We start from the raw sequence: 57,671 nt of genomic DNA on the forward strand, positions 1-57,671 counted from the left end.
GGTTGTAGGAAACCGTCTTGGTGATATCGGTCATGCTATTCAGTCTTATACAGAGGCTGAAGGGTTTTCAGTTGTTCGAGATTTTATTGGGCATGGCATTGGACCAACGATGCATGAAGAACCACAGGTGCTTCATTATGGCCTTCCAAATAAGGGACTTCGATTAAAAGAAGGCATGGTTTTCACAATTGAACCAATGGTTAACGTAGGAAAATGGCAATCAAAAATGGACAAAAACGGCTGGACTGCTCGTACAATTGATGGTAGTCTCTCAGCACAGTATGAGCATACACTAGCAGTTACACAGGATGGACCAATTATATTAACTGATCAGGATGCTTAAGTAGTCTATAAAAGAAAAAGTCACTAGTAGTAGTGACTTTTTTAATGCATTTTTTTAGTTCTAACAAGTTTCACAAACAACTCTTTTACTCCTCATTCTTCTAAATATTGTAGGTTTTGAATGTGCTTTTTTAACCTTATTCGTAAAATTTATCTCACTCTGACGAAGTTCTCTCTCGGTATCTAAAATCATTTTTGCGATGGTATAGTTTAGCAAAGGGCTCACTCTCCTTTAGATTTAACACTGTGCCTTCTTCTTTTGGCTACATGTTCATTCTAAAGGTAGTTGCGTTTTATTACATCGGATAGGAGTTTGATTTGAAATCATAGTTGTGATGTACACCACCTACGACTAAAGGAGGAGGGATAAGATTGTTGGGAAAATAGTGTCAGCTACAAAATGAAAGTAAAGAGGGAAAAAGGCTACGATTAAGTTTCCAATCATACAGTATTTGCAATAGAACTTTCTTGTAGTTCCAGGCTCCTCTGCAATGGAAGCGAAAAGAGCACCTACAAGACAAGAAAATACAAATAATCCATACCCAAATAACATTCCAAGTCTTTCATTAAAAAGAATAAAGCTTGCCGCTGATCCATTAAAAAGGAGAAGAGAAAAAGAAAAAAATAATAATAGCTTTGAAATAATAGACATTATATACACCTCGAAATATGTATATGAGACTGACTATTTTGTAATGACAATGATTTCCCTTCCTCATAAATATTTATTTGCATTAAATAAGTTGATTAGTAGCCTTTAAATATGATTAAATAAAATAAACTAGGTAGTCGTTTTTTAAGAAAGGAGTTTTTGATATGCCACCGATTGTTTCAGAGGAGTACAAAGAAAAGAAGAAGAAAGAGATTTTAAAGAGTGCAATGAAAGCATTTGGAGAAAAGGGATATCAGGTTGCAACAATTGATGATATTGTTGCCTATTCAGGTATGAGCAAGGGGGCAATTTACAACTACTTTGAAAGTAAAGAGGATATATATGTGCAGCTTATGAATGCACAGACGGAAAGGGATTTAAGTAGGTTTAAACAAGAAACAGATGCATTGTCTACGTCTACGGAGAAACTTCGTTACTTTTTTACGACTTTCTCAGGCGTTAACCTAAACGAACAGAAACAACGCTCAATTCAAGTTCAAATTGAATTTTTTCTAAACTCTGGACGAGATAAGCAATTGAAAAAATTGATGATTGACCGTTTTAAGAATCTTTATCAAAAGTTATTAAAGGATATTATTGATGAAGGAAAGAGAACAGGAGAATTTGGTTCTGATGTTGAGTCTGAGATCATTGCTGCATTGTTCTGGGGAATCTTAGACGGAGTTAGTCTTCATTACTCGGTTATTGGAGACCAGGACCTTTATCGAAATACTATAAAAAAAGCAGAGGAAATTGTTCTCCAGCATGTTCAAAGATAGAGAAGGAGTTCTTTCCTTCTAACATAATTTAAACCGACTAGTCGATTTAAAAGGAGTGTGAATAATGAGTTCAATTAGGAAACTAACTATAGAGGAATTGGATCATTTTATTCGAATTGATACAAACGCGTATCCAGGTGTTGTCACTCATTCGCCTGAGGTTCAGATGAAACTTAAGCAACAAATTCAAAATACACAGCTGCATGATCCTCAAGCCGATTATTACGGCCTTTTTCGCAATGAAAAAGTAGTAGGAGGAATGAGAATTCACCATTTCACCATGAACTTCTGTTCTCAGTTAATAGAGGTTGGCGGAGTGGGTTCAATTGCAGTCGATCTCCTTCACAAAAAAGAAGGGGTAGCAAAGGAATTAATTCAGTATTTTATTTCATACTTTCGCGAACGCAGGGTTCCAATCGTCATGTTGTATCCTTTTCGGCTGGACTTTTACAAAAGAATGGGATTTGGTTACGGAACAAAGATGAATCAATTTAAAATAAACCCTGCAAGTTTTCTAAAGAATCTTGGAAATAAGGAAGTACAATATTTGACTGAAGAGGATAAGAAAGATGTGCTGGATTGCTATAATCGATATGCAGAAATCCAGCATGGAATGTGCTTGAGAACTGATTCTGAGGCCGATACGTTATTCAAAAATCCTAATGTACTTTATGTTGGTTTAAAAAAAGATAACAAGATTGAAGGTTATCTCTCATTTTCGTTTAAGAAAAAAAGTGATACTAACTTTTTATTGAATGATTTAATTGTGAAGGAATTCATCTATGAAACTAGTGAGGCTAAACAACAACTTGTTGGATTTCTTCATAACCAATTTGACCAAATCAATAGAGTAATAGTTAACACTCAAGATGAATTTTTCCATTACTCCATTACAGACCCTACGAATGGATCAAACCATCTTATTCCAAGTTGTTATCATGAAACACATACAACTGGACTCGGCATCATGTATCGGATAATTGATGTAGCAGGTTTATTTGAAACACTTAATAACCATAATTTCAATGATATTTCATATTCAGTAAAGATAACTGTTGAGGATTCATTTGTTCCAGAGAACTCGGGGAGTGTAGTAGTAGATTTTGAACAAGGTTATGCACAAATAGTTGAGGACTCGGTACCTAATGCAGAAATAAAACTGGACGTTTCAGATTTCTCATCACTTGTGATGGGAGCAGTTAATGCGAAGGCTTTGTATCAGCAAGGTTTATTAACTATTACAAAACCGGAAGATATCGGGATTATTAATCGATTGTTCTTAACAGATGACAAACCGATTTGTATGACTGCGTTTTAGAGGCTTGAATAAATGCGATACACGTAAGATGTAAAAATGAGCAAGGGTGTATCGCAAGAGCGTGATGCGATATACGCATGTCAGGAATACGAGTAACTGCGAAAATATGTAGATACCATAAGATAACATTGCAATAAAATACCAAAAACAAAGGAGAACTTAAAATGATCACGATTAAACGTTTATCAGATTGTACTCTTGAAGATGCTGTGTATGCTTGGAATAGGGGATTTGAAGGATACTATTTTACTATGAATACAACTGTAGATCTTTTTACGAGAAGGTTGATTTTAGAGGGGCTCTCTCCAACGTTATCAGTTATTGCTTATGACGGGACTACTCCAGTTGGGATAATCCTTAATGGAGTCAGACTCATTAACGGAAAAAAGGTTTCTTGGAATGGCGGAACAGGTGTGGCGCCAGAATATCGTGGAAAAGGTGTAGGCAAGCAACTTATGGAGGCAATTCTAGCAATCTATGAGGAAGAAGGTGTCGATGTAGCTACCCTTGAAGCGATTAGTGAAAACAAGAAGGCAATTACGTTGTATGAAAAAGTTGGTTATAAAGTAATTGATGACCTTGTCCATTTACAACATAATGGAAGCTTAGCTAACGGGGCATTTTCCACTGAAGATGTGGGATACACCTATGTGAAGGGTTTACCTATCGATGCATCAAAACTCAGCTTTTATAAGGCAATGGTACCTTGGCAAACACAATGGAATAATGCTCGTGATGGAGAGTCACTGCTTACCCTCGATGAGAAAGGCAATGTAATTGGATACGCCATTTTTAAAAGGCATTTTAATGAGGAAGGACAATTACAAGCAATTATTCTATATCAATGCGAAGCAGCACCATCGATAGAGGATAAAGAAGGAGTAGTCAGAGGTTTACTACAAAGAGTCTATGGATCTTCAGAACTTGAACTACTTAGGTCTGCCGGAAATATTTCTACCTCAAATAAAATTTTATGTGAATTATTAAAAAATGAAGGCTTTAGTGTGAAAGCAGAGCAAGTCTTTATGATAAAATAAATTATTAGAATATTTCCACCTTTATAGCAGGGTGGATTTATTTTTGCAAAATGCAACTCATTGTAAGGGGGGAGGTTCTTTTGAGGAAGATCATCCTGCGAGACGTCACGATGAATAATCTTTTTGATGTGATTCAATTAAAGACCGAGAACAAAACTGAGTTTGTGTTGTTTGAAAAATGGGTGGCTTCAAATGTTTTTTCATTGGCTCAAGCAAAGGTCCAGCCAGATTGGGTTACAAAGGCGATATACGATGGTATCCAACTCATTGGTTTTACAATGTATGGTCTAGAAACAGAACATAATCGCTATGAATTATGTAGAATCATGATTGATCATAAATACCAAGGTAAAGGATATGGAACAGCTGCTGTTAAAGAAGTTATCGATGAGATGGTACGAACATTACCTTATTGTACCGAGATTTATTTATCTGTTATACCGGAAAACAAGGCAGCAATCCACGTATATACGGAAGCTGGATTTAAAAAGACTGGAGAAATTATTAAAGGCTTTGTTGATGAGGATGTATACTGCTATAAGGTGTAGTTGTGTGTCTAAGGTGGAAGGAGTAGAAGTGTGAAAGCAATCGCAATTGGTATTTTATCGTCCGTGTTTTTTGCTGTTACTTTTATTTTAAATCGTTCAATGGAACTATCAGGTGGAAGCTGGTTATGGAGTTCCTCGTTGCGATATTTCTTTATGCTCCCGTTTTTATTAGGTATCGTGCTTATACGAGGGAACATGAAGGGGCTGTTAAACGAACTCCGTTTACATCCAATAAAGTGGATGTTTTGGAGTACAGTAGGGTTCGGGTTGTTCTATGCACCTTTAACTTTTGCCGCAGCATCAGGACCCGGTTGGTTAGTTGCAGGAACTTGGCAATTTGTAATTATTGCTGGACTTCTGGTTGTACCTGTATTTTATAAAACTGTTCAAACAGAAAAAGGAGAGCAGCGGGTACGTGAGAAAATACCGTTTAAGGGACTTATTTTTTCTTGTTTTATTTTTATCGGTATTATTTTGATTCAGCTACAAGAAGCAAGCGAAGGGTTCAGCGCAGAAATGTTATTGTTAGGTGTGCTCCCAGTTGTAGTTGCTGCGTTTGCCTATCCATTAGGTAATCGTAAAATGATGGAGCATTGTAAAAATGAGTTCGATACCTTTCAACGGGTCCTAGGAATGACGATTGCTTCAACACCATTCTGGTTAGTCATTGCTGGAACAGGAGCAGCTACAGTTGGTTTACCGAGCATGGATCAAGTTATACAATCTTTCATTGTTGGCATTTCATCGGGTGTGATTGCAACTGTACTCTTCTTCTTTGCGACTGAGCTTGTAAAACATGATCAAAGTAAATTGGCGGCTGTAGAAGCTACTCAAGCTACACAAATTTTATTTGTCATGTTAGGTGAAATTGTTCTGTTGAATGAATCAATACCAAGCGTTTATTCATTTATCGGTCTGCTAATGATCATCGTTGGAATGGTACTTCACAGTTTATTTTCAAATAGGAAAATGCCCCTTAAGCCAAGCAAATTACAAGGTAAAGTGGGGATTTAATGGTGTCTCAAGTGAGGCATCTTTTTTAATGAAGTCAAAAACACTCCCCATTACTGAGGAGTGCCAGAGAATTATTTAATGACTATCTTATCGTTTTCCATCGTTACAACAAGAGTCGTTTTGTTTTCATCTTCTAGTAGAACATCGGTAATTTGGTCCTCTAGTTGCTCTTGAATAACACGACGAAGTGGACGTGCTCCAAAGGCAGGATGGTAACCAAGTTCAGCTAATTTTTGTTTCGCTGCTTCTTCTACTGTAATTGTAATATTTTGTTCTTGAAGTGTTGCTTCAAGTTCTTTAAGCATTAAATCAACGATTTGCAGCAGATGCTCTTTTTCAAGCTGCTTGAATTCAATAATGCTGTCAAATCGGTTTAAGAATTCTGGTTTAAAGAAAGAACCAAGTGAGTCTAAAATAGAGGACTCTTTATATGCATCTGTCTCAGCTTTTTCAAAACCTACAGTAATCTTCTTATGACCGACACCAGCGTTACTAGTCATAATAATGACAGTTTCTTTAAAGCTGACAGTTCTGCCTTGGCTATCTGTTAGTCGGCCATCTTCTAAGATTTGAAGGAACATGTGTTGAACATCTGGATGTGCTTTTTCAATTTCATCTAACAGGATAATGCTATATGGGTTTCTACGTACCTTTTCTGTTAATTGTCCAGCTTCTTCATGACCTACATATCCTGGAGGTGAACCAATAATTTTTGAAACAGAATGTTTCTCCATGTATTCACTCATATCAAGACGAATCATAGCATCTTTAGAGCCAAATAATTCTTCAGCGAGTGTTTTTGTAAGCTCAGTTTTACCCACACCTGTTGGTCCTACGAATAGGAAAGTACCAATTGGTCTTGTTTTTGCTTTTAAGCCTGCACGGCTACGTCGAACCGCTTTAGCTACCTTCGAAACTGCTTCTTCTTGACCAATAACCTTTTTCGCTAAGTTTTCCGCAAGATATTTCAATTTTTCTTGTTCATTTTCTTGAAGCTTACCTACAGGAATACCTGTTTTCTTTTCAATAATTTGTTGGATATTTTTAACATCTACAACATGTTCTTCATTTCTTTCAGGAGTATTTAGCTGCTTCTCAAGAAGAATTTCTTGGTGACGTAGCTTAGCAGCAAGTTCATAGTCTTCCTCTGAAGCTGCCTTTTCCTTTTCTGCAGCAATCTTTGCAAGTTGTTCTTCAAGGTCTTTTGAGTTTGTACCACCAGAAAGAAGGTTCATTTTTGAGCCTGCTTCATCTAATAGGTCAATTGCTTTGTCTGGTAAAAAGCGATCTTGGATGTAACGATGTGATAGAGTTACGCACGCTTTAATCGCCTCATCTGAGTATTTGACGTTATGGAAGTCTTCGTATTTCGTTTTTATACCTTCTAGTATTTGAATCGCTTCTTCAATAGTTGGCTCATCTACAGTTACTGGCTGGAAGCGTCGTTCAAGAGCTGCGTCTTTTTCGATTTGTCGATATTCTTTAAGTGTTGTTGCACCGACAACCTGAAGTTCGCCACGTGCTAGTGCAGGTTTTAAGATGTTACCAGCGTCCATTGAGCCTTCAGCAGACCCTGCACCAACAAGTAGATGAATTTCATCGATGAAAAGAATAATATTTTTGCGTTTTTGTAGTTCAGCAATTAATTGCTTCATTCTTTCTTCAAATTGACCACGAATACCTGTGTTTGCAACAAGTGAAGCTACATCCAGTAAATAAACTTGTTTATTCAAAAGCTTACCTGGTGCTTTGCCTTCTGAAATTTGTAAAGCTAAACCTTCAGCGATAGCGGTTTTACCAACACCTGGTTCTCCAATTAGGACTGGGTTATTTTTATTACGGCGATTTAGAATTTCAATAACACGTTGAATTTCCTCATCTCGTCCGATAACAGGGTCAATTAAACCTGCTTTGGCCATTTGTGTTAGGTTGCGGCCAAAATGGTCAAGAAGACCACCGCCGTTACCACCGTGTTTTGGCTGTGCTTGTTGATTCATATTCATTTGTTGTCCAGAAAAACCTTTTAGCATGTCATCAAATGAAAAATTAGGAAAACCATTCATTCCTGAAGGTATTTTCATGTTGTTTTTCTCCTTTGCATAACATTCGTGGCAAAGCTGAATTTGTCTTTTCTCATGATTAAATTGAATGTGTAATTGTACTGTTGCTTCGTTTTGGTTACATGCTTGACAAATCATAAACAAAATACCTCCTAATTATTAAATATTTTGATTTGACTATATTTGACCAATAGAATATATAAAAACCGTGTTACCACGGATTATAAGTTAAAAGTAGCAGGTCAGGATGCGTTTGACTATCTTTGACCTTTGACTTCATTATACTTTGACCTTTTTTGACTTTCAAGAGAAAAGCACTAGAAATTTTTTCCGTCCTAATAGCTCGTCTTATTTGTCTTCCTTACACATATATATCAAGTAAATGGACGAATAATGAGGTGGCTAGTGTGCGTGGGAATTGGGGAGCAGCGTTTCAAATAGGTGCTGTTTATGTTGGCACGATTGTAGGAGCAGGCTTTGCAACAGGAAGAGAAATTGTAGAATTTTTTACTCAGTACGGGATCTATGGTTTAGCAGGAATTGGAATAAGCGGCTTTTTATTTATTTGGTTAGGGACAAGGATTATGTTGATCGCAAATAGAATTCAGGCTGATTCTTATAAGGAGTTTAATGAATATTTATTTGGGAAAAAAGCGGCCATAATCGTGAATATACTTATGCTTTTAGTACTAGTCGGTGTATCTTCGGTAATGCTATCGGGAGCAGGGGCAGTATTTCACGAGCAGCTCGGATTGTCTTATCAACTCGGTATTTTTCTTACAATTATTCTTTCTATTTTTGTATTGCTATTTGGTATAAAGGGTTTATTCGGGGTCAACATGTTTGTTGTGCCAATCATGATATTCTTTAGTGTTGTATTAGCTATTGAGGTAATTGTGACAGAACCAGTGAGTATTTTACAAACAGTTGAAACAGAGCATACAAGCTATCGATGGATTATCTCTCCTTTTTTATATGCAGCTTTCAATTTAACGATGGCGATGCCGGTGCTAGTCCCACTGGCAAAGGAAATGAAGGACGAGAAAACGTTGAGATGGGGAGGACTAATAGGTGGGGGCTCTCTTTGCTTAATTCTCCTAACAAGTCATATTTCACTGTCTGCATTACCAGATGTAAAATTATATGAAATACCAATGGCGGAGGTTATGAAGCATTTCATGTTTACGTTCTATTGGTTGTACATTCTTGTCATTTACGGAGAAATTTTCACTTCTGTAATAGGAAATATCTTTGGTTTGGAAAGACAAGTAAGGAAAATGATAAAGGTTCCTTCATTGATGATTGTAGGGGGTATCCTGGCAGTATCCTATGTAATCAGTCAGTTAGGTTATGGATCTCTTATCTCATTTTTGTATCCTTTGTTTGGTTATGTAAGTCTTATTGTATTAGTCCTGTTATCTAGGCCAATTAAGCATTTACCGAAAAGGTAATTAAGTAAAAAAATCAAAAATATTTTTAAATAACCCTCTTATTAAAAAATAGAGGATCCTAAATGGGAAAAAAAGTATTTCAGGAATATGGTAAAAAAATCAACAAGGAAATCAGAAATGGAATAACGCCCATCTTTCTGTTTCCTTTTTTTTTGTTTTATTCGCTTTTTCACCCTTCCTTCTAAAAAATAGGAAATAATACAAGTAGGAATAGATTAAAAACAAGATGCGACAAAATAACAATACCTATATTTTGCTTCCACAAATACAGAGCACCCCAAACAATTCCACCCATAAAAGTGGCAAGTAAAAACAATGGACTACCAGTGTAAATATTTGCTGAAGTATATAAAAGGGCAGAGACGATAATTAGCCAATTTTTATTATGAAGGACGTGTGAGAGCTTCTTTTGAATAAAGCCTCTCCAAAAAAGCTCTTCACCTGGAATAATAATGAGGAACAATAGGATAAAATTCCAAGATGTAACAGGCTTTATTTTACTGTAGAGTTTGACAACCTCTGTCAGTTGATCTGGAAATATATAACCCGAGATTATTTTTCCTATGAAGAACAAAGCATACATAAACAGACCAGAAAATATACCGAGTAGAATAGTTAGAGCGCTACTCTTTTTCCAATCATATGTTCCCAAAATTGTTGCAGCTATAGTTAATACGAGAAATGAAAGTGGGAAAACTGTCCAAAAAGGGAAATTAGATTGAAAGCTGATTGCTAGTAAAACATGGGCAATAATAAGTAGTAGATAAAAGGACTTTTGCAAAAGGACCCCTCATTTCAAAGATGTATCGATGTCATTTTACCATGTCAGTGTTTTTTTTAGAATAAATTATCGGTTCCGACTAAAGCTATAGATGATATTTCGAAAGAAGGAGAGTTCAATATGTCACAATCAAAACGACAAGAAGAACGTCAATGGACAGTACGCAAGCAATCCCAGAATCCTCATGGGAAAGTCAAATCATTTGATGAGCTAGCTGATGAAGCAGGTAAAAATAAGAAAGAATAAGAGGGGGTAAGTAGTATGGCAAAGCGCGATAGTCACAAAAACCAACAGAAGAAAATGAAAAAAGCTTCAGACGCCATAGGTACTGATAAGGATTTCGGAAATGACCTCGCTGAAACAAAGCATAATGAGTTAAGAGGAAAATAGGTATATGCTGTGCACACTCTTCTTTTGTAGGGTGTGCTTTTTTGATGGGTTGGAAGAGAGATACGAGTGGTGCTGGAGCCGAAAAAGGAATGAGCACCCCCCGAAAGTGAAAGATGCGTGTGGTGCTTGAGCCGAAAAGAGGAGGAGCGCCCCCCGAAAGCGGAAGATGCGTGTGGCACTGAAGACCAAATAAAAGGAACACCACCCAATATAGCCAGATAATGTGTAATCTAAAGTATTATTTAAAATTACCAAATCATTTTAGTTGTGATACTTCGGAAACCAAAATATAATTAACAAATAGTGTAAGTTTTAATGGGAATGAGGGAGTAACTATCATGGGGAATACAGATATAAAGGAATATAAAGTTGGGGTCATTTATACAGCAGTAGCGTATATTGTGTGGGGCGTCTTGCCATTATATTGGAAGTTGTTAGATCATATCTCACCACTCGAGATCCTTGCGCACCGTATTGTCTGGTCGCTAGTGTTTGTGCTTGGAATAATCCTAGTTTCAAATAAAGGTCGACAACTAACAAGCAATCTTAAAATGATCTTTAGTAATAAATTAAAATTAATTGGGGTAGTGGCATCTTCTTTATTAATTAGTATAAACTGGGCTACATATATTTGGGCGGTAAATTCTGATCATATTATTGAAGCTAGCTTAGGATATTATATAAACCCTTTAGTTAGCGTATTATTGGGAATCATTGTGCTAAAGGAACGACTCCATTTCTGGCAAGGAATTTCCTTTGGATTAGCAGCAGTTGGTGTTCTAATCTTAACATTCCAATACGGGAGTTTTCCGTGGGTTGCAATAACCCTTGCTATAAGCTTTGGATTCTATGGATTAACAAAGAAACTAGCAAAACTGGATTCATTGATTGGCCTAGCAATGGAAACGATGGTAGTTGCACCAATTGCTTTAATTTATTTGACTTGGTTATACCGTGGTGGGGTGGATTCTTTTTCAATAGCTCCTATTGATATCAAGTTATTGATGATGGGAGCAGGCATTGCAACAGCTTTACCACTATTATGGTTTGCTGCTGGTGCAAATCGAATTCCACTTTCAATGGTTGGAATACTTCAATATATTGCACCAACTATTAGTCTATTACTTGGGGTGTTTTTATTCCATGAACACTTTACAAAGACTCACTTGCTAACTTTCATATTCATATGGACTGCACTTCTAATTTACTCACTTTCAAGAACCAAATTGCTAACATCGATTCAACCGAAATTGCAAAAGAATAAGTCATTAGGTGCATAAAAAGTGCAAGGTTCCTGGAGTTAGCCGCCAAAAACTATTAACCTTTTTTCATGGAAAAGGGCTACCAATTCTGGTAGCCCATTTAAAATTTACTTATGATTCAATAATACGGTAATTTTTATGATTAACAACTGTTCGTCTTTCTAAGTCTAGGTCTCTATAATTATCCATATATGTTAGGTCGACGATTACAGAGTTTTCGTTTACTTTTTCTACAATACCTTTGAGACCTTCTTTGAATTCAATGATATCTCCAATAGCAGCGATTTTCATTAACTCACCCTTTCTCAACATTCAATGAATCTTAGAAATTGAGATTCTTGAATTATTTTTCCAAAAATACAATTAATTTATATTTTGCCTTACTTTTATGGTAACGTAAAGAATTTTTGTGCAATTATCGTCAAAAAATGTAAAAAGTGTGACAATACCAACAGATTTACTTATCGTATTTTACTATATAAATAGAAGGAGAGAAGAAAAGTGAAGGACGTAGGACTTGTTTTAGAGGGCGGAGGTATGCGCGGTGTGTACACAGCAGGCGTTCTCGATTATTTTATGGAACAAAACATTTACCTGCCTTACGTAATTGGCGTGTCTGCGGGTGCATGTATGGCTGCATCTTACTTATCCCGGCAAAAGGGAAGAAATCGGACTGTCAACATAGAGTATGTTAATGATCCAAAGTATTTATCTTTCCGTAACCTTATTAAACATAAACAACTATTTGGGATGGATTATATTTTCGATGAAATACCAAATAAACTTGTACCGTATGATTACAATTCTTTTACTAATTCAAAAGAAGAGTTCGTTATTGGAACAACGGACTGTGAAACTGGACAACCTCTTTACTTTAATAAAGAGGAATACGGAAATGATATATTGACAGTCATTAGAGCATCAAGTTCATTGCCTTTTGTCGCACCGATTATTGATTATAAAGGAAAAAAACTTTTAGACGGTGGTATTTCAGATCCGATACCAGTTGTAAAAGCTCAAAAAGATGGTTTTGAAAAGAATATTGTGATTCTAACTAGAAACCGCGGTTACAACAAAAAGAAATCTAGTATGACATGGATGGTAAGGAGAACTTATAAGGATTATCCAGAATTAGCAAATGTGATGGAAAGAAGGTACCAAGTCTATAATGATACGATTGCCTATCTTGAGGATCAGGAAAAAGCAGGTAAGGTTTTTGTAATTAGTCCATCCGAACCTTTGGAAGTTGGTAGAGTGGAAAGAAATCCAGTGAAGCTGTCTAAACTTTATGAACTTGGATATAACGATACATCCATGATGTTTGAACGTTTCCAAGATTGGTTGAAGGCATAGTAAAAGGAAGGAGGACTATTTGTTCTCCTTCCTTTATTTACTGTATACAATAAGTCTCCCATACTCCCCTTGTTAACTTTATCTACCTGGTGTTCCAGGGCCATATCCCATACCCGGACCAAAACCAGGGCTCTGAGGGCCAAAACCACCAGTCATACCCGGACCAACGCCAGAACCCTGAGGGCCAAAACCACCAGTCATACCCGGACCAACGCCAGGACCCTGAGGGCTAAAACCACCAGTCATACCCGGACCAACGCCAGGACCTTGAGGGCCAAAACCGCCCGCCATACCCGGACCGAATCCAGGACCCTGAGGGCCAAAACCGCCCGTCATACCCGGAGCGAACCCAGGACCCTGAGGGCCAAAACCGCCCGTCATACCCGGACCGAATCCAGGACCCTGAGGGCCAAAACCACCAGTCATACCCGGACCAAAACCAGGACCCTGAGGGCCAAAACCGCCCGCCATACCTGGACCGAATCCAGGACCCTGAGGGCCAAAACCACCGGTCATACCAGGACCATATTGAGATCCACTCACCCCATGACCTCCGCATCCACAGCCACAATCATGATCCATCACTGGTTGTTGATAGCTCGGATAGCCACTCATCGAAAATTGTTCTGGTGATGTAGTTTGGGGATATCCCATTTGTGGACTAGTAGTTCCTGGAATCATCATTTCATTCATATCTCCCATGCTATTGCCGACACCACCCATCATAGGTTGGCCGCCGTACATATATGGATTCATTGGTTGGTTTTTCATAAAATCGTCCTCTCTCAGTGTAGTTTGGTTTGTTCAAATGAAGGATAAAAATGTAAATTATCCGCGACAAAATTCATACGCCGTTAACTATATTTTTCGCTTACTTACTAATAGCTATTTGAACTATCTCGGATAGTAATAAATGCCTAATAGACATATCCACCATATCATATGCCTCCTTTAACAAGAGGTGTAAAGTCCCTTGATAAATGGGTATTAGCCTTGTTAATCATATTAATAACTACTATAATTTTAAGAGGGGTGTATAGCATGAATGAACAATTTGTAAACGAGATATTAAATAAGCTCCGAGATGGAGAATTGAATGAATATCTAGTAAAAAATGACCAATTCCTTGAATTTAGAAGTGTTCTGGTAAAAAGGGAAGACTTTAAACACTTCCAGGGGACAGCTTTACATGGTGGAGACGTAAAATATCGATACCAATCTGTTTCTAGAAGCTAATTTCTTTACCGTGTTACAAGAGTTGACAAATAAAGTTAATTTCTAGTAAAATTATCTTGAATTCAAGATATTAGAAAATAAAGGATGGTTGACATGGAAACAAAAGAAACAATGGAAGTCTCTAATCTTTCATTAAAGTTGTTTGTGGTTCTATCGCGAGCATACCGATCAGTTAACGAACGGGTAGAGGAAGATGTAAAAGGCTACGGTCTGAATTTAACAGAATTTGCTGTATTGGAACTTCTTTACCATAAGGGAGAAACTCCAATACAACATATTGGGAAAAAGGTACTTTTATCAAGTGGAAGTATTACCTATGTGGTTGATAAATTAGAGAAAAAGAATTTTCTAGTGAGGAAGCCTTGTCCAAAAGATAGACGTGTAACATGGGCTTCGATAACAGAAGAAGGTACTAAATTTATGGACGAGATTTTTCCAAAGCACCAGCAAGCAATTGAATCAATTGTTGGCGGTCTTACAGATAAAGAAAAAGAAGAAATGATGGTACTCCTTAAAAAGCTGGGTTATCATGCAGAAAAAATATAGCATCAACAGTTACCCAAGAGTCTATTTTATCAAAATATCTTGAATTCAGTCTTTTTACGGCATATTACTTGACCTCCCTTTACACAAAATAATATACTTTCTACACAATAAGGGGAAAGACAACAAAGAGATAGCGAAAGGGAGAAAGAAATGATATCAGAAAAGGTGAAAAGCCTACTTTTAAATAAAATGAAATTAAGTAAAAAACCTGGACAACCTGATTTATGTGTTGTGGGCCCTGTTCAACTACCAGTTCAATTAGACAATCAAGTCGTTACATTTAACTGGTATACATGGCTTCGTTTAGATGAAAAGAAGAGCGAAGAAGAAGTGTTGGAATCACTTACTGGGGCATCTTTAGCATCTCTTCAACAGTCATCAGTTCTTGTATATGGAGACTTTGAAGAAAGTGATCAGGCTGTAATACGTATGCACAGTATATGTCATACGGGTGATATTTTCGGGAGCAAGCGTTGTGACTGTGGGTATCAGCTTCGTGAATCAATGAGAAAAATTGTTGCTAATGGAAGTGGTGCTCTCTTTTATCTAGCAGACCATGAAGGAAGAGGAATAGGTCTATTTTCAAAATCGCTTGCTTACATTCTTCAACAAGAAGGCTTTGATACTGTTGAAGCAAATCATGCATTAGGTTTTGAAGACGATACTCGTTCTTATCAGGATGCCATTCGAGTATTATCTGAATTGAGAGCTAAACCAGTTACATTAATTACCAACAACCCTAAGAAGCTAGCAGCTCTACAAGAAAGTGGTCTATTAGCTGATAACCATATTCCACTATGGGGAGATATATCTGACTATAATAAAAACTATCTTGCAACAAAGGTAGAAAAATCAGGACATATCCCTCTTAAAGAAAAACTAGCAAGTCATTCATAATTGTTCATGGAAAGGTAAGCACTTCTTAAAGAAAGGCTTACCTTTTTTAGTACCCATGACAAAATGTCTCATATTAACAGTATAACAAAAGTAGTATTCTGTTCAGTTATGTAAAAATTATAGACTGAAAAGAGGAAAAATACATATTCATGTACTATTTATATACAATAGACAAAATTGGCAGGCTAACTTAAATACTAATTGTAGAGGAGGAACACACATGGAATCTTATAAAGAGCTTGTACAAAAACAAAGAGCATTTTTTGCATCGGGAAAAACGAAAGATCTAGCTTTTCGAATCAGTACTTTACAAAAGATTAGATCTCTAATCAAGACGCATGAAAAAGAAATCATGAAAACACTTAATGAGGATTTAAATAAGTCTGAATTTGAATCATATACAACTGAAGTGGGTTTTGTATTAGAAGAGCTCAGCTTTACGTTGAAGAACATATCAAAGTGGGTAAAACCTCGGAGAGTAAAAACAACATTAGTAGGATTTGGCTCGAAAAATTACATATATCCTGAACCTTACGGTGTTGCTTTAATTATTGCGCCATGGAATTATCCATTTCAATTAGCCTTTGCACCGTTAATTGGGGCTGTTGCAGCGGGAAACTGTGCCATTATTAAGCCATCGGAGTTAACCCCGAAAACATCTGCACTCGTTGGTTCACTTATTAACGAGAACTTTCCTGAGGAATACATTGCGGTAGTAGAAGGTGGAGTGGAGACTAGCACAGCTCTTCTTCAAGAGAAAACCGATTATATATTTTTCACAGGTAGTGTACCGGTTGGAAGAATTATCATGCAAGCAGCCGCTAAAAACTTGACCCCTGTAACTCTTGAACTAGGTGGAAAAAGTCCCTGCATCGTTCATAAAGATGCAAATTTAAAATATGCAGCAAAACGAATTGCATGGGGAAAATATACAAATGCCGGACAAACCTGTATTGCGCCAGATTATCTCTATGTTCATAAGGAAGTAAAAGAAGAGTTTTTAACTTTACTAAAGGAAGCAATTGACGAAATTTACGGTGACTCTTTATATGATGACAGCAATTTAACGAAAATTGTAAGCGACAGACATTTTAACCGCCTATTTACTTTTTTAGATAATGGTACGGTATATCATGGTGGTGGAGTTGATTCAGATAAACGGTTAATTGAACCAACAGTGCTTGTTGATGTCACATGGAATGACCCGGTTATGGAAGACGAAATTTTTGGTCCAATTTTACCCGTGTTAGAGTATGAGGATATTCTGCAAACAATCGGTGAAATAACTGACCGTCCAAAGCCGCTTGCACTTTATATTTTTTCGGAGAGTGAGAGAGTACAAAACAAAGTTCTTGAGTCCGTTTCGTTCGGTGGTGGCTGTGTAAATGACACAGTTTATCATTTCAGCGCACCTCACTTACCATTTGGTGGTGTTGGAGATAGCGGAATTGGTGCATACCACGGGAAAGGAAGCTTTGATGTGTTTACACACGAAAAAAGCGTACTCAAACAAACGACGAGATTTGACCTGCCACTGCGATATCCACATACAAAAAATGCGTTAAAGATGATACGAATGATTATGAAATAGCTTGTGAACCCGGAAAATTTCCGGGTTTTTATATTGATTTTTATAGACCCTTACATGCTTTAGACACATTTATTACACCGTCGATACCTTTGTAAAAAAGCCTCCTAATTCTTCCACCTTATCCTTAAATTAGGCTGAAAATATACTGAGGATATTTTTACCATATAAGTTTTCAGACAAATGCTCCCAACTACTCTCATAAACTACCACTTTTTGGGTGGTGTTTTGAAATATTACAGATGGTAGTCTGCTAGTAGTGACCAACTAATCAACCTACTAGGAGGAAAACAAACATGAAAAAACTAACAAAGTTAGTACTAGCTACAACACTATCATTATCACTATTTGGATTTAGCACGAATGCAGATGCTGCTTCTTCAACACACACTGTTAAAAGTGGTGATACGTTCTGGAATATTGGTAAACAATATGGTGTTTCAGTACTTGACTTAAAGAAAGTAAATAATAAAACAACTGATATGATTTATCCAGGTCAACAACTTGTAATTCCTGAAGGTATTACCGCAGCTGATAAAGACTTACTAGCTAGACTTGTTAATGCTGAAGCTATAGGTGAACCATATGCAGGTAAAGTTGCAGTTGCTACAGTTGTTTTAAATCGTGTTGATTCAGCTTCATTCCCAAATACAATTAAAGGTGTAATTTATGAACGACCTGCTGGAGGAAATTATGCATTCACTCCAGTACAAAACGGTGAAATCAATAAAGCAGCAGATGCTGAGTCAATTCGTGCAGTAGAAGAAGCGTTAGCATTTCGTGGTCAAGGAAATGGTTCTTTATTCTTCTTCAATCCAGCAAAATCAAACAATGCTTTTATGATGTCTAGAGAAGTTACTGTTGTAATTGGTAACCACCGCTTTGCAAAATAAATAACAATATGAAAACACTCAATTCGACTCATGTTGAATGGGTGTTTTTTTTATTTTTGATTCATATAGTAAGTAGTATGGATGACCAGAAGCATTTAAAAGGAGTGTATAATATTGCCAGAGAAGGTCCTTTTATTTTGTGATCCCGGAATTGATGATTCCATTGCTATAATGTATGCATTATTAAACCCTAAAATTGAAGTGGTGGGAATTGTTCCGGGATATGGAAATGTGGAGCAAGAGCAGGCAACTCAAAATGTAGCGTATTTGTTGTCACTGGCAGGAAAAAAAGATGTTCCAATTATCTCTGGAGCTAAAGGGCCATTGTCTGGAGAGGTAACTACGTATTATCCAGAGATCCATGGCGAAGAAGGTTTAGGTCCAATTCAACCTCCGAAAACTCTTGTGACTGAAGAGTTACTGAATTTTGATGAGATTTTCAATATTATTGAACGCTTTGAAAATGAACTATATATCGTCGACGTCGGTAGATCAACCTCGTTAGCAATCGCCTATAACTTGGGTGGGGACATTATGAATAAAGTAAAGGCTACCTATATTATGGGCGGAGCGTTCTTGGTTCCAGGAAATGTAACTTCGGAAGCAGAGGCAAATTTTTATGGTGACCCAATTGCATCTAATCTAGTAGTTGAGTATTCACAAAACCTTTCGATTTTCCCACTGAATATTACGAATAAAGCAATATTAACTTCACAAATGGTAGATTACATTGTTCAGAATGGAACGACGAACCCATTCCGAGAACTAATAAGACCGATTTTCGACTACTATTACGAAGCCTATAAAAAGAATGTTCCAGGAATTGAAGGAACGCCGTTGCATGATGTTGTTGCTTTAAGTGCTATTGTTAATCCTACGATTGTCCAATATACAAAACGAAGAGTAAAAGTAGAAGTGTTTGGAAACTCAAAAGGAAGAAGTATTGCGGACTTCCGCCCAAAACCGGAAAAGGAACCTCCAGAAACTCTTGACCGTATTGCTCTGCGTTTTAACTATGAAGAATTTATTCAAGAGTTTATTTCTGTAATGGCTACTGGAGATGTACAACAATAAAGGATTTGTAGGCCAAACATAGTAGGCCTTTCGAGATACGAAATAGGTTTTAAGCTAATTTACTGTCCAAATAGTAAAATGGTAGTGAAATAATAGTTTAAATTTTCCGAAAATATACCCAAGCTTTCTTACACACTTGTAGCATATAATGTGAGTAAGGAAGCTTCTGTTTGTTGCCTAGAGTCCGTAGTACAATTTTAGACTTTAGGGGGTGATGACATGTTGCTAAATCTTGTGATTGCAGTTTGTATTGGTGGTTGTATGGGGTTGTTAGGACATGCTAAGAAACTCGGTAAGATCGAGAAACCACGAATCACAAAGCGTTTTATTCACCTTGGCTTTATTGAAGAGGTAATTATTGGAACAATTGCAGCAGTACTCATCGTTGTATCCAGCGAAACAGAGTCAATTTCTAGAGTGGTCTTTCTATCTATTTTAGCGGGTTTCGGAGGAGAACAGATCTTGCAAAGGGTCGAGTTAGTAAGACAAACCAGTAATCGGGAAAGAAATCAGGAACAGGAGAGTAGTAAGACAAATGGTGATTTGTAAATTTTTAAGTAAAAGCAGAGGTTTCAAATGGTACCATAAAAAGAATAGTTATTTATTATGAAAGCTCTTAAAACAGTAAACCTGTATTAAGAGCTTATTTTTGTATAGAAAAATCCCATGTATACTACCTTTCAATATAAGGAAGTAGAGATGTTTCTAGTAAAATGGTATAATCAGTAGCAGTGAAATGAAATGGAGGATTTAAATTAGATGATTACAGTTACAAATGTTGGTTTGCGATATGGTGATCGTAAGCTTTTTGAAGATGTTAATATAAAGTTTACACCCGGTAATTGCTACGGGTTAATCGGTGCAAATGGTGCAGGTAAATCTACCTTCTTGAAAATTCTTTCTGGAGAAATAGAGCCTCAAACTGGTGATGTTCATATGACTCCAGGTGAGCGTCTTGCTGTTTTAAAACAGAACCACTTCGAGTATGAAGAACATGAAGTTTTAAAAACAGTAATCATGGGACATGCCCGTTTATTTGAAGTAATGCAAGAAAAAGATGCAATCTATATGAAGGCTGACTTTACTGATGAAGACGGCATGAGAGCTGCTGAGCTTGAAGGTGAATTTGCTGAATTAAACGGTTGGGAAGCTGAATCTGAAGCAGCAATCCTTTTAAAAGGATTAGGTATTTCAGAAGAGCTTCATGCTAAGAAAATGGCTGATTTAACAGGTGGAGAAAAAGTAAAGGTTTTACTTGCTCAAGCTTTATTTGGTAAGCCGGATGTTCTTTTACTGGATGAGCCTACCAACCACTTAGACATTAAAGCGATTCAATGGTTAGAGGAATTTTTAATTAACTTTGAAAACACAGTAATAGTTGTATCCCATGACCGTCATTTCCTAAACAAAGTATGTACCCATATGGCTGACTTGGATTTTGGAAAAATCCAAATTTATGTTGGAAACTACGACTTTTGGTACGAGTCTAGCCAATTAGCGTTACGTATGACACAGGATGCAAACAAGAAAAAAGAAGAGAAGATTAAAGAACTTCAAAACTTTATTGCGCGTTTTAGTGCAAATGCATCTAAATCAAAACAAGCAACATCACGAAAAAAATTATTAGATAAAATATCGCTGGATGACATTAGACCATCTTCACGTCGTTACCCATTTGTTGGATTCACACCAGAACGTGAAATTGGAAATGACCTACTTCGAGTAGAAGGATTAACGAAGACAATTGATGGCGTGAAGGTACTTGATAATGTGAGCTTTATTGTCAATAAAGGCGATAAAATTGCATTAGTGGGTAAAAGTGAAATCGCAATTACTACACTTTTCAAAATCCTTATGGGTGAAATGGAAGCAGACAGTGGTACCTTTAAGTGGGGAGTGACCACATCTCAAGCTTATTTCCCGAAGGATAACTCGAAATATTTCGATGGAAACGAGCCTACATTAGTGGATTGGTTACGCCAGTTTTCACCTAATGATCAAAGTGAAAGCTTCCTTCGTGGGTTCTTAGGTAGAATGCTATTCTCGGGTGAAGAAGTATTGAAAAAGCCTAGTGTTCTTTCAGGAGGAGAAAAGGTACGTTGTATGCTATCTAAAATGATGCTAAGTGGTGCAAACGTATTATTATTAGATGATCCAACGAACCATTTAGATCTTGAATCAATTACTGCGCTTAACAACGGTTTAATTGCCTTCAAGGGTTCTATGCTGTTCACATCTCACGACCATCAGTTTGTACAAACAATTGCAAACCGCATCATCGAAATTACGCCAAATGGTCTGGTAGATAAGCAAATGACTTATGATGAATATCTTGAGAATACAGAGATTCAAAAACAAGTTGAATCAATGTATGCATAATAATTGAAGCTTGAATTTTATATGAAAATAAAGAACCGTCTCCTTGTTGGGAGACGGTTTTAAATTGCCTCTGAAACATTTGAATCTGACGTGTCTGAATCATAATTATTTGATGTGCTTATCCCATTATTAGTAGTAATGTAAATACCAGTATTAAACGAGCCTGAACCAGTATAGGTTTTACCTGTTGAGGTTGGGGATGCATTAAATGAATTTCCAGTTATAATAATTCCCTCATTACTATTAATTTCAATTGGTCCTAAAAATATTGAAGGCAAAGTGTGCACCTACTTCCAGCTTTTAGTACTACCATATGTAAAAGGGACAAAAGTGAAAGGTACAAACTCCTAAAAAAGTCAAAATAAAAAGCCTAGAAATGCTAGGCTTAGGATGGTAGTTTATTTTCCAAGTAAAGCAAGGATTCCTTTAAAAATAATAACAAAGGAAAATACAATAATTGTCACGACTCCAACTAATAAAAAGACGGTATGCAGGCTTGTTAAGAAAGTATCATATGCCGTAACTTTTATTAGGGCAAACCCTGCTAAAATACAGGCTAAAAATAAGAATATAAATTTATCCAATTATATTCCCTCCTTTACTACCACTATATGTACAACATGAAGTATAGTGAGGAAAATCTGGATATTTTCATTATTTTATTCTTGTAACAGAATATATTTCAACTTTTTGAATACAATGGTTGTGTTGGTGTGTTTTTAGGGAGTAAAGTCTTGAAAAAACGTAAGGTGGTTCATAATGGCATTAGTAAAAAATTGCGTGATTGTATTGGTGTTTATGATTTTAATGGTCAGTATGATTTTCTTGGGAGTAAAAACAATTGAGGCAAAAGGAACAGAAGCTTCAGCAATAACAGTACAAGTAGAAAATAAGGACTCATACGTCAAATAGAGAAGTAAAGTCGGTAATTTCTTTATAGAAGAGGTTATCGGCTTTTTTTATATAATCAAAAGCAGTAACTTCAGCTGTTTTTAATCAACCTGTGTTTTTTAACTAATAAAAGGAGACCCTCTTAAGAGGATCCCCAATTTAAATGTTATTGCTGTGTTCCATTGCCTAGTTGTTGTTCCGCCATACGAATCAGTCGCTTTGTCATTTCGCCACCGACGGAACCATTTGCGCGTGCGGTCGTATCTGCACCAAGCTGAACACCAAACTCATTGGCGATTTCTTGTTTCATTTGATCAAGAGCATTTTCAGCACCTGGAACCAATAGTTTGTTTCTTGCCATGATACATCACTCCCGACGTATATTTGAGCAATCAAAATGATTACTCATCTTTAACATTCCATAATTAATTAATTTCATTCCGTTAGATCGAAGGGAAATGATGTCAAAGGTTGTTTAATCTACTCTGGTTTCTTCAATTTTTTCCATCTCAGACTTCATCCATTTGGGATCAAGTTTCTCGCCAATAAAAACTAATGTTGCAGGGTAATTCATTAGTTCTTTCATATAAATCGGGGTACCATAAGAATACTGAAACATGTATGTTTGATTGGAATGAATAAAACGTAAATAACCTTTAATTCGATAGATGCTATCTGGCATTTGCCTTAGCCATTCCTCAAATATATCAATATCTATACGCTTGGTAAAAGTATGTACATAAGTTTTAAGTTTTAAATCTAATTCCACGTGAGTTCGCTCATGTGGTTTTCGTTCAATTGATTTAGTTGTCCTTAGGTAATCAACAGTAACACTAGCATAGGTAGTTAACAAACATTTGGCATCACTATTCAGATTTTGAATTTCAAAAAGAATTTGTGCTTGTTCAGCTTCTGACACCTGATCGACTTTATTTAGTAACAATACATCTGCGTGATTAACTTGTTCTTGTAGTAACATTTGTAATTGTGGACTTAACGTCTTTCTTTCCTTCCAACGGTTAACATCAATTGTCGTTACGATTGATTGAACGATAAGTTTTTCGGCAAAAAGCGGTGACATACATGCATCTAACACCTCGATAGGATGTGCTACGCCGGTTGTTTCAATGTAGATTGCATCAAGTTCATAATCCTGAAGCAAACTTTGAAGTTGAACTTCAAATTGGCCTTGAATGGTACAGCATACACAACCATTTAATAGTTCTTTTAAGGGTGTGTTTTCTGAAACTGCATTTGAATCAATAGAAACTTGTCCTAGTTCATTCATGATGACTGCGATTTTACGTTTTTTTTCTTTTTCTTGAGTTAACATGTTTTGTAACAGGGTAGTTTTGCCACTACCTAAAAATCCAGATAATATAAAAATTTCTACCTTTTTCATGGAAAACTCCTAAATTCTAGTATTTTTCTACAGCAATTATCGTTTATAATAGAAGTATAATACATATCATTATAACTGATTTTCCCTAATAGGAAAGAGGGATAACTATGAAGCAACTCTCCGCAGTAGATAATGCATTTACTAAGCTTAAAATAAAAACGTATAAAGTGATGCTTCCTATTTTGATATTGGCAACCTCTGTTGCAATTATTCTTGAGGATATGACTAATACAGATACGAATATTAACCAACATATATTGCCGATATTGTTAGTCTGGTTAATTACGTTGTTCCTTTTACTGTTAAAAATGAATCCTAATAAATTTAGGTTTTTTGAATACATAACACTGGTGCTACTGAGCGGAATATTCTTATTAAAGTTTTGGTCAACCGTGCATCAGTTTGGTAATGATGGTTATTACACATTTGGTGAGTTTTTTGATTGGATACCACTGTTCTTTATATTTATTTATTTTACATTCAACGGAAGAAAGGCCTTGTCAATCTCGCTGCTATTTTTAGGTACAACCTTTTTACTAGCATGTTTTGATTTGTTTTTTAATGATTTTGATCGGTTAGTATTTAGTCCTATAATTCAATTCCACCTTTCAAATATCGTTTATGTTATTGCCCTTTACTTTCTCCAAAAACTTAAAGTTGTGTTCCTTGAAGCTGATGCCCATGAGAAAGCAGCTAATACTGATTTCCTAACAAACCTTCCCAACAGGAGATACATGCATGAACTTCTTCAACATGAATTAAGAAATAAAAATGAATTATCAGTTATCTTGTTTGATATTGATAATTTTAAAAAGATAAATGATCAATACGGTCATGATATAGGAGATTTAGTATTAGTGAATTTCTCAACTCTCATTAGAGATCACCTAAAGGATGAAGGAGTCCTAGGTAGATGGGGAGGAGAAGAATTTGTTATTGTAGCAAGAAATAAAAATCTTCATGAAGGTGCTCTACTTGCTGAAGAAATACGAGCTTTGTTAGAGAATTACACTTTCGACACAGTCGTTACGGTGACGTCGAGCTTCGGTGTTACGGAAAGAAGACCCGGTGATGTCATACATTCGATTTTAGACAGAGCTGATAAGGCTTTGTATGAAGCAAAAGATAGTGGTAAGAACAAAGTCTTAATAAGGTAATAGTATTGACACTAATTTTTATTGTACATATACTAGAAGTACAAATTCGAAGGGAATGGTAAAGGGGCAATGATTAACTAATCTTATTTTCTACCCGATTTTTCAATAAGAAAAAACGTGTAACTAGAGAATAGGATTAGTGCGCCCTTTTATATGTCTACGATCTTTTTTGATTACGGAGCAGATAGGTAACAATTGATCTGATTCGCTAACAAGAATACGTATGTCTTTTTTTACTCGCGCAAACCTCTCTAGGAAACACACTAGGGAGGTTTTTTCATTGGATTATTATTCTCATCGTATATGACCATTAATTTATTACTTGGTGTATGGAAGGTGATAGTATGACAACGATAATGAAAATAAGAGGCGTACAAAAGAGTTTTGGTGACAGAGTAATTTTACAAAATATTGATTTGGATATTAGGAAAAGAGACCGAATTGGGATTGTAGGTTCTAATGGAGCGGGGAAAACAACACTTGCAAATATTCTCTCTGGCGTCTTGTCTGTTGATTCCGGGAGTATTGAAATGAATAATGTAAACACACGTATTGGATATTTGGTTCAATCTACTGATTCATATTTTTATAGCCAAGACGAGACCTATGATTCAAATTTACTAGAGAAAACGAGTAATCTTGGTTTGAAAAAGGTCCAGGAATGGGATAATTCAAAGGTTTATCACTTAAGTGGAGGAGAGAGAACAAAGCTCACTTTAGCTCATATTTGGTCTGGAAATCCGGAGTTACTTATCTTAGATGAACCAACAAACCACCTTGATTTTAAAGGGATAAATTGGCTTATTGAACAGCTTGAGGTCTTTTCAGGTGGTGTTATCATTATATCGCATGACCGTTATTTTTTAGACAAAACGGTTAAGCAAATCATTGAAATAGAAGACGGTGCAGCTACAAGATTTAAGGGGAACTACTCGATTTATCAGGCTGAGAAAGAAAAACGATATCAAAGTCAACTGCACCAGTATTCAACACAACAGAAGTACAAAGAAAAAATAGAACAGCAAATGAATACTCTACAAAATTGGTCAGACAAGGCTCATAGGCAATCAACTAAACAAGAAGGTTTTAAAGAGTTCTATCGCGTAAAAGCGAAGAAGATGGATAAGCAAATTAAATCAAAAATGAAGAGACTTGAGAATGAACTGGAGAAACACAAAATAGAGAAGCCGAAAGAACAACAGGACCTCCAATTTTATTTCCAAGATAGCCAAAAGCGAGGAAAGCGAGTTATTGAAGCGAGAAACTGCAGGAAGGGTTATCCAGATAAAACGCTATTTCAAAACAGCCATTTCTATATTAAACATGGAGAAAGGATCGGTATAGTAGGTGAAAATGGTTGTGGAAAAACAACTTTACTCCGTATCATTCTAGGCGATGAAGAGCTTACAGAGGGGGAACTATGGAAAAGCAATTCAATAAAGCTTGGGTATTTGTCTCAGGATGTCACAGACCTTGATAAAAATAAAACGGCTCTTGAATATATGGATATAACAGACCGCGATGAAATAAGCCGGGTACGAACTTTATTCGCAAACATAGGCTTGAAAGAAGATAAAATGAATGTACCACTTACTTTTCTAAGTCTTGGAGAAAGGACTAGAATTAAACTCGTTAAAATGCTTGTGGATGAAGTGGACGTTCTTATACTTGATGAACCAACGAATCATTTGGATTTACAAAGTAGGGAAACATTAGAGAATACTTTACAAGAATTTAGAGGAACCATCCTTGCTGTTTCACACGATACCTATTTCTTACAAAAGATTTGTGAAAAACTATTGGTATTTGAGAACAAGAGGATTAATCGGGTAGAAATGTCTCCTCAGGAGTTTCTAAATGAAGGTCCAAAAAAACCGGCTATTGAAAAGGAAGAAGAACTACTTTTACTTGATAATGAAATTAGTGTATTGATTGGCCAACTATCCCTACTTGCTAAAGAAGGCCCTACCTATCAAGAATTAGATGCAAAGTTGATAGAAAAGATGCGGCGGAAAAGGGAGTTGTTAGGGTAGATAGTACCTTACACGCTATAAGAAAGACCTCTGGCTTATCACCAGAGGTCTTTCTAATCCAATACATTAAAATGCCCAGCTACCTTTTCGGAATACAGGCTCTACTGTTCCATCTGCTGTAATACCGTCAATGTCCATGTCGGCAGAACCAACCATGAAATCTACATGTGTAATACTGTTGTTAGCACCTTTTTTAACAAGTTCTTCTCTTGTCATCGTTTTACCACCTTCAATACAGAACGCATATGCATTACCGATTGCAAAGTGATTTGAAGCATTTTCATCAAATAAAGTGTTGAAGAAAATGATATCTGATTGAGAAATTGGTGAGTTATGCGGTACAAGTGCTACTTCACCAAGATAATGACTGCCTTCATCCGTTTCAATAAGTCGCTTCAACGTATCTTCACCAGTTTCAGCCTTCACATCTACAATTCGTCCATTTTCAAATGTAAGAGTAAAGTTTTCAATCAAGCTTCCACCATAGTTAAGAGGCTTTGTACTTGCAACGTAGCCATTTACTCCTTCTTTTGCAGGAACTGTAAATACTTCCTCAGTAGGCATGTTAGCTACAAATTCTACATTTCTTTCACTTTCACTTCCACCACCAATCCATACATGGTCCTCAGGAAGCTCAACAACTAAATCAGTACCTGGAGCTTTATAGTGTAGTTTCTTATATTTTTTGTTAGTAAGGTATTCAACCTTTGTATGTAAAGATGCACTATGCTCTTTCCATGCTGCCACAGGATCTGGAGTATCCACTCGTGTTGCCTGGAAAATGGCTTCCCACAGTTTTTCAACCTGTTCCTCTGGAGAAAGAGTAGGGAAGACTTTTTCAGCCCAGCTTTCAGATGGAACAGCTATCACAGACCAGCTTACCTTATCTGCCTGTGAGTAGTTACGGAACGTTGTTAAAGCTTGACCAGCTGTTTTGTTGGCATTTGCGATACGTTCAGGGTCAATCCCTTTAAGCAAATCTGGATTTGAAGAAACAATTGATAAAAACGCAGCACCGCCTTCAGCAAGCTCCTCCATTCCTTTTGCCTTCCACATCGGGTAATCAAGGAAAGCTTCGTCTGGTGCAAGTTCAAAACGTGCACGTGTAATTTCATCATCATTCCACTCGATATACACATTGCGGGCACCAGCTTCATACGCCTTTTTAACCACTTTGCGCACATATGGTGCTGCAGATATAGGTGCATTAATATTCAAGTTCTGTCCTTTTTGTACGTTCACACCGACTCGAACAGCCAAGTCAGCGTATTTTTCAAGCAATTGTTCGAAGTTAGACATATGTATACTCCTTTATTTCGTGTGTTTACAAACACGATTTATGTAAAATATTCCTTCTTAGTTTATCACGAATCAATAATACTGTGAATTTTCAATTGTTTTAAAAGTATAGGATATGTTTTGAAAAATTGTCATTGCAAACTTTGTAATCCGGCTACATAAAAGATAGTACTTAAAACAGAGAGATTATTTCAGAAAATCCATGGAACTAATTGACAGTTACAAGCATATAATTTATTGTATTAAGTGTACTACATTATATAATACACTTAATACAATATAAGATTACACAAGGGAAGGGGTGTTTTACTTGTATTTTCAGTTGGATGATCGTAGTAATACACCAATTTGGGAGCAAATAGTTAATCAAATTAAAGAATTAATTCTAAAGGGCATTTTGCAACCGAATGATAAATTATTAAGTGTTCGAGAACTCTCATCAACCTTACTAGTTAACCCAAATACAGTTAGTAAGGCATATCAAGAGCTTGAACGCCAGGGAATTATTGAAACAAGGCGTGGTAAGGGAACATTCGTATCAGAACAATTTTCTATGAAGGTGGATGAAGAGAAAATGGAGTCTATTAAGCAATCTTTAAAGCTATTGATTGTTGAAGCATCCTACCTTGGAATTACAAAAGAAACACTGCAGAACTGGATTCAAGATTATATGGAAGAGCTAGGGGGGGAAGGAAAGTGATGCTTAAGGTTACAAATCTTACAAAATATATTGATAATGCTGCAATCCTAAGAGACATCTCTTTCTCGATTGGCGAGGGATCAATTGTTGGGCTAGTTGGCCGAAATGGAGTAGGGAAAACAACCTTGTTAAGGTGCTTAGTTGGAATCCTGGACCCTGAAGAGGGTGAGGTTTTGTTTGAAGGTCAGAGCATTTTCCAGCATCCAGAAGTAAAAGCATCTATGGTATTTGTCCCTGATTCAACTACTACCTTTAACGGTTATAGCGTAAAAGAACTAGTAGTGTTATACGAAGCAATCTATGAGAATTTCGACTCAGTTTATTTTTATCAGCTATTAGAACGTTTTAATTTACCAGGAAAGAGAAAGATTCGTACATTTTCTAGGGGAATGAAGGCATTATTATTTATCATTCTAGCGATTTCGACGAGAGCAAAACTCATCATACTGGATGAACCAACAAATGGATTAGATGCTATTGTGAAAAGGAAGATCCTTCAATTTCTTATTGAAGAAGTTGCAGAATCAGGGCTTTCTCTATTAATCTCTAGCCATCATTTAGATGAACTTGAAAAAATTGCCGATACGATCGTTATGTTGAAGGATGGAGAAGTTGAGTCAATCGTCTCAATGGAAGATGCAAAATTACTTTATAAAAAGATACAAGTAGTTTTTAAGGAAGGTGGTTTACCTGAAGAACTTAAGCAACTTCCACATATAGAAATTGTGAGCGAGGTCGGTAGGGTTGTAACCATCCTGATAAAAGGTAGTACAGAGGATACCATCTTAAAGATAAAACGGTACCAGCCGGTACTTTTAGAAGAATTACCAATGTCTCTTGAAGATATGTTTGTTTCAGCGTTAGGAGGAGATGACATTGTTTACTAAAGCTCTTTGGCTTCGAAATTATAAACAGGCAAAATTTATCGTTTGGGGATTATGGGCTGCATGCTTATACTTTGTATATGCGTTTTATAACTTTATAAAAGTTCAAGAATATTCCCTACACCATTGGAACGAGTGGGGAAATAAAACCGAGGCATTTCATTTTTATTTTGGTAATTTCTTTGAAGTAGCATTCTTTCAAATTATCGCCTTAATACTTTTAGCATCTGTTTTAGTGGGGCTTGAAAGAACCAATCAAAGCTTAGACTTTACGTTGTCGATGCCTTATAAAAGAAGAGATATCTTCTATGCAAAATGGGCATTCGGTGTGGTTCATTTATCAGCAGCATTAACTGTAAGTGTGCTTCTTTCTATTTTTATATTAGTAAGTTCTGAGATCCATGAGTATTTACCAGTTAGTGCACTTGGTTATTATTACCTAATAGCATTGGTAACGTTAATCGGTGTGTACACATTCAGTTTACTATTTGGTTTAATCGGGGCAAGTATTGTTTCTCAGTTTGCGTTTAGTATTATTTTTCTTGCACTTCCATACGGCTTCTATAACCTAGTGTTCAATGGAATTTCTCTTCATTATCGTGCATTAACCGGTTCATTTTTAATAAGGGAAAATTTCGGTTTGCAAAATCTTGATAAATTCTTTGAGTATTTTTCGTTTCCAATCCTTCTCTTTGAAGTTGAGTATGGGATTAATGAGATTTATGTGTGGAATCAATCTACTTTCTATGAGCAACTTCTGGCTTTAATAATACCAGTCATTGTAACGGTCTTATCTTTATATCTAATAAATTTATTGTCTAATTCTATGCGAAGTGAAAATAACGGAAAAATTCTTGCGTATCAAGGATTGCTTCCATATTTGAAAATAGGTGTGTTTATCTGTTTCTACTTATTTGGTGGATTGGTTATAGGGGGAGCTTCCTATGGCTATGATGAGACTCCGAGTATAGTATCCTATCATTTAGGTGGATTAGGATTTAGTATAGTAGCATACTTTATTCTTTCTAAACTGGCGGGGATGAGAATCCAGTTTGGCCGAAATAAATAGGTTCATTTTTGAATGAAGATGGAAATACGCTAGTATTTTAGGGGGATGAGAAAAATGAAACTACTAAAATTAATACCCTTTTTTCTCATCATGTTATTAATTTCCGCTTGTAATAAAGAAGAGTTAAATTGGTATGGGGTTGTTATTTTTAAGCCTGTAGAAGTGGCTGAAACAACATGGAATGCTGAATTACAGTATGTAGATTATAGTGAAGTGGAAAATACACCTCCAGATCTTTTACGTATTACTTGTAATCATGATGAGGAGAATCCGGGGCCAGTAGCCTATCGAATTCCTGGTACTTCAATTGAGGGAATGATTGAGGTTTCACAAGAAGGTTCAGGAGAAGCAGTTATAGAACGCACTAAATTAGAAGAATATATTGAAACCATTATTTTAGAGGATGGTACGATTATAGACTCAATCCCACTTGTACTAAGCTGGGGAAGTGAAACTGAAATACTAGATCTGCCTTATTTAACAGCAATTAAGGATTTTGAAAAGACTATATGGGACCGAATACTTGCAACTATATTTTCATGAATTTGGAGGGATTGGGATGAAGAAAAGTATGAAACCTATTACTCTTATCCTACTGGCAATGCTAGTTTTGATAAGCGGATGCAGACAAAGCATTCCCGTTGAAAAGGATATATTTCAATATAAAACACCCTATATTGGTAAAGCGGGTACAGTTGGTAATATTGTTAGTAATTTACCAGGAAGCGAAAATTATCTTGGAATGGAATTGGAAACAGGTGCAGAACCGTACGGTATGATCCTAAACTATCAAGATGAAGATGTGACTTTTGAAAATTTTAAGGAAACAATGATATACAATGCTACATTTATTTTTGCGTTGGTTGAAAATGCAAGTTGGGTAACGTTTGATCTGGTAGATAAAGACCAGAAGATAACAAGGGAAGATATAGAAAAGCTGTACGGTGAAGACCTGAGCAGTTATTCTAATGAAAATGAGTTGAGTTCATTTATACGAGAGACATTAGAAAAAGAAGGTACAATAGACAAGTTCTTTGAGGAAAAGTAAAAGAAGTTGAAACTAACACTGCTCCTAAATCGTATATTCAGTATACGACTAAATGGGTGGTGTTTGTTTTGTTTGAAGATAAGCGTCATGTAATATCCACTCCGAAAACAATCTCGGAAAAAATCCTGGATGTTCTTTCATTTCTCTTGTTGCTTGGAATGTTTCTTTATGTCATTTTAATCTGGGGAGACCTCCCTGATAAAGTTCCAGCTCATTTTAATGGGCTTGGTGAACCTGACAGGTGGGGCGGTAAGGGAACTGTATTAGCTCTACCTATTGTAGCTGCATTTTTATTTAAATTGTTATTTATCGTTAAGAAATTTCCTCAGGTATTTAATTACCCTGTTGAAATAACTGAAGAAAATGCAAAAGATATGTATCAAATATCACGAAAAATGCTGTCCACGTTAACCTTTTTCTTAACGTTCTTTTTTGCAATTGGTGTATGGGAGACAGTCCAGGTTGCACACGGGCAGGCTGGACTTGGAATATGGTTTCTTCCTGGTTTGCTAGTGTCTATGTTTGGTACAATTGGTTATTATATGTACCGTATGTTTAAAGTGCGGAAGCCTCAAAAGTGAAAGAAGGATTAATAAATGTTACTTGAAATCATCGTGCAAAATGTAGAAGATGCTAGAACCGCAGAAGAACATGGTGCAAATCGCTTAGAGTTAGTAACAGCAATGTCTGAAGGAGGTTTGACACCCTCGTTTGGAGTTATAAAGGAAGTTGTTAAAAGTGTTTCAATCCCTGTGCATGTAATGATTCGTCCTCACGCATATTCATTTATGTATTCTGAAGAAGATAAGAGAGTTATTTTAGAGGACATTCAAGCTTGTAAAGAGCTAAATGCTGCAGGCATTGTCTTCGGTTCCTTAGATGAGAACGGTAATATCGATGAAGGGTTGTTATTGAAAGTGATTGAAGCTGCAGGTGATATGAAAATTACGTTTCACCGGGCAATTGATGAATCTAGGGATATCATAGAATCTTATCGTGTTTTACAGAAATACAGTGGTTCTGTGCAAACAATTTTAACTTCAGGTGGAAAACCAACAGCACTTGCCGGGGCAGAAAACCTGCAAAAAATGCTCATGATGTCAAAAGAAAAACCATCACCTACAATAATGCCAGGTTCAGGTCTTTCTTTGAACAATATTAGAGTAGTGCATGAAAAATTGAATGCTACTGAATATCACTTCGGATCTGCAGTGCGTTTTAATGGTAAGTTCAGTGAATCTATTGATGGAAGTATTATTGAGAAGATTCGTAAGGAGATTGAGTAGGTATTTGTTAAAAGTAATTGGCTATAAAAGCTAACGCTTATAGAATTAAAAATACGACTATAGAATTAAATTATCGCTTATAGAATCACAATAACGCCGATAGGATTTAATTTATCTAATATGAAAGCATGACTTTCAAAACAAAAAACTTCATTTCTATCAACTTTTCCCTGGGAACCTAAATGTCCTAGGGATTTTGTTTTTATAAAAACACTTTTTTATCTATAACGCTATATAAGCACACTTATGTTTAACCTATACCAAAATATGTAATCCTTATGTGGTACACTAAAACTACAAGTAAAGAATACACAGCAAGATGTAAAAATCTGCGCAAGCAGTACACATAATTCATATATGTCAAAGGGTGTGAAGTCGGTGAAATCGTTACTGTCATATTTACAAAACATTTGTAAGACACATTTTTTAACGGAAAAGATACTCATTGTTGATTCGTATAGTATTGGTGAGCAGATTCTATTTCAGTTAGCTGCAGAGGGAAATCATGCGGTTAATCTTAAGGTGAAAACAGTTCGTGACTTAGCGGTTGAGGCATTTACTCAGCGCAAGAAGGATATTATAACAGATTCATTAGGCTCTCATTTTATGTATTCACTTTTATCAAATTTACATTCAAACAAAGTTTTACAATATTTTAATGATGTTGAAGTAACCCCAGCTTTAAGCTTTAGCATGTATCAAACGATTAAAAAACTTCGACTAGCTGGCTATACAGGTGTGACGTTAAAAGAGGAGTTCTTTGTTACATCGGAAAAAGGCAAAGATATGATTCGAATTCTTTCTCATTACGAACAGTTACTTGAGGACCACCAGGTAATAGATGATGCCATGTTGTACAAGCGGGTTGTTGGCACATATAGCTCTTTAGGAAAGGTCTTTATTTTACAAAGCAATTTAACATTATCAGCTCTTCAAGAGGATTTTCTAAAAAGTATTGTAACAGCGGATTATTACCAACTCCCGCTCGAAAAGGTAGTTGGAATTGAGGTTCCCTCAAATTCAGAGTTATCGAATGTTGTGTTTCATGGCGAAACTACCTTGAGTTATTTATACGAAGTGGAAAAGGCTCCAACAAAAGTAACCAATCTTTCACTCTTCTCAGCCCAAACAGAAGAAACCGAATTGAAAGAGATGCTAACACGCATTAAGCAAAGTGGAATTAGGTTTGATGAGGCAGCTGTTTTTTATACAGCTTCTTCTCAGTATGTTTCATCAATGTACCATCTATCAGAGAAGCTTACCATACCAGTTACGTTTGGCGAAGGTATTCCACTCATCTATACACGACCTGGAAAGTTCGTTACTGGACTACTTAATTGGATGAAAGATTCCTATAGTGTACAAGCCTTTATTACACTTCTTCAAGAAAATGTAATGGACACGGGCGAGGGGGCGCCATCAAAGACAAAATGGGCAGGTTTGCTTCGTGAAGCAAGTATTGGCTGGAGTCCTGAACGATATATTTCTCAGTTACAAGACCAGATAGAGAAGTATGAAGAAAAAGCCCAGGACGAGCTTGAACCTGAACGACAGGCGTACTTCCAAAAAAAGAGCCAAGAATTCACCTGGTTGTTGAAGTGGTTTACTTCAATATTTAAACATATGCCAACTGTGTATCCGGATGGAATGCTCATTTATGCAGAACAACTAAAGGCAATTCGGCATATGCTAAGTAGCTTTGGTAAGGTAAGTTCTGCATATGACCAGGCAGCAAAAGAGGTTATGCTCGAAAAAATAGATGAGCTTCTTCCATATGCAAATGAAGAAGTTTTATTGTCTGAAGCATTTCAAAAAATACAGGAGAACTTATTAACAAGTAATGTTGGTCAATCTAGACCCAAGCCGGGTCATCTTCATATCTCAACATATAAAAACGGTTTATATATCAATCGCGAACATATCTTTATTGTTGGCCTTGATAACCAACGTTTTCCTGGTAATGCCCAGGAAGATCCACTTTTGCTCGACATAGAACGTAAAAAACTAGGGAAGCAGCTGCCTCTTGAAAAAGAGAAATCAAAGCGTAATCTGTATTTGATGCTTCAATTATTTGCATCAGCAGCTTCAAAACAAATAACAGTAAGTTACTGTAAATTTGATATGAATGAAAACCGAGCAATAACACCAGCATACTTATTTTTACAATGCTATCGTATTCAATCAGGACAACATGCAGCAGATTTCAAACAGCTGCAGGAGGAAATACCAGTTGCAACGGAAGATATGACACTCGAGTCAGGGGACTGGTGGTCGAAGAAACTTATGAGTACTTCCGTTCATCAACTTGATGAGCAACTTTTAAATCGCTTTACCAATGTTGAACGAGGATTGCTGGCAGAGGAAATGAGACGAGATCCTGCTTTTACCGTCTTTGAAGGAAAAATTGAAAGTGATACAACTCAGTTTGACCCTAGAAGAAATTCTGAGATTTCAATATCTGCCGGAAAGCTTGAAGCAATTGCAAAATGTCCATATTCTTATTTCCTTGAAAATGTGTTGAGAATAAAGGTAATTGAGGATGTAACCTATGATCCAGGTAAATGGCTAGATGCAAAAACAAGAGGGACACTTTTACACGAAATCTTTGAAAAATTTTACAAAGTGATTAAGGCTAAAGGAGAGAAGCCATCTTATCAAAGGCACTTTGACTTATTACTATCATTAGCCAAGAACCAAATTGAGAACATAAAGTCTATTGTACCACCGCCTAATCAGAGAGTGTTTGAAGTCGAGTTTGAAGAAATTATTGAATCCTGTGAGACTTTCTTGCGAATTGAAGAGGAAAACAGTGAACTTGGTGAACCGTTGTATTTTGAATACTCTTTTGGACAAGATTCACCGGCAGTCATTGAACTTCCAACTGGAAAGATCAATGTAAGAGGAATTATAGATCGCGTTGATCAACTGCCTGACGGATCCTTTCATATTATTGATTATAAAACGGGTAGTAGCTGGGGCTATGAAACGAAGGAGTTTTTTAAGGGAGGAAGGCAGCTTCAACATCTCCTTTATACGCTTGCAATTGAAAGTCATCTTAATTTAGAAGAAGGAACTGTTAAGAAGAGTACGTATTTCTTTCCTACTCGTAAGGGAATTGGAAAGCGATTTGAACGTGATCAAGAAGAGATTACAAGAACAAATGGAAAAGACATATTGGACAAGATTCTTACGATAGTTGAACATGGTCATTTTACAATGACTGATGATGAGATGGATTGCAAGTTCTGTGACTTTAAAACAATTTGCAGACGTTCAACCTATGACAAAGAAATTTTCGAAACAAAGCATCAGGATCAAACAGCCCATGGAATAAAAAGCTTTTTGGGGGTACGAGCCTATGACTAAACCAATTGTAGATCAGCAAGCCAGGGATAAAATTAAAGAGGTCTTGAATAAAAACTTCTTAGTCGAAGCGGGCGCAGGCTCTGGAAAGACAACAAGCCTAGTCGAGCGGATGGTAAATTTAATCTATACTGGCACTGCTAAAGTAGAAGAGATTGTTGCCATAACATTTACCCGAAAAGCAGCAGATGAGTTGAAGACGCGTTTTCTTTCGAAGCTGGAAGAAACATATAAAAAAGAAACAGACTCAATTAAAAAGAGCCTGCTTGAACAAGCTTTACAAAATATCGAACAATGCTTTTTAGGAACGGTTCATTCCTTTTGTGCTCGCTTGCTGAGAGAACGTCCTGTTGAAGCTGGCCTAGATGTGAATTTTTCTGAGTTGGAAGAAGACAAAGATAATCAACTGGCAGAAGATGCATGGTTTATCTATATACAAAAACTACAAGATGAAAATTCTCAGAAATTAAGGTTTTTTAAAGATCTTGTTCTTGATGAAGCTGAGCTAAAGAAACGTTTTTGCTTTATGAAAAATTACCCAGACGTACAATGGGCAAAGAATTATGTTGAAAAACCAAATCTAGAAGAAACATATCATAGCTTCATTGCCTTACTGAAAGAAGCAAGTCGCTGTATACCTGAAGACCCACCAAAGGGTCCGGATGATATGCAAAAAGCAATAAAAGAAGCGCTGAGATTACATCGTTATCGCCCTAAGGGTGACCAGGTCATCATTGAGGTATTTGAATTGTTTGCTAAAAAGAAAAGTTTTGGGATTACACAGTACAAATGGACATCCAAGGAAGATGCAAAGGATTACCAAGCAAGAATGAAACAGTTTCATGAAGACCGAATTCAGCCATTGCTTGCACAGTGGAAGGAATATTGTCATCCATATATTATTGACTTTTTTAAGGGCGCCTTTACTGAATATGAAAAATTAAAGCAAGAACGTTCTTTATTGAACTTTCAGGATCTCTTAATGAAAACTGCTGCACTTTTAAAGGATAACTCTGAGGTTCGTTTGTATTTCCAAAACAAATACAAACGATTGCTTGTGGATGAGTTTCAAGATACAGATCCGATTCAGGCTGAAATTATGTTTTATCTAACTGGTGAAAATACGAACGAAACAAATTGGACAAACTGCGTACCACTTCCAGGCTCCTTATTCGTTGTAGGTGATCCAAAGCAAGCAATCTATCGTTTCCGTAGGGCAGATATTGATATCTATAACCTGGTGAAGGAGTTAATTGAGGCACATGGTGGTGATGTACTTCAGTTAACAATGAATTTCAGGACATTGGATACCATAACAACTCAACTTAATGATGTTTTTATTAATCATTTGCCGGAAAAAGAGACGGTGTATCAAGCAGCTTACCGCCCATTGCATTCGTATAAAGAGGATGATGGTTCAACGTTTACTGGAATTAAAAAGCTTGTGATACCTGAAGAGTTTTCTTCAAATAAAGCTCAAATCGTTCAGAAAGATGCTGAAAGTATTGCTGCTTATATACTGGCAAAGCTTAAACAGGGACATATGCCAAAAGAGTTTATGATTTTAACTAGATATAATGATGGAATTGACGTATATGCAAAGGTGCTTGAAGCAAGAGGGATACCTGTAAGTGTAAGTGGTGAGATGGTGATTGGAAACCTGCCTGTATTTCAGGATTTGTTACGATTATTGACAGCTCTTACTGATACCACCGATCAAGTTGCATTTGTTGCCTCACTTCGTAGTGTGTGGTTTGGAATTAGTGATGAAGAGCTTTACCAGTGGAGACAAGCAGGTGGAGCATTTTCAATTTATGCAGAAGTACCAGACAATCTTCAAGAAAGCACGAAAATCCATTTTCAGGATGCCCTTGCAAAATTGCGTTTATATACGAAATGGAAAACTAGCCTGTCTCCTGTAGTTGCAATTGAAAAAGTGATTGAAGATATTGGGCTGTATCCTTTATTCCTAATGAGCCATTATGGAAGTAGAGAGATTACAAACCTTCGACAAATTTTAGAAGCATTACGTGCAAAAGAAGAAAGCGGAGTTACTACTTATAGCCAATCTATCGACTATATTAAAGAACAAATTGAGGCGAAAACAAAAGTTATTAACCTTGAAGAAGATAATAATGCTGTGCGAATTATGAACGTTCATAAAGCAAAGGGGTTAGAAGCAGGTATCGTATTTTTAGCTCATCCGGGGAAAAAGCCTGATATCAGTAATTATATTTCCTCTCATATAAAACGTGAGGAAGAGCGTTCAACAGGATACTTTATGTTTTCAAAGAAACAAGGCCCGTCATCGAAACCGGTTGCACAACCACTAAATTGGGAGCATTATAAGGAAATTGAAGCAGAATATTTGCTTGAAGAAGAAATCAGAATCTTATATGTTGCGGCAACTCGTGCTGAAAAAGCAATGATTATTAGTACTTGTGCGAGCGCTAAGAAAAATAGTAAGAACCCGTGGAATCTACTTTTAGAGGGCCTACCTGAGCTTGAGGAACTTGTGATTCCTGAAATGGAAGAAACTCCAATAGAAGTGACAAGCGAACCCCTGACCCTAACGGAGTACCAAAAAGAAACACAGCAGCTTCTTGAATGGATTGATGATCGTAGGGTACCTTCTTACTCTAAAGTCACCCCTACCGAAGAAAAACAGGATATTTTCACCCTTGGTATCGAACGGGAAGAAGGGGGAGGACTAACGTGGGGAACTGTCGTTCATGAAGTGTTTGAGAAAGTTGTCAAAGGTGAAGAAACTGAGGAAGTAATTGTAAGCTCATTACAAAAGCATGAGATTTCATTAGAACGTGTTGAAGAAATTGCGCAAGCAGTTACTACGTTCCAGCAATCTGAAGTATGGCAAGAAATCAAACAAGCGGAACAAGTGCTGACAGAGGTTCCTTTTACCCTAAAGGTTGAAAGTCATGACTCGTTGTATAAGCTTGTAAAAAAATCCGATGACAAATCTGAAACAATTTTTGTAAGTGGTGTTATCGATCTCGTTTATAAAATCAATGGCGCCTGGAAAATTGTTGATTATAAAACAGACCGACCTAAGGATATTTCCTATTTACCTGAACTAACAAATTACTACAAAGACCAAATAGGGATGTATCAAGTTATTTGGGAAAGAATGACAGGTGAAACCGTGACTGAAAAGCAGCTCTATTTTGTTACACCAAACCAAATTGTTGAAGTATAGGTAATGATGATCCCTACAAGCAATTCATGTAGGGATTTTCTTGTTTATACTTATTTTTCCTATTTTCTCCATTTGTAATAATGATAGAATAATGGCAAAGGGGTGTTAGAGGTTGAGGAAAAGTAAAAAGAGAAGGATGTTTATCATGCTTGGTATATTAGTTGTATGTGGTTTAGTTTATGTAGGGACTATTCATTATAAAATTACTAGCTATACGAAAGTTGAACCTCCTGTTAATGCAGACTATATCATTATTCTAGGTGCTAAGGTAAATGGTGAAATCCCCTCATTATCATTGCAATATCGAATTGATGCTGCTGCAGAGTATGCAAAGGAAAATGAGAATACGATTATTATAGCATCAGGTGGCCAAGGTCCAGGAGAAGACATAACCGAAGCCGAAGCCATGAGAAGGGAATTAGTAAACAAGGGAATTTCTGAATCGAGAATCTTCTTAGAAGACGAATCAACCAGTACATATGAAAATATTGATTTTTCAAAGCAATACATACCAGATGATGCTGAGACAGGTATTGTAGTCACAAATGATTATCACCTCTACCGTGCACTCCAAATTGCAAAGGATGCAGATTTACAAGTAGAAGGGTTACCAGCCAGGACTCCAAAGATTACCCTGGTCAAAGCCTATATCCGGGAGTATCTATCAGTTACGAAGTATTATTTACAGAGGTTATTCTAAAAACTGTTTTAGTAAACTTTGTTGCTTTTAAAAGGTTATCAGTAGAGATATTTGCTGGATGAATAAGTTCTACAGGGGTGATTGGAGCGCATGGCACGAGACTCCTGCGGGAAAAGCGTGGCCAGGTGAGACCCCGCAGGAGCGTAGCGACGAGGAGGCTCACGGTCCGCCCGCGGAAAGCGAGTGCCAGGAGCGGAAATCACCATCCATTGTGGTAAGCACTAAATTTTATAAGCAGACAGAATCAATCTTTTAGAAATGAGTCTTATAAAAAGATAGTTTTAATAAGCATACTACTATTATTCGTTGTATAGGAGGGTCTTTTTTGACAGGTATATCAAATGGTCAGCGCTTATTAATGCTGCGCGACATTCTATTAACAGAAACAGATGAAAACCACGAGCTTGGTATAAGCGAGATTATGGATAAACTAAAGCTTGCATTTGGTACCGACTATAAGGTTGACCATCGAGCAATCAAGCGGGACTTTGAAGCATTAAATCTAGCTAACTTTGAAATAAATGAAAATACCGGCACACAAGGAAAAATACTGTATAGCCACCAAGCGCGCTTGTTTGAAACCTATCAAATCCGATTACTCACAGACGCCGTGTTGTCTGCACGTTTTATCACGGAAGAAGAAAAAAAGCAGCTGATTACAAAGCTTAAAAAGCTTACGAGCACCTACATTGCCAAAACACTTCCTGATCCGATGATCTATCAGCAATCTATTAATATCGATTATAAGCTTATTAAAGTTCATATTGACCAGATTCATACTGCTATTTCACAGCAAATGCCTATCACTTTTCAATATGGGAAATATAATGTAAGTAAGGAGTTCGTTTTTAATCGTGAGGGTGAGCGTTATGAGGTGCGTCCATACGCTTTAATTTGGCAAAACGATTTCTATTACTTAATTGGAGAGTACGTAAAATACAATCAATTCCGCCACTATCGATTAGACCGGATGAGAAATGTTGAAGTACTTGAAACTCGTTTCAAAAAGAAGGAGTTTAACAGCAGCGAATATGTGGGTCGTTCCTTTCATATGTATGCTGGAGAAGAACAGTGGCTTAAAATTGAGTTTCACAATGACTTAATTAATGTTGTCATTGACCGGTTTGGCCTTGATGCAGACATAAAACCTGTGGATGATTCACATTTTGTTCTAACTACAAAGGCAAAGGTAAGTGAAGGATTACTAAAATGGATTCTCACATGGGGGAGTCAAGCAAAGGTATTAGCACCAACATCAATTGTTGATGAGTTGAAAAAAGAGATTGAGAAGATGGTAGATATTTATCGCTAGTAGGTGGAAATATGTTCATTCATAATATGGTCGTGGAAGATTGGGAGCAGGTAAGAAAAATTTACTTAGAAGGAATTGCAACTGGAAATGCTACCTTCCAAAAAGAAGCTCCGACCTGGGAAGAATGGGACAATGGGCATTTGAAAGAATGTCGCCTTGTTGCTAGAAAAAATGAAGCTGTTATAGGTTGGGCTGCATTAAGTCCCGTTTCAAGTCGTTGTGTTTATGCGGGAGTTGCAGAAGTAAGTGTATATGTTAGTCAAGATAACTCTGGACAGGGGATTGGAAGTACCTTATTACAAGCCTTAATTGAACATAGTGAACAAAAGGGAATTTGGACCTTACAATCAGGTATCTTTCCAGAAAATGTCCCAAGTATCAAACTACATTTAAAGCATGGCTTTCGAGAAGTTGGTAGACGCGAACGGATTGGAAAATTGAATGGAGTATGGCGTGATACGGTTTTATTGGAACGAAGAAGTAGGGTAGTTGGTACTGAAGATTATTCATAAGAAGGTGAGTTAGTGGTGAGTAATATATTCAAAGGAATCCTTTTCGGAATGATTATTGCGTTAGGTACTGCATTTCTATTTATGGCAATTGGTCAAACAGCAGCTGGTGGAGTAACTTCTTTTTTTGGTGAAGCTTGGTTATATGTAGCAGCAGTAGTACCATTTGTTTTAACCTTTGCAGTATTAGGAAGATACTTTCATATTCAAAAGGAAGTTCCCAATAAAAAGCTATGGCTTATAAGTTTCGGCTGTGCATTTTTCGTTACTCTATATAGTGGTACAATTGGGGCTATTTCAGGTGAAGCTATCGTAAGAGATGGAATGGACACAATAAATGTGGAAGGTACTTTGGTTTGGGGAGGAATTTATGCTGTACTATTACTTCCTATTACAACACCTTTTGCACGATTGATAATTGGGTTGTTTTATAAATATATAACAAGAGACAGACATACAAATGGAGCGTTGATCAAATAGATTGACGCTACTTTACGTAATAGGGTGTGTTTATTAATGATTGAGACCGAAAGACTGTATTTAAGAGAATTGGAAATGGATGATTTACAGGAGCTATCAAAAGTTCTCTCAGATCCTGAGTCTATGCAATTTTACCCTCAAGCCTTCAGCCAAGAGAAGGTGAAGAGTTGGATTCAGTGGAATATGGACAATTATAAAAAATATAACCACGGCTTATGGGCAGTCATATTAAAAGAGGGAGATACATTCATTGGAGACTGTGGCATCACCATGCAGACGATTGAAAATGAGATAGTACCGGAGATTGGTTTTCATATTAATAAACAATATTGGAATAAAGGGTATGCAACAGAGGCTGCTATAGCGTGTAAAAATTACGCATTTGAGGTTTTGAAGTATCCTAAAATTTTTACATACACAACTCTTCGTAATGTTCCTTCACAGAAAGTGGCCGAGAAAATGGGAATGCAGTTGTATAAGGTGTTTGAGAAGAATGGTGAAAAGCAGATTGCACAGGTTGTGTATAATACGAAAACTTATTAATTGCATGGTTTCTGGATATTTGACTCATTAATTCCCTATGTGTCCAACTATAAAAAAGTGGCTTGAAACCTCAAGCCACATCCTCCATTTAACCCTCTATTGCCTCTAACAATAAGTCTACAATGTGAACCGCACGCATTTTATCAGAAAGACCTTCACGCTCAATTCCCAGTTTCATTTGTAAAAGACAACCTGGATTTGCGGTTACAATTGTTTTTGCTTCTGTTTCTTTGACGTTGATCATTTTTGAATCTAGTATCTTCATAGACATTTCAGATTCCACAATATTATATATTCCTGCAGACCCACAGCAACTATCTGCATTTTTCATTTCGTGATAGGTTGCGCCTTTGATGGCTTGTAGTAGTGTTCTAGGTTCTGCTGCTGTTTTCATTACATTACGTAAATGACAGGAGTCTTGATAGGTAATAACTTGTTTAGGTAGAGAAAGCTCTTTTTTATGGAACTCTAATTCTACTAAAACACCTGATATATCTTTTAGCTTTTTCGCAAATGATTTTGCTCGTTCAGACCAAGCAGGGTCATCTTTAAGTAGGTGGTCGTAATCAATGAGAAACGCACCACAGCCACCTGCATTGGTAATAATATAATCAGCATCTATTTCTTCAAAGGCAGTTATATTTCGTTTCGCTAGTTCCCTAGCTTGATTTTTTTCACCGCTATGGCCATGAAGGGCACCACAACATGCCTGCTCTTTTGGAATGACAATTTCACAGCCTGCAAGTTGAAGTAGTTTCATTGTCGCATCATTAGTCTTCATGAACATTGTATCCATCAAACATCCTGAGAAAAAGGCAACCTTCTTCTTTTGGACGCCGATTGGTTTTAGATGCTCTGGACGATTTTTCATTTCCTTCACAGTGGGAACGGAAGGAAGTACTCTTTCCATTGTTGCAAGACTATCAGGAAATAGCTTCATCATCCCAGATTTTTGGACAATTTTTTGCATTCCTGAACGCTGATACACTCCAAGGACTCCTGTTAACGTGCGCATCCGATTTTGATAAGGGAAAAGTCCTGAAAATACGGTCTTCCTAACGACTCTTGCTTGTAATGAATGTTTTTTGTTTTGATTTACGATGTCTCTTGCTTCTTCCAACAGATGTCCATAATTAACTCCGGAAGGACATACGGGTTCACATGCACGACAACCTAAACACATATTAAGAGACTTTTCAAAATCCTCGTCTGGTTCTATTAATCCATCAACGACTGCTTTCATTAATGCGATTCGACCGCGTGGAGAGTGGGACTCTTGAAATCCTGATTCTATATAGGTAGGACAGGTTGGGAGGCAAAATCCACAACGCATGCAATTTAATAATTCATTTTCATCCATACGTGCTTTGAATTCTTCTTGGATTTGTTGCTGTTCCTTCAGAGTTGTCATTTTGAAACCACCACACGTTTTCTGGAATCCTTAGCGAATACCTTACCAGGATTCATAATGTTATTTGGATCAAGTCCGGTTTTGATTGCCTGCATGGCAGCGATTCCGGCTGTACCTAACTTCATTTCAAGGTAAGGCGCTTTCATAACCCCAACTCCATGTTCACCTGTAATCGTTCCACCCAACTCTATTGCTTTTGCGAAAATTTCTTCAAAAGCTTTTTCAACACGTTCAATTTCATCATGATTTCGCACATCTGTTAAGCATGTTGGATGAAGGTTCCCATCTCCAGCATGACCAAATGTACAAATACGAAGGTTATACTTTTCTGCAATCTCCTCAATCGCTTTAACCATTTTCGCAATTTCAGAGCGGGGAACGGTCGCATCCTCTAGAATAGTTGTTGGTTTGAGTCTTGCAAGTGCTGATAAAGCAGCTCGTCTTGCAGTACGAAGTGCTTCTGCTTCTTCTTCAGATTCCGCAGCTTTTACTGAGACTGCATGCTCTGATTTACATATCTCCACAATCTGTTCAATATCTTTTCTTACAACTTCTTCAGGACCATCTTGTTCAATCAGTAAAATCGCTTTTACATCTGTAGGTAAACCTATTTGAGCAAATGCTTCTACTGCTTCAAGCGTCGGTTGATCCAGAAACTCAAGTGTAGTCGGAATGATTTTTTGAGCGATGATCTTTGAAACGGTCTTCGCAGCTGCCTCAAGATCTTGATAGAGTGCTAGAATCGTTTTCTTCGTTTCAGGCATGGGAATTAATTTAAGAGTAGCTTCTGTAATGATTCCGAGTGTTCCCTCAGAACCTACAAACAATCTCGTTAAATCATATCCAGCCACGTCTTTAGCTAGTTTGCCACCAGTTTTGATAATTTCACCATTTGCTAAAACAACCTCTAATGCCATAACATAGTCACGGGTTACACCATATTTTAACCCACGCAAACCACCAGAATTTTCATTAATGTTGCCACCAAGTGTAGAAATTTTCATCGAGCTAGGATCTGGTGGATAAAATAACCCCTTTGCCTCAACTGCTTTGGTCATATCAAGCGTGATGACACCCGGTTGTACAGTTACAGTTAGGTTTTCTTCATCAATTTCAAGAATGCGATTCAAATGCTTAAATAAAAGAACAATGCCACCCTCAGTTGGGCAAGTACCTGCACATAAATTTGTACCAGAGCCACGGGGAACAATTGGAATCTTATACTCATTACAAATCTTTACGATACTAGCAATCTCTTCTTTGGTACGAGGCGCAATTACTGCATCAGGCATTGATTGAAATTGTGGTGTTGCGTCATATGAATAAACAAGTCTTCCAGCCTTTGAATCATCATAGTTTTCCGAACCTACAATATTCAAAAAAGCTTGCTTTGCTTGTGAAGGAATCATATCTTCCACCCCTTATTTTTCTATAAATACGCTTTAAAAACATCTATCCATTAATAAAGTTAATCACTTTCTTAAAGTATAAAAAAAAGCGGATAAATCCGCTATGTGTGTTTCTACAAAATATGATTAATTTAGAAGTTCTTTTTTGGATATTCCTCTAATAATAGCCCTAGGTATAGAGTTGCTAAATCTGTGAATTTCCTTGGATGCAATCCTGTAATTTCTTCAATTTTTTGTAAACGGTAATGAAGTGTGTTGACGTGGATATGCAGCGACTCGGATGTTTGTTTTATGGATTGATTTTCTTCTATAAAAACTTGCAGGGTTTTTATTAAAACTGGGTCTAAGAGGAGGTCACCGATTGTTCGGAGGACAAACTCTGCCCCTACATTATTACTAATTCCTTGAAGTAACATTTCTAATGTCAACTCGTCATCGAACTGAATACCTGAAATACGTTTTGCAACTTGAAGCGCACGCTCTGCTTCATCAAATGATTTACGTAGCTTATAGCCTTGTACAATTTGGCCGACACCGAACGATATTTTTAAGTTATATTGAGTTTCAAATTCGTTCTTCAATTTTAGTAGAAACTCAACTAGCTGTGGTTTTTGTTTCCGAGTTAGCAGCAATAGAAATCGGTCGTTTCCCCAACGGACAAAAAGATCTTCGTTCCCCATTAACTGTTGCATATGATTAGATAATTCTTTTATAGTTAGTGACGCCCCGTGAATTGAAGCCATCACAATTTGACGTTCGGTATTTATTTCAACGCCAAGAAGCTCAGCTCTACTTAAAAATTCCGAAGTGGGTTCCTTTATCTGAAGCCAATCAAAAACAAAGGTCTCAAGTGTACGAGAATCTAATTCCATTTGTTCAGCATAATAGCTTTCTTGGATAAGCAGTTCTGTCATTTTTTTTAGAAGTTCACCGTATGGAGATATCTTCTCTGGGTCACCAGTTATGCCAATTACACCGACTACCTTGTTTTGAAAAAGGACTGGTAAATTAATACCGGCTCGTACACCTTGTAAAGTTTCTTCCATTTCTTTTGTAATGACTATTTTCTTTTGATCACGACTAGCAAGGAGTGCTCCTTCATGGAAATTACCAAGTCTACCTGACTCAGTGCTCGCGATTATGGTTCCTGTTGTATCAACGATGATAATATCCTCATCTATTAATCTACGTACTTCTTGTATGATTTTTTTTGCAAGAGATGGAATAAGCATGGAAGCCCTCCGAATTAGCATTTGTTACTATTAATTTTAGCATTTTTTTGGTATTGGCTGGTAGAATTTCTTGTTTACCCAAAAGGGTATCTAGTTGACCATAACCTTGCTAACATGCATATTTTTGATTTAAAATGCAGAAATCTCAATTAAAATGCATAAACCCTCCCCGAGGACAAGTTATACCCTCAGAGTAGGTTCAATTTTGGTAGTTTATAGCTTTTTAACCAGTAAAAGCAGGTGTTGTTTTTGTGCAGGAAGCCCATTTCTGTTTTATAATAGGGGATGTGTGGACATAGTGATTGATAGATAGACACACTTGAAGGGAAGAAATGTAATGTTTCAAGATATTTCAGTTGAAGATTTACAAGAAATGCAGAAAGATCAGGCTCTTGTATTAATAGATGTGCGGTCACCTTCTGAATTTGAAGAGTCAACGATACCAAGAAGTGTAAATATTCCAATTTTTACAGATGAGGAACGTGCTGAGATTGGAACCATTTATAAGCAGGTGAGTGTTGAAGCTGCGAAACAGAGAGGCCTGGAGATTGTATCGGCCAAACTCCCTGACTTTATTAAAGCATTTTCTAGATATAAAGAACCGAAAGTGATCTATTGCTGGCGTGGCGGGATGCGTAGTAAAACATCTGCTACCCTGGTTGACTTGATGGGAATTGAAACAATGCGTTTGGTTGGTGGAATCCATGCTTATCGGACATGGGTTGTAGGCACTCTTGAAAAGCTTTCGTCTACATTCACATCAGAAGCCATTGTTATAAATGGATATACAGGATCGGGGAAAACGAAAATACTTCAAAGCTTGCAGGAAAAGGGTTATCCGGTTTTAGAACTTGAAGGGATGGCGAATCATCGCGGTTCTGTTTTTGGACAAATCGGTAAAACTCCACATAATCAAAAGATGTTTGAATTATTATTTGTTCAACAAGCGTTAGAAGTGAAAAATTCTCCATATGTGTTATTTGAAGCTGAAAGTAAGCGAGTCGGAAGAGCAACGGTTCCAGACTTTTTATTAGAAAAGAAAATTAATGGACATCATATTTTCATTGATCTGCCAATGGAAGAACGAGTACTTAACATTTTGGACGATTATCGTCCATGGGAATATGCTGATCAATGTATGCTTGCTTTTCAAAAATTAAAAAAGAGAATTCATACCCCAATTGCAGCTCAAATTGAGAAGGATTTACAAACTGGGGATTATAAATCGGCAGTTAAATTGCTGTTGGAATATTATTATGATCCAAAATACTATCATACAGCTGAACAGATTGATCCTGAGAAAAGCACTGTACTTCATGTGAAAAATACTGAAGAAGCGGTACAGGAAATTGAAAAGATTTTATTTGAAAAAGTAGGGAATATCAAGGTAAATAAATAGTTGAAGTAAACAGTGGTTTCATATCACTGTTTTTTTGTTTATTTATAGAAAAATGTATATAGCTATTATGATAACCATCTTATTTGTTGCGATAATAAATATTTTTGCTTACCATTAAAAGTTTCATTATTGCAATCGTGCTAACAGCATTAACTATTGGGGTGATTTTTGAATTACTTAAAAGATTATTTGGTGCTACAAGAATCAGAAAGTAAAACCAAAAAACTAGATATTGTATTAAATTTTGTAATTGTTCTGTATTTTTTTTTGCTTGTCTCTTCTATGAATATCCTTGCTGCTCCTAGGTTTAGGGGGTTGGAAGAATTTTTCCATATGAAAAACAAAAAATATATTATATGATTTTTTTCAGAATACGGACACAAACATGTCGGCTTTCGTCGAATGCTTTATCGTAAATCAAAACTAGGAGGAAATCATACATGAAAAACGGTAAGTTTAAAAAACGTGTCATTAGTGGCACAGTAGCTTCAGCACTTATTTTATCTTTAGCAACTCCATCTGTATTTGCAAACGAAGAGGAAACTGTAACAACTGATACAACAGTTGTAGAAGAAGTGGAAACTGTAGAAGTACCTGCAACTGAAGAGATTTCAGTTGAAACGGATTTATATGAAGAAAACGTTGCTTCTGAAGAGGAAGGAACAGAAGAATCTACAACTGAGGAAGAAGTAGTAACTGAAGAAACAACTACTGAAGAAGAAGTTGTAGCTGAAAAAGAAACTGCAACTGAAGAAGATGCAGTTGTTGATGAAGAAAAAGAAGAAGCACCTTCTTTAGTACCTGGTGATTTCTTTTACTTCGTAAAAATGATGATGGAAAAAGTACGTCTAGCAGTTACTTTTGATGATTACAAAGAAGCACGTTTATTAGCAGACTTTGCTGCTGAACGTATTGCAGAAGCAAATGCATTATTTGCAGAAGGTAAAACTGAAGAAGCAGAAGCTCTTTTAAAAGAAGCAATTGCGACTCAAGAATCTGCTGCTGAAGAATTAGCTAACTCTGAAGAAACTTCTGGTGAAGAAGTATCTGAAGAACCAGCGGAAGAAACAGAAGTAGTTGAAGAGAATGCTACGGAAGAAACAGAAGTAGTTGAAGAAGAAGCTACGGAAGAAACAGAAGAAGTTGTAGTTGAAGAAACTGAAACAGAAGTAGATGAAGTTGAAGTAAAATTAGCTAACAATATTGATGCATTAACTGCAGCTTTAGCGAAGGTTAAAAATCCAACTGCACAAGCAGCACTAATGAAAAACATCCAAAAGTCATTTGCAAAACTTGATAAAAAGCTTGCAAAGCTTGAAGCAAAAGCTGCTAAGTTTGCAACAGAAACAACTGAAGAAGAGGTTGTAGAAGAAGAAGTAGTAGTTGAAGAAACTACTGAAGAAACAGTTGCTGATCAAGAAGAAGTAGTAGTTGAAGAAACAGATGTTGAAGAGGAAGCAGAAGTACTTCCAGTTGCTGCTCCAGTAGTAACTAAGAAGGAAGAGAAAGCTGTTAAGGCTGAAGAAAAGCGTGCACAAGGCCAAGCGAAAGCAGAAGCTAAAAAGCAAGAAGCACAAGCTAAAAAAGCTGAGAAGCAAGAACAAGTAAAAGAAAAGAAAGAAAATGGTCAGAACAAAGGTAACGGTCAAGGCAACGGCAACGGTAATGGCAATAAAGGTAACGGTCAAGGCAACGGCAACGGTAATGGCAATAAAGGTAACGGTAATGGCAACAACAACGGAAAAGGTAAAGAATAATAAATATCGAAATAAACCTATTACTCTACGTAGTAGGTTTATTTTTTTGTTCGGACGTATGGGAAAATACATTGACTACTACCAAAATTTATAAAAGAATCAAAGAATAATCTCTCCCTACCACAGCATATACGTATAAGTACAATAAACTTGTACTAAAATCTTCCTCGACTAACATCTCAACTTTCGACAACACAAAAAAGTATTCCTACACAAATATTGTAAAATCAATGTTTACTTGTTAATAAACCTTACAAACCTTTACATATTGCATAAAAAACAGCTTATATATTTTAACATTATGTATAATGCAAACACCCCTTAAAAAAAGTAAAATAAACACAAAGTTTTAATTTTCAGATAGTATTTCTGTAAGTGAGGTTGAAATAATTCCAGTCTATTTAAATAAAAAATCTATGAAAACGCTTTCTGTTAACAAGTTTATCAAATTGCTAATATGGTTCATCTCATATAGTGCAATTTAAAAATAAGAAGGGGGTTTTTCTATGTCTGATAATGTTGTGATTGGTTTGATTCAGGCTTCAAATGAAGTTGATGGAAATCAACCTGTAGAGGTACACAAAGAAAGGGCGATTGAGAAACATATTAGACTTGTGAGAGAAGCAAAGACTAAGGGTGCACAAATCATCTGTTTACAGGAGATTTTTTATGGACCTTATTTTTGTTCTGAACAAAATACAAAATGGTATGATGCAGCGGAAGAAATTCCGAATGGGCCAACTACTAAGCTGTTTCAGGATTTAGCGAAAGAGCTTGGGGTAGTTATTATTCTTCCAATCTACGAGCGTGAAGGGATTGCTACATACTATAACACCGCTGCAGTTATTGATGCGGATGGCACATATCTAGGAAAATACCGAAAACAGCATATTCCGCATGTTGGAGTTGGGAATGAAGGGTATGGATTCTGGGAGAAGTTTTACTTTAAGCCTGGAAATTTAGGTTATCAAGTATTTGATACAGCTTTTGCAAAAGTAGGTGTTTACATTTGCTATGATCGTCATTTCCCTGAGGGGGCAAGAATACTAGGACTGAAAGGAGCAGAAATCGTTTTTAATCCTTCAGCAACTGTAGCTGGACTTTCAGAGTATCTATGGAAACTTGAACAACCAGCTCATGCAGTAGCAAATGGTTATTATCTTGGTGCTATTAATCGTGTTGGTTTTGAAGGACCTTGGAACATGGGAGAGTTTTACGGCCAATCCTATCTAGTTGACCCAAGAGGAAATTTTGTGGCAATGGGAAGTCGCGACCAAGATGAAGTAATCATAGGAGAAATGAATAAAAAGCTGATTCGGGAAGTTCGTGATGTTTGGCAATTTTACCGTGACCGTAGACCGGAAACGTATCAGGAGATGACAGCTCTGCTTCCATAAAAGAGTGAATGGTGGGGCTTTACATAGAGTGTAAAGCCCATTCTAAATAATCGATCATTACGTTTGAAAAAAGGAGGTTTTCTTTTTGAGTAATGCTAATTCTCGTATTTCGTATGAAGATTTGGCTAAAAACTTCAATGAAGTTCATCCAGGGTTAACAAATCGGGAAGCAATTGAAGAATCAAACCGATGCTTGTATTGCTATGATGCCCCATGTATAACAGCTTGTCCAACAGGAATTGATATCCCCACATTTATTAAAAAGATTGCTTCAGGAAATCTAAAAGGCTCTGCAAAAACAATTATGACTTCAAACCCTATCGGTGCAAGCTGTGCGCGAGTTTGTCCAACGGAGGAACTTTGTGAAGGGGCTTGTGTTCTCAATCATTCTACCAAACCAATAATGATAGGAAATCTACAGCGCTATGCTACAGACTGGGCTATTAAAAATGAGCAGGTATTGTTTAGGCCAGGCGAAAAGAATGGGAAAAAAGTCGCGATTGTAGGTGGAGGTCCTGCAGGATTATCTGCTGCTCGTGAACTGGGTCTACTAGGCTACGATGTTACTATTTATGAGGCAGAGGAAAAAGCTGGAGGATTGAATACCTACGGAATCGTATCGTTTAGACTTCCACAGCAAATATCCTTCTGGGAGGTAGAACAGGTAGAAAGATTGGATGTGAAAATTAAAACGAACACTAGAGTGGGGCAAGATGTAGCAGTAGAGGAACTTCTTGAAAACTACGATGCTGTTATTCTAGCGATAGGAATGTCTAAGGTTCCTAGTTTAGGTATAAAAGGTGAAGAACTAGATGGAGTATATGATGCTATTGATTTTGTAAAAGAAACGAAGACAAATCCAATTTCAGATTCATTACTTGGAAAAAAGGTTGTAGTAATTGGTGCTGGAAATACAGCGATTGATGGCGCAACATGCTCCGTTCGCCTTGGAGCCGATAATGTGAAAATTCTATATAGACGTACGATTGAAGAAATGACTGCCTATGATTTTGAATATGAGTTTGCAAAGCAGGATGGTGTAGAATTCCGTTGGCTTACTGCACCTAAACAAATTATTGGAGATGAACAAGGAAGAGTAAAAGCCATTGAATGTATTAAAATGCAGCTCGGTGAGCCTGGAGATGATGGTCGAAGAAGGACTGTCCCAGTTGAGGGGTCTGAATTTACGCTAGATGTAGATGCAGTAATTAAGGCAATTGGTCAATCAAGATACACGAAGCTAATTGAAGAATTTGGATTAGAACATAATGGTGGAGTTGTAAAAATTGACCCTGATACATTCCAAACATCAAACGAAAAGGTATTCGCATGTGGAGATGTGATTTTCGGAAAAGGCCAAGGAGAAGCAATGGTTGTTTCAGCTGCACAGCAAGGAAAAGAGACAGCCTATGCAATTCATCAAGCAATATTCGGTGCTGTGACTGAAACAGTTTAAAAAAAGGAGGAAAACCATGGCAGATTTACGGATCAATTTAGCAGGTATTGAGTCGCCTAACCCATTTTGGCTTGCTTCTGCTCCTCCAACTAACTCTGGATACCAAGTCCAGCGGGCATTTGAGGCAGGCTGGGGAGGAGCTGTTTGGAAGACTTTAGGTGACCCTATTTTAAATGTAACATCCCGATTTGGGGCAGTTAGTTTTAATGGGCAACGGGTGGCAGGCTTTAATAATATTGAACTAATTACAGACAGACCGTTGGAGGTCAATTTAAAAGAGATTGCCGAAACGAAAAAGCTTTTTCCTAATCATACAATTATTGCTTCATTAATGGTTGAGCCGCAACAGGAGAAGTGGCATGAGATTGTAAAACGGGTAGAGGATGTAGGAGTAGATGGTTTAGAACTTAACTTTGGATGTCCACATGGGATGGCAGAAAGAGGAATGGGCTCTGCATCGGGACAGGTGCCATCGCTTGTAGAAAAGCAGACCTATTGGGTAAAAGAGGTTTCGAAAACGCCGGTTATTGTTAAGCTGACTCCAAATATAACTGATATTACCGCTACTGCTGAAGCTGCTGTTAGAGGTGGAGCGGATGCGATTAGTATGATAAATACAATTAATAGTTTAGCTGGAGTGGATCTGGATACATGGAATACCATCCCTCATGTAGCTGGAAAAGGAGCTCATGGTGGATATTGTGGCCCGGCTGTGAAACCTATTGCCCTTCATATGGTGGGAGAATGTGCCCGAAACCCATATATTCCTGTGCCAATTTCAGGTATTGGAGGAATCTCCAATTGGAAGGATGCCGTTGAATATATGTTAATGGGGGCGGCAGGTGTTCAAGTGTGTACCGCGGTTATGCATCACGGGTTCCGTATTGTCGAAGACATGATTGAGGGACTCAGTAATTATCTTGATGAAAAAGGCATCTCTTCAGTTATGGACATTGTCGGCAAGTCAGTCCCAAAATATTCTGATTGGGGAGACCTTGATCTCAATTATAAGATTGTTGCGAGAATCAATAATGATGTTTGTATCAACTGTAATAAGTGCCATATTGCGTGTGAAGACGCATCTCATCAATGTATTGACATGCTGAAGGATGGAAATGGATACAACATTTTAAAGGTACGTGAAGAGGATTGTGTGGGTTGTAACCTTTGCTCAATTGTATGTCCCGTTGATGGTGCAATTGACATGGTTGAGTTACCAAGCGAGCTTCCACCGATGTCATGGAATGAACGTCAAGCAGCCCTAGGTGCAGTAGCGTGTAAAGTGGACTCAGTAAAAAAATAAGGAGGATTAGTATGAAGAAACTGATTAAAAATGGAACCATTGTAACTGCAACAGATACCTTTCAAGCAGATATTTTTATTGAAAATGGAGTAATCAGTCAAATCGGAGAAAACCTCGCATCTAGAGGGGCTGAAATTGTAGATGCGAAAGGATGCTATGTATTTCCAGGAGGCATTGACCCCCATACTCATTTAGAGATGCCGTTTGGAGGAACTGTTACAAAGGATGATTTTGAAACAGGTACAATTGCTGCAGCATTCGGTGGCACAACGACAGTCATTGATTTTTGCATTACGAATAAAGGAGAGCCATTAAAAAACTCAATTGATGTATGGCATGCAAAATCAAGGGATAAAGCTGTTATTGATTATGGGTTCCACCTTATGATCGGCGAAATAAATGAAACAGTGCTAGATGAACTCCCATCAGTTATCGAGGAAGAGGGAATAACATCGTTTAAAGTTTTTATGGCGTATAAAAATGTACTACAAGCTGATGATGAAACATTGTTTAATACATTGGTTGCTGCGAAAGAACTTGGTGCCCTTGTTATGGTTCACGCTGAGAATGGGGATGTAATTGATTACTTAGTGAAGAAGGCATTAGCCGAAGGAAATACAGATCCCATTTATCATGCGTTAACTCGTCCGCCGGAAATTGAAGGAGAAGCAACAGGAAGAGCCGCTACTTTTACTGGACTTACTAATTCACAGCTTTATGTTGTTCACGTGTCATGTGCTGAGGCTGCAGCTAAAATAGCAGAGGCAAGAAGTAAAGGGTTTGAAGTGTGGGGAGAAACATGTCCGCAATATTTAGTCCTAGATCAAACCTATTTAGAAAAGCCTAATTTTGAAGGTGCAAAATATGTTTGGTCACCACCTTTACGTGAGAAATGGAATCAGGAAGTCCTTTGGAATGCACTTAAAACAGGTCAACTTCAAACAGTTGGATCTGATCAATGTTCATTTGATTTTAAAGGCCAAAAGGATTTAGGAAAAGGTGATTTTTCAAAGATTCCAAATGGGGGTCCAATCATTGAAGACCGTATGACACTTCTTTTCTCAGAAGGTGTGAAAAAGGGAAGAATCTCATTAAATCAATTTGTTGATATTACGTCAACACGAATTGCAAAGCTGTTCGGCTTGTACCCTAAAAAAGGGACAATTGCAGTTGGAGTAGATGCAGATGTCGTTATTTTTGATCCAACAGTAGAAAGAACCATTTCCGCTGAAACTCATCATATGGCTGTAGATTATAGTGCATTTGAAGGTATGGAGGTTACAGGTGAGCCGGTAACAGTACTATCACGTGGAGAATTTGTCATAAGAGATAAGCAATTCGTTGGTAAGCTTGGGGCAGGGCAATATTTGAAACGCGCAAAGTATGGGGAAAGCGTTGAAATAAACAAAAATAAAACTGTTACAATGTAACCCTTTGTTAATGAGGGAAAGGAGAAATCGCCTTTCCCTCAAATATAGCTGATATTTTACGAGTAAATATTTCAGAATATTAAGAATACTAAAAGGGGTGTTTCAATGAAAAGCAAAAGTAATTATCTGAAGTCTCCAGATCTACTGCCGATTGGTCATGGAGAACGAAAAATCAGTACCTTTGGTTTTGCGGTCATTTGGGTTGGAATGGCTGTAGTGTTAGCTGCATTTGCCATTGGAGGAGATGGGATTAAACATTTACCCTTAGCATGGGTAATCGTCGCTACCATCGTTGGATCCGTGTTAATTGGGATCTTCATGACAATAATTGGTGATATTGGGGTCGAACATGGGCTATCCTTCCCAGTTTATATGAGGGCACCATTTGGTACGCTAGGTACTCATATACCATCGTTAGTCCGTGGTGTTACAGCATCATGTTGGTTTGGTATCAATACGTATTTTGGGTCTACCGCAATGAACGCCATATTAAACGCCCTATTTGGTTTTGATAATTGGTTCGTCTGTTTCTTGATATTCGCTGCCGCCCAATTAATTAACACTGCTCTAGGTATTAAGGCAATTGAGAGATTCGCAGATTTAGCAGCACCAATCATTATCATAATTTCTGCTTGGATGTATGTTGCTCTCTCAGATAGAGCAGTTGAGCAGGGAAGAGATGTCTGGACATGGGTTGAAAGCCCAGTTACAGGAGGCGCAGCATTTACTGCATTTATGGTAGTTGTAATGGCAAACATGGGCTTCTGGGCGACACTTGCAGCTGACATGCCGTCACTTTCTAGATTTTTTAAGGCACCAAAGTATGAACGCAACTGGTTTAAGCGAAATAAAGCGCAAATAGCTGGTAGTGTTATTGCCATGCCACTTGTGAATTTGTTTATGGTTGTCATTGGTGCAGTTTCTTATGTTGCTGTACTTAACTATGACCCGGTTGTAGGTTTACAAGAGGCAGCAAGTGGATTTATCTTAGGTATTCTATTATTAATGATTGTACTTGCACAATGGTCGACAAATACATCTGCAAACGTTGTTCCTGCTGCAACCATATTCTCAAATGTTGGAGGACCAAAGGTTCCATTCTGGGCTGGGGTTATTTTAGCTGGTATTGTTGGGATTGTGGTTCAACCATGGAATCTCTTTGGAGTAATCATTCCAGCGTTATTAATTATCGGAGGGATTTTGTCCGCAATCGTAGGAATTCTGTTTACAGATTACTATGTACTTCGAAAAAGAAGAGTCAACGTTCCAGAGTTATATGAGGAAGATGGACAGTTTAAATATTCAAGTGGTATTAACTGGGCAGGGATGATAGCTTGGATCATTGGCGGTTTTGCTGCATATTGGTTATCAGCGTATTCCTTCTTCG

General features: G+C 37.0%; 56 protein-coding genes (2 of these 56 cut by a window edge). 44 read left to right on the top strand and 12 right to left on the bottom strand.

The window, feature by feature from the left end:
- The 7 genes from map to AB3M96_RS03860 form a co-directional block, all read left to right on the top strand.
- Positions 1 to 343: the 3' portion of a type I methionyl aminopeptidase gene (gene map / locus AB3M96_RS03830; RefSeq protein WP_412966251.1), read on the top strand. Its footprint begins 410 nt before the window's first position; 343 of the gene's 753 nt are visible here — the last part of the coding sequence; its start codon lies off the left edge, out of view; the stop codon is at positions 341 to 343.
- Positions 344 to 833: 490 nt separating this feature from the next.
- Entirely contained in the window at positions 834 to 1,103 is a 270-nt protein-coding gene (locus AB3M96_RS03835) for a hypothetical protein (protein ID WP_412966252.1), read from the top strand.
- 55 nt (positions 1,104 to 1,158) lie between these two features.
- A complete protein-coding gene (locus tag AB3M96_RS03840; RefSeq protein ID WP_412966253.1) occupies positions 1,159 to 1,773 on the top strand; it encodes a TetR/AcrR family transcriptional regulator in 615 nt (204 codons plus the stop codon).
- Positions 1,774 to 1,837: 64 nt separating this feature from the next.
- Positions 1,838 to 3,091: a GNAT family N-acetyltransferase gene (locus AB3M96_RS03845; RefSeq protein ID WP_412966254.1), complete on the top strand. Its 1,254-nt coding sequence runs from the start codon at positions 1,838 to 1,840 to the stop codon at positions 3,089 to 3,091.
- Positions 3,092 to 3,255: 164 nt separating this feature from the next.
- Positions 3,256 to 4,128 (top strand): GNAT family N-acetyltransferase, encoded by an 873-nt coding sequence (locus AB3M96_RS03850; RefSeq protein ID WP_412966255.1) that lies wholly within the window; start codon positions 3,256 to 3,258, stop codon positions 4,126 to 4,128.
- Positions 4,129 to 4,208: 80 nt separating this feature from the next.
- Positions 4,209 to 4,676, top strand: coding sequence for a GNAT family N-acetyltransferase (locus tag AB3M96_RS03855; RefSeq protein ID WP_412966256.1), 468 nt, complete (start codon positions 4,209 to 4,211; stop codon positions 4,674 to 4,676).
- A gap of 30 nt (positions 4,677 to 4,706) precedes the next feature.
- Positions 4,707 to 5,690, top strand: coding sequence for a DMT family transporter (locus AB3M96_RS03860; RefSeq protein ID WP_412966257.1), 984 nt, complete (start codon positions 4,707 to 4,709; stop codon positions 5,688 to 5,690).
- Positions 5,691 to 5,761: 71 nt separating this feature from the next.
- On the opposite strand, the gene AB3M96_RS03865 is transcribed toward AB3M96_RS03860, so the two are convergent.
- Complete coding sequence (locus tag AB3M96_RS03865) at positions 5,762 to 7,888, bottom strand: ATP-dependent Clp protease ATP-binding subunit (RefSeq protein ID WP_412966258.1); 2,127 nt, start codon at positions 7,886 to 7,888, stop codon at positions 5,762 to 5,764.
- A gap of 269 nt (positions 7,889 to 8,157) precedes the next feature.
- On the opposite strand from AB3M96_RS03865, the gene AB3M96_RS03870 reads away from it, so the two are divergent.
- Complete coding sequence (locus AB3M96_RS03870) at positions 8,158 to 9,201, top strand: YkvI family membrane protein (protein ID WP_412966259.1); 1,044 nt, start codon at positions 8,158 to 8,160, stop codon at positions 9,199 to 9,201.
- A gap of 181 nt (positions 9,202 to 9,382) precedes the next feature.
- On the opposite strand, the gene AB3M96_RS03875 is transcribed toward AB3M96_RS03870, so the two are convergent.
- The gene (locus AB3M96_RS03875; RefSeq protein ID WP_412966260.1) at positions 9,383 to 9,982 is read right to left on the bottom strand and encodes a CPBP family intramembrane glutamic endopeptidase; all 600 of its coding nucleotides are present in this window, start codon (positions 9,980 to 9,982) and stop codon (positions 9,383 to 9,385) included.
- 120 nt (positions 9,983 to 10,102) lie between these two features.
- Here AB3M96_RS03875 and AB3M96_RS03880 point away from each other — a divergent pair, with 120 nt between their 5' ends.
- From AB3M96_RS03880 to rarD, 3 genes are all read left to right on the top strand, one after another.
- Positions 10,103 to 10,228 carry a DUF6254 family protein gene (locus AB3M96_RS03880; protein ID WP_412966261.1) on the top strand — a complete coding sequence of 42 codons (126 nt, stop codon included), beginning with the start codon at positions 10,103 to 10,105 and terminating at the stop codon, positions 10,226 to 10,228.
- A gap of 15 nt (positions 10,229 to 10,243) precedes the next feature.
- Positions 10,244 to 10,372: a hypothetical protein gene (locus tag AB3M96_RS03885; protein WP_412966262.1), complete on the top strand. Its 129-nt coding sequence runs from the start codon at positions 10,244 to 10,246 to the stop codon at positions 10,370 to 10,372.
- A 338-nt stretch (positions 10,373 to 10,710) separates the two neighbouring features.
- Positions 10,711 to 11,652, top strand: a complete 942-nt coding sequence (gene rarD, locus AB3M96_RS03890; protein ID WP_412966263.1) for an EamA family transporter RarD — start codon at positions 10,711 to 10,713, stop codon at positions 11,650 to 11,652.
- Positions 11,653 to 11,745: 93 nt separating this feature from the next.
- Here rarD and AB3M96_RS03895 read toward each other — a convergent pair whose 3' ends face one another.
- Positions 11,746 to 11,925, bottom strand: coding sequence for a YkvS family protein (locus AB3M96_RS03895; protein WP_412966502.1), 180 nt, complete (start codon positions 11,923 to 11,925; stop codon positions 11,746 to 11,748).
- A 246-nt stretch (positions 11,926 to 12,171) separates the two neighbouring features.
- Here AB3M96_RS03895 and AB3M96_RS03900 point away from each other — a divergent pair, with 246 nt between their 5' ends.
- Positions 12,172 to 12,987, top strand: coding sequence for a patatin-like phospholipase family protein (locus tag AB3M96_RS03900; protein WP_412966503.1), 816 nt, complete (start codon positions 12,172 to 12,174; stop codon positions 12,985 to 12,987).
- Positions 12,988 to 13,065: 78 nt separating this feature from the next.
- On the opposite strand, the gene AB3M96_RS03905 is transcribed toward AB3M96_RS03900, so the two are convergent.
- Complete coding sequence (locus AB3M96_RS03905; RefSeq protein WP_412966264.1) at positions 13,066 to 13,758, bottom strand: hypothetical protein; 693 nt, start codon at positions 13,756 to 13,758, stop codon at positions 13,066 to 13,068.
- A gap of 270 nt (positions 13,759 to 14,028) precedes the next feature.
- Between AB3M96_RS03905 and AB3M96_RS03910 the strand changes: the two genes are divergently transcribed.
- From AB3M96_RS03910 to AB3M96_RS03945, 8 genes are all read left to right on the top strand, one after another.
- Positions 14,029 to 14,223: a hypothetical protein gene (locus tag AB3M96_RS03910; RefSeq protein ID WP_412966265.1), complete on the top strand. Its 195-nt coding sequence runs from the start codon at positions 14,029 to 14,031 to the stop codon at positions 14,221 to 14,223.
- Between the two features lie 93 nt (positions 14,224 to 14,316).
- Positions 14,317 to 14,769: a MarR family winged helix-turn-helix transcriptional regulator gene (locus tag AB3M96_RS03915; RefSeq protein ID WP_412966266.1), complete on the top strand. Its 453-nt coding sequence runs from the start codon at positions 14,317 to 14,319 to the stop codon at positions 14,767 to 14,769.
- A 150-nt stretch (positions 14,770 to 14,919) separates the two neighbouring features.
- A complete protein-coding gene (locus AB3M96_RS03920; RefSeq protein ID WP_412966267.1) occupies positions 14,920 to 15,666 on the top strand; it encodes a GTP cyclohydrolase II in 747 nt (248 codons plus the stop codon).
- A 220-nt stretch (positions 15,667 to 15,886) separates the two neighbouring features.
- Complete coding sequence (locus AB3M96_RS03925; RefSeq protein WP_412966268.1) at positions 15,887 to 17,257, top strand: aldehyde dehydrogenase; 1,371 nt, start codon at positions 15,887 to 15,889, stop codon at positions 17,255 to 17,257.
- A 293-nt stretch (positions 17,258 to 17,550) separates the two neighbouring features.
- Positions 17,551 to 18,147 carry a cell wall hydrolase gene (locus AB3M96_RS03930; RefSeq protein WP_412966269.1) on the top strand — a complete coding sequence of 199 codons (597 nt, stop codon included), beginning with the start codon at positions 17,551 to 17,553 and terminating at the stop codon, positions 18,145 to 18,147.
- A 114-nt stretch (positions 18,148 to 18,261) separates the two neighbouring features.
- Entirely contained in the window at positions 18,262 to 19,221 is a 960-nt protein-coding gene (locus AB3M96_RS03935) for a nucleoside hydrolase (protein WP_412966270.1), read from the top strand.
- Between the two features lie 219 nt (positions 19,222 to 19,440).
- Positions 19,441 to 19,770 carry a DUF4257 domain-containing protein gene (locus tag AB3M96_RS03940; protein WP_412966271.1) on the top strand — a complete coding sequence of 110 codons (330 nt, stop codon included), beginning with the start codon at positions 19,441 to 19,443 and terminating at the stop codon, positions 19,768 to 19,770.
- Positions 19,771 to 19,980: 210 nt separating this feature from the next.
- Positions 19,981 to 21,600, top strand: a complete 1,620-nt coding sequence (locus tag AB3M96_RS03945) for an ABC-F family ATP-binding cassette domain-containing protein (protein WP_412966272.1) — start codon at positions 19,981 to 19,983, stop codon at positions 21,598 to 21,600.
- 59 nt (positions 21,601 to 21,659) lie between these two features.
- Here AB3M96_RS03945 and AB3M96_RS03950 read toward each other — a convergent pair whose 3' ends face one another.
- Both AB3M96_RS03950 and AB3M96_RS03955 read right to left on the bottom strand, forming a co-directional pair.
- On the bottom strand, positions 21,660 to 21,878 hold the full coding sequence (locus AB3M96_RS03950; RefSeq protein WP_412966273.1) for a spore germination protein: 219 nt from the start codon (positions 21,876 to 21,878) through the stop codon (positions 21,660 to 21,662).
- Positions 21,879 to 21,998: 120 nt separating this feature from the next.
- On the bottom strand, positions 21,999 to 22,184 hold the full coding sequence (locus AB3M96_RS03955; RefSeq protein WP_412966274.1) for a hypothetical protein: 186 nt from the start codon (positions 22,182 to 22,184) through the stop codon (positions 21,999 to 22,001).
- 175 nt (positions 22,185 to 22,359) lie between these two features.
- Between AB3M96_RS03955 and AB3M96_RS03960 the strand changes: the two genes are divergently transcribed.
- Positions 22,360 to 22,512: a hypothetical protein gene (locus tag AB3M96_RS03960; RefSeq protein ID WP_412966275.1), complete on the top strand. Its 153-nt coding sequence runs from the start codon at positions 22,360 to 22,362 to the stop codon at positions 22,510 to 22,512.
- Positions 22,513 to 22,657: 145 nt separating this feature from the next.
- Here the strand turns inward: AB3M96_RS03960 and AB3M96_RS03965 are convergent, their stop codons facing one another.
- On the bottom strand, positions 22,658 to 22,852 hold the full coding sequence (locus tag AB3M96_RS03965; protein ID WP_412966276.1) for an alpha/beta-type small acid-soluble spore protein: 195 nt from the start codon (positions 22,850 to 22,852) through the stop codon (positions 22,658 to 22,660).
- A gap of 114 nt (positions 22,853 to 22,966) precedes the next feature.
- Entirely contained in the window at positions 22,967 to 23,893 is a 927-nt protein-coding gene (locus AB3M96_RS03970; protein ID WP_412966277.1) for a CobW family GTP-binding protein, read from the bottom strand.
- Between the two features lie 107 nt (positions 23,894 to 24,000).
- Here AB3M96_RS03970 and AB3M96_RS03975 point away from each other — a divergent pair, with 107 nt between their 5' ends.
- Entirely contained in the window at positions 24,001 to 25,050 is a 1,050-nt protein-coding gene (locus AB3M96_RS03975; protein WP_412966278.1) for a GGDEF domain-containing protein, read from the top strand.
- Positions 25,051 to 25,394: 344 nt separating this feature from the next.
- Positions 25,395 to 27,083 carry a ribosomal protection-like ABC-F family protein gene (abc-f, locus tag AB3M96_RS03980; RefSeq protein ID WP_412966279.1) on the top strand — a complete coding sequence of 563 codons (1,689 nt, stop codon included), beginning with the start codon at positions 25,395 to 25,397 and terminating at the stop codon, positions 27,081 to 27,083.
- Positions 27,084 to 27,149: 66 nt separating this feature from the next.
- Here the strand turns inward: abc-f and AB3M96_RS03985 are convergent, their stop codons facing one another.
- Complete coding sequence (locus tag AB3M96_RS03985; protein ID WP_412966280.1) at positions 27,150 to 28,382, bottom strand: aminopeptidase; 1,233 nt, start codon at positions 28,380 to 28,382, stop codon at positions 27,150 to 27,152.
- Between the two features lie 310 nt (positions 28,383 to 28,692).
- Between AB3M96_RS03985 and AB3M96_RS03990 the strand changes: the two genes are divergently transcribed.
- From AB3M96_RS03990 to AB3M96_RS04055, 14 genes are all read left to right on the top strand, one after another.
- Positions 28,693 to 29,082 carry a GntR family transcriptional regulator gene (locus tag AB3M96_RS03990; RefSeq protein WP_412966281.1) on the top strand — a complete coding sequence of 130 codons (390 nt, stop codon included), beginning with the start codon at positions 28,693 to 28,695 and terminating at the stop codon, positions 29,080 to 29,082.
- Complete coding sequence (locus AB3M96_RS03995; protein ID WP_412966282.1) at positions 29,082 to 29,969, top strand: ABC transporter ATP-binding protein; 888 nt, start codon at positions 29,082 to 29,084, stop codon at positions 29,967 to 29,969. The genes AB3M96_RS03990 and AB3M96_RS03995 overlap by 1 nt, the downstream gene beginning before the upstream one ends.
- A complete protein-coding gene (locus AB3M96_RS04000) occupies positions 29,959 to 31,035 on the top strand; it encodes an ABC-2 transporter permease (protein WP_412966283.1) in 1,077 nt (358 codons plus the stop codon). Before AB3M96_RS03995 ends, AB3M96_RS04000 begins: the two co-directional genes overlap by 11 nt.
- Positions 31,036 to 31,089: 54 nt before the next feature.
- Positions 31,090 to 31,578 (top strand): hypothetical protein, encoded by a 489-nt coding sequence (locus AB3M96_RS04005; protein ID WP_412966284.1) that lies wholly within the window; start codon positions 31,090 to 31,092, stop codon positions 31,576 to 31,578.
- A gap of 16 nt (positions 31,579 to 31,594) precedes the next feature.
- Positions 31,595 to 32,083 (top strand): DUF4825 domain-containing protein, encoded by a 489-nt coding sequence (locus tag AB3M96_RS04010; RefSeq protein ID WP_412966285.1) that lies wholly within the window; start codon positions 31,595 to 31,597, stop codon positions 32,081 to 32,083.
- Between the two features lie 68 nt (positions 32,084 to 32,151).
- The gene (locus AB3M96_RS04015; RefSeq protein ID WP_412966286.1) at positions 32,152 to 32,664 is read left to right on the top strand and encodes a DUF1648 domain-containing protein; all 513 of its coding nucleotides are present in this window, start codon (positions 32,152 to 32,154) and stop codon (positions 32,662 to 32,664) included.
- A 15-nt stretch (positions 32,665 to 32,679) separates the two neighbouring features.
- Positions 32,680 to 33,369, top strand: a complete 690-nt coding sequence (locus AB3M96_RS04020; RefSeq protein WP_412966287.1) for a copper homeostasis protein CutC — start codon at positions 32,680 to 32,682, stop codon at positions 33,367 to 33,369.
- A gap of 378 nt (positions 33,370 to 33,747) precedes the next feature.
- On the top strand, positions 33,748 to 36,735 hold the full coding sequence (locus tag AB3M96_RS04025) for a PD-(D/E)XK nuclease family protein (RefSeq protein ID WP_412966288.1): 2,988 nt from the start codon (positions 33,748 to 33,750) through the stop codon (positions 36,733 to 36,735).
- On the top strand, positions 36,728 to 39,946 hold the full coding sequence (locus AB3M96_RS04030) for a UvrD-helicase domain-containing protein (protein WP_412966289.1): 3,219 nt from the start codon (positions 36,728 to 36,730) through the stop codon (positions 39,944 to 39,946). Before AB3M96_RS04025 ends, AB3M96_RS04030 begins: the two co-directional genes overlap by 8 nt.
- Positions 39,947 to 40,082: 136 nt before the next feature.
- Complete coding sequence (locus AB3M96_RS04035; protein WP_412966504.1) at positions 40,083 to 40,646, top strand: YdcF family protein; 564 nt, start codon at positions 40,083 to 40,085, stop codon at positions 40,644 to 40,646.
- A gap of 325 nt (positions 40,647 to 40,971) precedes the next feature.
- Positions 40,972 to 41,958 carry a helix-turn-helix transcriptional regulator gene (locus tag AB3M96_RS04040; RefSeq protein ID WP_412966290.1) on the top strand — a complete coding sequence of 329 codons (987 nt, stop codon included), beginning with the start codon at positions 40,972 to 40,974 and terminating at the stop codon, positions 41,956 to 41,958.
- A gap of 11 nt (positions 41,959 to 41,969) precedes the next feature.
- Positions 41,970 to 42,470: a GNAT family N-acetyltransferase gene (locus AB3M96_RS04045; RefSeq protein WP_412966291.1), complete on the top strand. Its 501-nt coding sequence runs from the start codon at positions 41,970 to 41,972 to the stop codon at positions 42,468 to 42,470.
- A 15-nt stretch (positions 42,471 to 42,485) separates the two neighbouring features.
- A complete protein-coding gene (locus AB3M96_RS04050) occupies positions 42,486 to 42,947 on the top strand; it encodes a hypothetical protein (RefSeq protein ID WP_412966292.1) in 462 nt (153 codons plus the stop codon).
- A 36-nt stretch (positions 42,948 to 42,983) separates the two neighbouring features.
- Entirely contained in the window at positions 42,984 to 43,490 is a 507-nt protein-coding gene (locus tag AB3M96_RS04055; protein WP_412966293.1) for a GNAT family N-acetyltransferase, read from the top strand.
- 88 nt (positions 43,491 to 43,578) lie between these two features.
- Here the strand turns inward: AB3M96_RS04055 and AB3M96_RS04060 are convergent, their stop codons facing one another.
- The 3 genes from AB3M96_RS04060 to AB3M96_RS04070 all read right to left on the bottom strand — a co-directional run bounded on the left by AB3M96_RS04060 (position 43,579) and on the right by AB3M96_RS04070 (position 47,542).
- Complete coding sequence (locus AB3M96_RS04060) at positions 43,579 to 44,901, bottom strand: (Fe-S)-binding protein (protein ID WP_412966294.1); 1,323 nt, start codon at positions 44,899 to 44,901, stop codon at positions 43,579 to 43,581.
- On the bottom strand, positions 44,898 to 46,310 hold the full coding sequence (gene glcD / locus AB3M96_RS04065; RefSeq protein WP_412966295.1) for a glycolate oxidase subunit GlcD: 1,413 nt from the start codon (positions 46,308 to 46,310) through the stop codon (positions 44,898 to 44,900). Before glcD ends, AB3M96_RS04060 begins: the two co-directional genes overlap by 4 nt.
- A 131-nt stretch (positions 46,311 to 46,441) precedes the next feature.
- Complete coding sequence (locus AB3M96_RS04070) at positions 46,442 to 47,542, bottom strand: CdaR family transcriptional regulator (RefSeq protein WP_412966296.1); 1,101 nt, start codon at positions 47,540 to 47,542, stop codon at positions 46,442 to 46,444.
- Positions 47,543 to 47,879: 337 nt separating this feature from the next.
- On the opposite strand from AB3M96_RS04070, the gene mnmH reads away from it, so the two are divergent.
- The 7 genes from mnmH to AB3M96_RS04105 form a co-directional block, all read left to right on the top strand.
- Positions 47,880 to 48,941, top strand: a complete 1,062-nt coding sequence (mnmH, locus tag AB3M96_RS04075) for a tRNA 2-selenouridine(34) synthase MnmH (protein ID WP_412966297.1) — start codon at positions 47,880 to 47,882, stop codon at positions 48,939 to 48,941.
- Positions 48,942 to 49,381: 440 nt separating this feature from the next.
- Positions 49,382 to 50,698 carry a DUF5667 domain-containing protein gene (locus AB3M96_RS04080; RefSeq protein ID WP_412966298.1) on the top strand — a complete coding sequence of 439 codons (1,317 nt, stop codon included), beginning with the start codon at positions 49,382 to 49,384 and terminating at the stop codon, positions 50,696 to 50,698.
- Between the two features lie 506 nt (positions 50,699 to 51,204).
- Positions 51,205 to 52,095, top strand: coding sequence for a nitrilase-related carbon-nitrogen hydrolase (locus AB3M96_RS04085; protein ID WP_412966299.1), 891 nt, complete (start codon positions 51,205 to 51,207; stop codon positions 52,093 to 52,095).
- An 85-nt stretch (positions 52,096 to 52,180) separates the two neighbouring features.
- Complete coding sequence (locus tag AB3M96_RS04090) at positions 52,181 to 53,551, top strand: NAD(P)-dependent oxidoreductase (RefSeq protein ID WP_412966300.1); 1,371 nt, start codon at positions 52,181 to 52,183, stop codon at positions 53,549 to 53,551.
- 16 nt (positions 53,552 to 53,567) lie between these two features.
- On the top strand, positions 53,568 to 54,854 hold the full coding sequence (gene preA / locus AB3M96_RS04095) for an NAD-dependent dihydropyrimidine dehydrogenase subunit PreA (RefSeq protein WP_412966301.1): 1,287 nt from the start codon (positions 53,568 to 53,570) through the stop codon (positions 54,852 to 54,854).
- Between the two features lie 11 nt (positions 54,855 to 54,865).
- Positions 54,866 to 56,284, top strand: coding sequence for a dihydropyrimidinase (hydA, locus tag AB3M96_RS04100; RefSeq protein WP_412966302.1), 1,419 nt, complete (start codon positions 54,866 to 54,868; stop codon positions 56,282 to 56,284).
- Positions 56,285 to 56,389: 105 nt separating this feature from the next.
- Positions 56,390 to 57,671: the 5' portion of an NCS1 family transporter gene (locus tag AB3M96_RS04105; protein WP_412966303.1), read on the top strand. It continues 194 nt past the right edge of the window; the window shows 1,282 of its 1,476 coding nt (coding positions 1-1,282); the start codon lies at positions 56,390 to 56,392; the stop codon falls past the right edge of the window.

This window comes from Ferdinandcohnia jepli (genome assembly GCF_047246645.1).
Taxonomy (GTDB): Bacteria; Bacillota; Bacilli; order Bacillales; family Bacillaceae_L; genus Ferdinandcohnia.

Coding starts and splice junctions, on each gene's coding strand:
- hydA (WP_412966302.1), top strand. CDS start 54,866: ATGAAGAAACTGATTAAAAATGGAACCATTGTAACTGCAACAGATACC.
- glcD (WP_412966295.1), bottom strand. CDS start 46,310: ATGATTCCTTCACAAGCAAAGCAAGCTTTTTTGAATATTGTAGGTTCG.
- AB3M96_RS04080 (WP_412966298.1), top strand. CDS start 49,382: ATGAAAAACGGTAAGTTTAAAAAACGTGTCATTAGTGGCACAGTAGCT.
- AB3M96_RS03845 (WP_412966254.1), top strand. CDS start 1,838: ATGAGTTCAATTAGGAAACTAACTATAGAGGAATTGGATCATTTTATT.
- AB3M96_RS04010 (WP_412966285.1), top strand. CDS start 31,595: ATGAAGAAAAGTATGAAACCTATTACTCTTATCCTACTGGCAATGCTA.
- abc-f (WP_412966279.1), top strand. CDS start 25,395: ATGACAACGATAATGAAAATAAGAGGCGTACAAAAGAGTTTTGGTGAC.
- AB3M96_RS03925 (WP_412966268.1), top strand. CDS start 15,887: ATGGAATCTTATAAAGAGCTTGTACAAAAACAAAGAGCATTTTTTGCA.
- AB3M96_RS03880 (WP_412966261.1), top strand. CDS start 10,103: ATGTCACAATCAAAACGACAAGAAGAACGTCAATGGACAGTACGCAAG.
- AB3M96_RS03985 (WP_412966280.1), bottom strand. CDS start 28,382: ATGTCTAACTTCGAACAATTGCTTGAAAAATACGCTGACTTGGCTGTT.
- AB3M96_RS04035 (WP_412966504.1), top strand. CDS start 40,083: ATGTTTATCATGCTTGGTATATTAGTTGTATGTGGTTTAGTTTATGTA.
- AB3M96_RS03835 (WP_412966252.1), top strand. CDS start 834: ATGGAAGCGAAAAGAGCACCTACAAGACAAGAAAATACAAATAATCCA.
- AB3M96_RS03940 (WP_412966271.1), top strand. CDS start 19,441: ATGTTGCTAAATCTTGTGATTGCAGTTTGTATTGGTGGTTGTATGGGG.
- AB3M96_RS03905 (WP_412966264.1), bottom strand. CDS start 13,758: ATGAAAAACCAACCAATGAATCCATATATGTACGGCGGCCAACCTATG.
- AB3M96_RS03975 (WP_412966278.1), top strand. CDS start 24,001: ATGAAGCAACTCTCCGCAGTAGATAATGCATTTACTAAGCTTAAAATA.
- AB3M96_RS03840 (WP_412966253.1), top strand. CDS start 1,159: ATGCCACCGATTGTTTCAGAGGAGTACAAAGAAAAGAAGAAGAAAGAG.
- AB3M96_RS03970 (WP_412966277.1), bottom strand. CDS start 23,893: ATGAAAAAGGTAGAAATTTTTATATTATCTGGATTTTTAGGTAGTGGC.
- AB3M96_RS03930 (WP_412966269.1), top strand. CDS start 17,551: ATGAAAAAACTAACAAAGTTAGTACTAGCTACAACACTATCATTATCA.
- AB3M96_RS03920 (WP_412966267.1), top strand. CDS start 14,920: ATGATATCAGAAAAGGTGAAAAGCCTACTTTTAAATAAAATGAAATTA.
- AB3M96_RS03965 (WP_412966276.1), bottom strand. CDS start 22,852: ATGGCAAGAAACAAACTATTGGTTCCAGGTGCTGAAAATGCTCTTGAT.
- AB3M96_RS04060 (WP_412966294.1), bottom strand. CDS start 44,901: ATGACAACTCTGAAGGAACAGCAACAAATCCAAGAAGAATTCAAAGCA.
- AB3M96_RS04020 (WP_412966287.1), top strand. CDS start 32,680: ATGTTACTTGAAATCATCGTGCAAAATGTAGAAGATGCTAGAACCGCA.
- AB3M96_RS03915 (WP_412966266.1), top strand. CDS start 14,317: ATGGAAACAAAAGAAACAATGGAAGTCTCTAATCTTTCATTAAAGTTG.
- AB3M96_RS03895 (WP_412966502.1), bottom strand. CDS start 11,925: ATGAAAATCGCTGCTATTGGAGATATCATTGAATTCAAAGAAGGTCTC.
- AB3M96_RS03995 (WP_412966282.1), top strand. CDS start 29,082: ATGCTTAAGGTTACAAATCTTACAAAATATATTGATAATGCTGCAATC.
- AB3M96_RS03945 (WP_412966272.1), top strand. CDS start 19,981: ATGATTACAGTTACAAATGTTGGTTTGCGATATGGTGATCGTAAGCTT.
- AB3M96_RS03865 (WP_412966258.1), bottom strand. CDS start 7,888: ATGATTTGTCAAGCATGTAACCAAAACGAAGCAACAGTACAATTACAC.
- AB3M96_RS04085 (WP_412966299.1), top strand. CDS start 51,205: ATGTCTGATAATGTTGTGATTGGTTTGATTCAGGCTTCAAATGAAGTT.
- mnmH (WP_412966297.1), top strand. CDS start 47,880: ATGTTTCAAGATATTTCAGTTGAAGATTTACAAGAAATGCAGAAAGAT.
- AB3M96_RS03900 (WP_412966503.1), top strand. CDS start 12,172: ATGCGCGGTGTGTACACAGCAGGCGTTCTCGATTATTTTATGGAACAA.
- AB3M96_RS04030 (WP_412966289.1), top strand. CDS start 36,728: ATGACTAAACCAATTGTAGATCAGCAAGCCAGGGATAAAATTAAAGAG.
- AB3M96_RS03850 (WP_412966255.1), top strand. CDS start 3,256: ATGATCACGATTAAACGTTTATCAGATTGTACTCTTGAAGATGCTGTG.
- AB3M96_RS03910 (WP_412966265.1), top strand. CDS start 14,029: ATGAATGAACAATTTGTAAACGAGATATTAAATAAGCTCCGAGATGGA.
- AB3M96_RS04055 (WP_412966293.1), top strand. CDS start 42,984: ATGATTGAGACCGAAAGACTGTATTTAAGAGAATTGGAAATGGATGAT.
- AB3M96_RS04070 (WP_412966296.1), bottom strand. CDS start 47,542: ATGCTTATTCCATCTCTTGCAAAAAAAATCATACAAGAAGTACGTAGA.
- AB3M96_RS04005 (WP_412966284.1), top strand. CDS start 31,090: ATGAAACTACTAAAATTAATACCCTTTTTTCTCATCATGTTATTAATT.
- AB3M96_RS03960 (WP_412966275.1), top strand. CDS start 22,360: ATGGCATTAGTAAAAAATTGCGTGATTGTATTGGTGTTTATGATTTTA.
- AB3M96_RS03885 (WP_412966262.1), top strand. CDS start 10,244: ATGGCAAAGCGCGATAGTCACAAAAACCAACAGAAGAAAATGAAAAAA.
- AB3M96_RS04045 (WP_412966291.1), top strand. CDS start 41,970: ATGTTCATTCATAATATGGTCGTGGAAGATTGGGAGCAGGTAAGAAAA.
- rarD (WP_412966263.1), top strand. CDS start 10,711: ATGGGGAATACAGATATAAAGGAATATAAAGTTGGGGTCATTTATACA.
- preA (WP_412966301.1), top strand. CDS start 53,568: ATGGCAGATTTACGGATCAATTTAGCAGGTATTGAGTCGCCTAACCCA.